Annotated in this window: 56 protein-coding genes (2 of these 56 only partly in view); 27 read left to right on the plus strand and 29 right to left on the minus strand. The window is 62.2% G+C overall.

Annotation, left to right across the window (positions count from 1 at the left end; genetic code table 11):
- From AB3G31_RS12795 to AB3G31_RS12810, 4 genes are all read right to left on the minus strand, one after another.
- On the minus strand, positions 1-158 hold the start of the coding sequence (locus AB3G31_RS12795) for a hypothetical protein (protein ID WP_367846465.1). The gene continues 940 nt to the left of window position 1, outside the view; only the first 158 of its 1098 coding nucleotides appear in the window; its start codon is at positions 156-158; its stop codon lies off the left edge, out of view.
- Positions 155-1576, minus strand: coding sequence for a hypothetical protein (locus AB3G31_RS12800; protein ID WP_367846466.1), 1422 nt, complete (start codon positions 1574-1576; stop codon positions 155-157). The genes AB3G31_RS12795 and AB3G31_RS12800 overlap by 4 nt, the downstream gene beginning before the upstream one ends.
- A 66-nt stretch (positions 1577-1642) precedes the next feature.
- A complete protein-coding gene (locus tag AB3G31_RS12805) occupies positions 1643-2497 on the minus strand; it encodes a tyrosine-type recombinase/integrase (RefSeq protein ID WP_367846467.1) in 855 nt (284 codons plus the stop codon).
- Positions 2498-2950: 453 nt separating this feature from the next.
- The gene (locus AB3G31_RS12810; protein WP_367846468.1) at positions 2951-3652 is read right to left on the minus strand and encodes a PEP-CTERM sorting domain-containing protein; all 702 of its coding nucleotides are present in this window, start codon (positions 3650-3652) and stop codon (positions 2951-2953) included.
- Positions 3653-3731: 79 nt separating this feature from the next.
- Here AB3G31_RS12810 and AB3G31_RS12815 point away from each other — a divergent pair, with 79 nt between their 5' ends.
- Both AB3G31_RS12815 and AB3G31_RS12820 read left to right on the plus strand, forming a co-directional pair.
- Entirely contained in the window at positions 3732-4811 is a 1080-nt protein-coding gene (locus AB3G31_RS12815; RefSeq protein ID WP_367846469.1) for an acyltransferase family protein, read from the plus strand.
- Between the two features lie 65 nt (positions 4812-4876).
- A complete protein-coding gene (locus AB3G31_RS12820; RefSeq protein WP_367846470.1) occupies positions 4877-6964 on the plus strand; it encodes an SUMF1/EgtB/PvdO family nonheme iron enzyme in 2088 nt (695 codons plus the stop codon).
- Between the two features lie 21 nt (positions 6965-6985).
- On the opposite strand, the gene AB3G31_RS12825 is transcribed toward AB3G31_RS12820, so the two are convergent.
- The 7 genes from AB3G31_RS12825 to AB3G31_RS12855 form a co-directional block, all read right to left on the minus strand.
- Positions 6986-8626: a hypothetical protein gene (locus tag AB3G31_RS12825; RefSeq protein WP_367846471.1), complete on the minus strand. Its 1641-nt coding sequence runs from the start codon at positions 8624-8626 to the stop codon at positions 6986-6988.
- A gap of 2 nt (positions 8627-8628) precedes the next feature.
- Complete coding sequence (locus AB3G31_RS12830; protein ID WP_367846472.1) at positions 8629-9045, minus strand: hypothetical protein; 417 nt, start codon at positions 9043-9045, stop codon at positions 8629-8631.
- Between the two features lie 3 nt (positions 9046-9048).
- On the minus strand, positions 9049-9306 hold the full coding sequence (locus tag AB3G31_RS12835; protein WP_367846473.1) for a hypothetical protein: 258 nt from the start codon (positions 9304-9306) through the stop codon (positions 9049-9051).
- A gap of 19 nt (positions 9307-9325) precedes the next feature.
- Entirely contained in the window at positions 9326-10927 is a 1602-nt protein-coding gene (locus AB3G31_RS12840; protein WP_367846474.1) for a hypothetical protein, read from the minus strand.
- 17 nt (positions 10928-10944) lie between these two features.
- Positions 10945-11187, minus strand: a complete 243-nt coding sequence (locus tag AB3G31_RS12845) for a hypothetical protein (RefSeq protein ID WP_367846475.1) — start codon at positions 11185-11187, stop codon at positions 10945-10947.
- A gap of 158 nt (positions 11188-11345) precedes the next feature.
- The gene (locus tag AB3G31_RS12850) at positions 11346-12296 is read right to left on the minus strand and encodes a hypothetical protein (RefSeq protein ID WP_367846476.1); all 951 of its coding nucleotides are present in this window, start codon (positions 12294-12296) and stop codon (positions 11346-11348) included.
- A gap of 176 nt (positions 12297-12472) precedes the next feature.
- Positions 12473-12985 (minus strand): hypothetical protein, encoded by a 513-nt coding sequence (locus tag AB3G31_RS12855; protein ID WP_367846477.1) that lies wholly within the window; start codon positions 12983-12985, stop codon positions 12473-12475.
- A gap of 275 nt (positions 12986-13260) precedes the next feature.
- Between AB3G31_RS12855 and AB3G31_RS12860 the strand changes: the two genes are divergently transcribed.
- The 5 genes from AB3G31_RS12860 (at position 13261) to AB3G31_RS12880 (ending at position 15779) form a co-directional block, all read left to right on the plus strand.
- A complete protein-coding gene (locus tag AB3G31_RS12860) occupies positions 13261-13533 on the plus strand; it encodes a hypothetical protein (protein WP_367846478.1) in 273 nt (90 codons plus the stop codon).
- Between the two features lie 41 nt (positions 13534-13574).
- The gene (locus AB3G31_RS12865) at positions 13575-13799 is read left to right on the plus strand and encodes an addiction module protein (protein WP_367846479.1); all 225 of its coding nucleotides are present in this window, start codon (positions 13575-13577) and stop codon (positions 13797-13799) included.
- A 20-nt stretch (positions 13800-13819) separates the two neighbouring features.
- Positions 13820-14098, plus strand: coding sequence for a hypothetical protein (locus tag AB3G31_RS12870; protein ID WP_367846480.1), 279 nt, complete (start codon positions 13820-13822; stop codon positions 14096-14098).
- Between the two features lie 9 nt (positions 14099-14107).
- A complete protein-coding gene (locus AB3G31_RS12875) occupies positions 14108-14722 on the plus strand; it encodes a flavin reductase family protein (RefSeq protein WP_367846481.1) in 615 nt (204 codons plus the stop codon).
- Between the two features lie 172 nt (positions 14723-14894).
- The gene (locus AB3G31_RS12880) at positions 14895-15779 is read left to right on the plus strand and encodes a hypothetical protein (RefSeq protein ID WP_367846482.1); all 885 of its coding nucleotides are present in this window, start codon (positions 14895-14897) and stop codon (positions 15777-15779) included.
- A 102-nt stretch (positions 15780-15881) separates the two neighbouring features.
- Here AB3G31_RS12880 and AB3G31_RS12885 read toward each other — a convergent pair whose 3' ends face one another.
- The 4 genes from AB3G31_RS12885 to AB3G31_RS12900 all read right to left on the minus strand — a co-directional run bounded on the left by AB3G31_RS12885 (position 15882) and on the right by AB3G31_RS12900 (position 18744).
- Positions 15882-16712 carry an anti-sigma factor gene (locus AB3G31_RS12885; RefSeq protein ID WP_367846483.1) on the minus strand — a complete coding sequence of 277 codons (831 nt, stop codon included), beginning with the start codon at positions 16710-16712 and terminating at the stop codon, positions 15882-15884.
- Positions 16709-17215: an RNA polymerase sigma factor gene (locus tag AB3G31_RS12890; RefSeq protein ID WP_367846484.1), complete on the minus strand. Its 507-nt coding sequence runs from the start codon at positions 17213-17215 to the stop codon at positions 16709-16711. Before AB3G31_RS12890 ends, AB3G31_RS12885 begins: the two co-directional genes overlap by 4 nt.
- A gap of 7 nt (positions 17216-17222) precedes the next feature.
- Positions 17223-17594, minus strand: a complete 372-nt coding sequence (locus AB3G31_RS12895) for a hypothetical protein (protein WP_367846485.1) — start codon at positions 17592-17594, stop codon at positions 17223-17225.
- Between the two features lie 61 nt (positions 17595-17655).
- Positions 17656-18744 (minus strand): YeiH family protein, encoded by a 1089-nt coding sequence (locus AB3G31_RS12900; protein ID WP_367846486.1) that lies wholly within the window; start codon positions 18742-18744, stop codon positions 17656-17658.
- A gap of 120 nt (positions 18745-18864) precedes the next feature.
- Here AB3G31_RS12900 and AB3G31_RS12905 point away from each other — a divergent pair, with 120 nt between their 5' ends.
- Both AB3G31_RS12905 and AB3G31_RS12910 read left to right on the plus strand, forming a co-directional pair.
- Positions 18865-19809, plus strand: coding sequence for a LysR family transcriptional regulator (locus AB3G31_RS12905; RefSeq protein WP_367846487.1), 945 nt, complete (start codon positions 18865-18867; stop codon positions 19807-19809).
- Positions 19810-19835: 26 nt separating this feature from the next.
- On the plus strand, positions 19836-20405 hold the full coding sequence (locus tag AB3G31_RS12910) for a glutathione peroxidase (protein ID WP_367846488.1): 570 nt from the start codon (positions 19836-19838) through the stop codon (positions 20403-20405).
- A gap of 77 nt (positions 20406-20482) precedes the next feature.
- Here the strand turns inward: AB3G31_RS12910 and AB3G31_RS12915 are convergent, their stop codons facing one another.
- Together AB3G31_RS12915 and AB3G31_RS12920 are read right to left on the minus strand one after the other, a co-directional pair.
- The gene (locus tag AB3G31_RS12915; protein WP_367846489.1) at positions 20483-21118 is read right to left on the minus strand and encodes a response regulator transcription factor; all 636 of its coding nucleotides are present in this window, start codon (positions 21116-21118) and stop codon (positions 20483-20485) included.
- Positions 21115-22470: a cache domain-containing protein gene (locus AB3G31_RS12920; RefSeq protein ID WP_367846490.1), complete on the minus strand. Its 1356-nt coding sequence runs from the start codon at positions 22468-22470 to the stop codon at positions 21115-21117. The genes AB3G31_RS12915 and AB3G31_RS12920 overlap by 4 nt, the downstream gene beginning before the upstream one ends.
- 157 nt (positions 22471-22627) lie before the next feature.
- Here AB3G31_RS12920 and AB3G31_RS12925 point away from each other — a divergent pair, with 157 nt between their 5' ends.
- On the plus strand, positions 22628-24730 hold the full coding sequence (locus AB3G31_RS12925) for a carbon starvation CstA family protein (RefSeq protein ID WP_367846491.1): 2103 nt from the start codon (positions 22628-22630) through the stop codon (positions 24728-24730).
- Positions 24731-24788: 58 nt separating this feature from the next.
- Positions 24789-24935, plus strand: a complete 147-nt coding sequence (locus AB3G31_RS12930) for a YbdD/YjiX family protein (protein ID WP_367850344.1) — start codon at positions 24789-24791, stop codon at positions 24933-24935.
- A gap of 820 nt (positions 24936-25755) precedes the next feature.
- Here the strand turns inward: AB3G31_RS12930 and AB3G31_RS12935 are convergent.
- Positions 25756-26529 (minus strand): anti-sigma factor, encoded by a 774-nt coding sequence (locus AB3G31_RS12935; protein WP_367846492.1) that lies wholly within the window; start codon positions 26527-26529, stop codon positions 25756-25758.
- 10 nt (positions 26530-26539) lie between these two features.
- Entirely contained in the window at positions 26540-27133 is a 594-nt protein-coding gene (locus AB3G31_RS12940; protein WP_367846493.1) for an RNA polymerase sigma factor, read from the minus strand.
- Between the two features lie 145 nt (positions 27134-27278).
- On the opposite strand from AB3G31_RS12940, the gene serB reads away from it, so the two are divergent.
- From serB to AB3G31_RS12980, 8 genes are all read left to right on the plus strand, one after another.
- Entirely contained in the window at positions 27279-27992 is a 714-nt protein-coding gene (gene serB, locus AB3G31_RS12945; protein ID WP_367846494.1) for a phosphoserine phosphatase SerB, read from the plus strand.
- 183 nt (positions 27993-28175) lie between these two features.
- Complete coding sequence (locus AB3G31_RS12950) at positions 28176-30098, plus strand: PrkA family serine protein kinase (RefSeq protein WP_367846495.1); 1923 nt, start codon at positions 28176-28178, stop codon at positions 30096-30098.
- A 25-nt stretch (positions 30099-30123) separates the two neighbouring features.
- A complete protein-coding gene (locus AB3G31_RS12955; protein ID WP_367846496.1) occupies positions 30124-31395 on the plus strand; it encodes a YeaH/YhbH family protein in 1272 nt (423 codons plus the stop codon).
- A gap of 4 nt (positions 31396-31399) precedes the next feature.
- Positions 31400-32932 (plus strand): SpoVR family protein, encoded by a 1533-nt coding sequence (locus AB3G31_RS12960; protein ID WP_367846497.1) that lies wholly within the window; start codon positions 31400-31402, stop codon positions 32930-32932.
- A gap of 148 nt (positions 32933-33080) precedes the next feature.
- Positions 33081-33524: a CopG family transcriptional regulator gene (locus tag AB3G31_RS12965; RefSeq protein ID WP_367846498.1), complete on the plus strand. Its 444-nt coding sequence runs from the start codon at positions 33081-33083 to the stop codon at positions 33522-33524.
- 14 nt (positions 33525-33538) lie between these two features.
- Positions 33539-34651 (plus strand): PHB depolymerase family esterase, encoded by a 1113-nt coding sequence (locus tag AB3G31_RS12970; RefSeq protein WP_367846499.1) that lies wholly within the window; start codon positions 33539-33541, stop codon positions 34649-34651.
- Between the two features lie 30 nt (positions 34652-34681).
- The gene (locus AB3G31_RS12975; RefSeq protein WP_367846500.1) at positions 34682-35623 is read left to right on the plus strand and encodes a rhodanese-related sulfurtransferase; all 942 of its coding nucleotides are present in this window, start codon (positions 34682-34684) and stop codon (positions 35621-35623) included.
- A 41-nt stretch (positions 35624-35664) separates the two neighbouring features.
- A complete protein-coding gene (locus tag AB3G31_RS12980) occupies positions 35665-36276 on the plus strand; it encodes a glutathione S-transferase (RefSeq protein WP_367850345.1) in 612 nt (203 codons plus the stop codon).
- Here AB3G31_RS12980 and AB3G31_RS12985 read toward each other — a convergent pair.
- The 7 genes from AB3G31_RS12985 to AB3G31_RS13015 all read right to left on the minus strand — a co-directional run bounded on the left by AB3G31_RS12985 (position 36263) and on the right by AB3G31_RS13015 (position 44543).
- Positions 36263-37375: an acyltransferase family protein gene (locus AB3G31_RS12985; protein ID WP_367846501.1), complete on the minus strand. Its 1113-nt coding sequence runs from the start codon at positions 37373-37375 to the stop codon at positions 36263-36265. The genes AB3G31_RS12980 and AB3G31_RS12985 overlap by 14 nt on opposite strands.
- 80 nt (positions 37376-37455) lie before the next feature.
- Positions 37456-38412 carry an NAD(P)H-dependent flavin oxidoreductase gene (locus tag AB3G31_RS12990; RefSeq protein WP_367846502.1) on the minus strand — a complete coding sequence of 319 codons (957 nt, stop codon included), beginning with the start codon at positions 38410-38412 and terminating at the stop codon, positions 37456-37458.
- Positions 38413-38495: 83 nt separating this feature from the next.
- Positions 38496-40286, minus strand: a complete 1791-nt coding sequence (locus AB3G31_RS12995; protein WP_367846503.1) for an acyl-CoA dehydrogenase — start codon at positions 40284-40286, stop codon at positions 38496-38498.
- Between the two features lie 73 nt (positions 40287-40359).
- Positions 40360-41292: an electron transfer flavoprotein subunit alpha/FixB family protein gene (locus tag AB3G31_RS13000; protein WP_367846504.1), complete on the minus strand. Its 933-nt coding sequence runs from the start codon at positions 41290-41292 to the stop codon at positions 40360-40362.
- A gap of 1 nt (position 41293) precedes the next feature.
- Complete coding sequence (locus AB3G31_RS13005) at positions 41294-42043, minus strand: electron transfer flavoprotein subunit beta/FixA family protein (RefSeq protein ID WP_367846505.1); 750 nt, start codon at positions 42041-42043, stop codon at positions 41294-41296.
- Between the two features lie 140 nt (positions 42044-42183).
- The gene (locus AB3G31_RS13010; RefSeq protein ID WP_367846506.1) at positions 42184-43482 is read right to left on the minus strand and encodes a mechanosensitive ion channel family protein; all 1299 of its coding nucleotides are present in this window, start codon (positions 43480-43482) and stop codon (positions 42184-42186) included.
- A 107-nt stretch (positions 43483-43589) separates the two neighbouring features.
- On the minus strand, positions 43590-44543 hold the full coding sequence (locus AB3G31_RS13015; RefSeq protein ID WP_367846507.1) for a histone deacetylase family protein: 954 nt from the start codon (positions 44541-44543) through the stop codon (positions 43590-43592).
- A 56-nt stretch (positions 44544-44599) separates the two neighbouring features.
- Between AB3G31_RS13015 and AB3G31_RS13020 the strand changes: the two genes are divergently transcribed.
- The 6 genes from AB3G31_RS13020 (at position 44600) to AB3G31_RS13045 (ending at position 50923) form a co-directional block, all read left to right on the plus strand.
- Positions 44600-45520: an AAA family ATPase gene (locus tag AB3G31_RS13020; protein ID WP_367846508.1), complete on the plus strand. Its 921-nt coding sequence runs from the start codon at positions 44600-44602 to the stop codon at positions 45518-45520.
- 2 nt (positions 45521-45522) lie between these two features.
- Positions 45523-46473: a DUF58 domain-containing protein gene (locus AB3G31_RS13025; protein WP_367850346.1), complete on the plus strand. Its 951-nt coding sequence runs from the start codon at positions 45523-45525 to the stop codon at positions 46471-46473.
- 49 nt (positions 46474-46522) lie between these two features.
- Positions 46523-48532, plus strand: a complete 2010-nt coding sequence (locus tag AB3G31_RS13030) for a transglutaminaseTgpA domain-containing protein (RefSeq protein ID WP_367846509.1) — start codon at positions 46523-46525, stop codon at positions 48530-48532.
- 26 nt (positions 48533-48558) lie between these two features.
- Positions 48559-49644: a lytic murein transglycosylase B gene (gene mltB, locus AB3G31_RS13035; RefSeq protein ID WP_367846510.1), complete on the plus strand. Its 1086-nt coding sequence runs from the start codon at positions 48559-48561 to the stop codon at positions 49642-49644.
- A 154-nt stretch (positions 49645-49798) separates the two neighbouring features.
- Positions 49799-50344: a PEP-CTERM sorting domain-containing protein gene (locus AB3G31_RS13040; protein ID WP_367846511.1), complete on the plus strand. Its 546-nt coding sequence runs from the start codon at positions 49799-49801 to the stop codon at positions 50342-50344.
- A gap of 159 nt (positions 50345-50503) precedes the next feature.
- A complete protein-coding gene (locus tag AB3G31_RS13045; protein WP_367846512.1) occupies positions 50504-50923 on the plus strand; it encodes an RcnB family protein in 420 nt (139 codons plus the stop codon).
- A gap of 137 nt (positions 50924-51060) precedes the next feature.
- Here the strand turns inward: AB3G31_RS13045 and ilvC are convergent, their stop codons facing one another.
- The 3 genes from ilvC to AB3G31_RS13060 all read right to left on the minus strand — a co-directional run bounded on the left by ilvC (position 51061) and on the right by AB3G31_RS13060 (position 54652).
- On the minus strand, positions 51061-52077 hold the full coding sequence (ilvC, locus tag AB3G31_RS13050) for a ketol-acid reductoisomerase (RefSeq protein WP_367846513.1): 1017 nt from the start codon (positions 52075-52077) through the stop codon (positions 51061-51063).
- A 133-nt stretch (positions 52078-52210) separates the two neighbouring features.
- Positions 52211-52702: an acetolactate synthase small subunit gene (gene ilvN, locus AB3G31_RS13055; RefSeq protein WP_315184824.1), complete on the minus strand. Its 492-nt coding sequence runs from the start codon at positions 52700-52702 to the stop codon at positions 52211-52213.
- A 156-nt stretch (positions 52703-52858) separates the two neighbouring features.
- Positions 52859-54652, minus strand: a complete 1794-nt coding sequence (locus tag AB3G31_RS13060) for an acetolactate synthase 3 catalytic subunit (protein WP_367846514.1) — start codon at positions 54650-54652, stop codon at positions 52859-52861.
- Positions 54653-54952: 300 nt separating this feature from the next.
- Here AB3G31_RS13060 and AB3G31_RS13065 point away from each other — a divergent pair, with 300 nt between their 5' ends.
- The gene (locus AB3G31_RS13065; RefSeq protein WP_315207447.1) at positions 54953-55519 is read left to right on the plus strand and encodes an RNA polymerase sigma factor; all 567 of its coding nucleotides are present in this window, start codon (positions 54953-54955) and stop codon (positions 55517-55519) included.
- Positions 55516-55619, plus strand: the start of a protein-coding gene (locus AB3G31_RS13070; RefSeq protein WP_367846515.1) for a DUF3619 family protein. It continues 352 nt past the right edge of the window; only the first 104 of its 456 coding nucleotides appear in the window; it begins with the start codon at positions 55516-55518; its stop codon lies beyond the right edge, outside the window. Before AB3G31_RS13065 ends, AB3G31_RS13070 begins: the two co-directional genes overlap by 4 nt.

Raw genomic sequence — 55619 nt, forward strand, 5'->3', positions numbered from 1 at the left:
TTGTTGGCCTTGGAGGCCACCAGCGCTTGTACATCCTGCGCAGCTTGCTCGTATATTTGTAGCAGCTCTGCGGCCTGCTGAGCGTCCAGATCCTGCATGGCATTGCGTGCCTGCTGGCTGGCACGATGGATGGCGGCACGGGTGACAGCGGACTTCACCCGCGCCCTCGCCCGCCATTGCTACCCGGTTGCCCCACCGCCGTGCTGCTCTCGCCTTTGGGTGCGTTGCCGGGCGTGGTGCTGACCTTCAACGAACCCTGGGCCATGGGCAGGCCGTCCGGCCCCACTTTCAACGGGTTGGGGTACGGGTCGGTGCTGTTGGCCTGCTTGATCTTCATCGCCCGGATCTTCTGCGGATCCAAACCCATCTCGGTCTGGATGTACTCATCCGGCAGGCCCAGCGCCATCCATTTCAGCGCCAGGTCCGCCACCTGGTTGGATGTCTCGGTGCGGCGGGTGGCAAAGCGAAGGTAGAAATCGTCCGGACCGGGGTCTATGCCTTGCAGCAGCAGGTGGATGCGGAAGGCAAAGGCGTACACCCCGCCCTGCGCGTCCTGCAGGCCGTCCACGTAGTCGTAATACTGGCGCTTCATGTCCTCCAGCACATCGCGGGCCACGCCGTCGGTGTAGCCAAACAAGGCCTTGGGCGCGGGCGAACCGGCAAAAAAGGTGCTCAGCAGGTGGGCTACGTCGCCGATATCGCCCAGGGTGGCGTCTCCCTGGATGGCCTGCACGCCGCCCTTGCGGTTTAAAAAGAAGTCGGTGGTGATCTCGTTCTGTTCGCCCTGGGTCTGCTGGCGGTAGGCGGCCATGGTGGGTTCGTCGGCATTTTCCAGAATGTGGGCCAGGCGCAGCGGCGCGCGGGTGCGGCGGCGGATCACCAGGTCTTCCTCGGTCATGATCAGTTTGCGCCAGGTGCTGGCGCAGCCGTCCAGCATGGGGCGCCCCATGCTGCCCAGGTCGTCCCAGTTGTCGGGGTCCAAGCGGCCCAGCGCCAACTGCCAGGCGGCGAAGCTGGCCAGGGTCTGGCCGGTCATCACGTCGCGCTGCTCAAACGCTGCGGCCGGGTTCTTGAAGCGGCCGCCCATGTCGGTCATGGGCTGCAGGGTGTCGCTGGGCATGCGCACCGCGGCCACCACCTGGGCGGTGGTGCCCGACGTGTCCAGCACCAGCTGCAGCGGCAGGTTGCCCTCGATTACCAGCCCGCCCCGGGCATCGCTTTTGAGCTTCTCCCAATTGTTGAGCTGCAACCGCGCCTGGAAGCCATCCCACTCGCGCTTCAGCACCTCGCTGGCGGTCTGCATCACGAGCCCGCCCCGGATCACGTCGCTGGCGGTGCGGCCGTGCACCATCTTCACCCGGCCATCCTTGCGGTCCATCTCGCGCATGGTGGCCACGAGCGCGCGCCGGTCGTAGTCCACAAACATGGCGTTGCGCATGGCGCGCTGCATGGCCAGGTCGGAGGCAATGCGCTGGCCCTGCTCGCCTGGCAGGCTGCTGGAGGACGGGAACAGCGCCGACCATTTGGATGCCAGCGGGGCCAGGACATTGTTGGTTAGTGCGCGGAAGATGGCCATAGGCGGCCATCGTCGGACAGTTTTCGCGCCAAAAAAAGGGGGGTAATCCGGCAACCAAATGGTCTATCAGGTAGTCAGAACCAACCGCTTCCACTCACCCACGCTGAGCCCTCTATCATCGTTGTAGCGGTCGGTCATAGACTGGTGCTTGTGTCCCAGCAGCGTCTGGGTATCGATACCCTGCTTGCGATAAAGCCGCTCAGCCAGCGATCGGCATTCATGCAAGCTGGGGCGGACACCGCGGAGCCACGTACCTATTTTGTTGATGCACTCTTCAAAGCGATAGCTGAGCATGTCGGGGCGCTCAAATGCTGCGCCGTTCTTTTTTCGCAAAAGCGTCGGACCTGCCTTTGCATAAAAGCGGCATAGTTCAATCACCTCGCCCAAAGTCAGGCCGACTGCATCAAGGCGCAACGACAGCGGCAGCGCTACCCGCGCGCCATGTGGCTTGCCCGCTTTTTTTTGCTGCTCGATGTGAAGGTATCCATCGCTCACATCATCGAAGCGCATTTTGCAAAGGTCTGCCCGCCGCTGCCCAGTTGCAAGTGCCAGCAAAAGCATGGGCTCCAACCACTTGATGGACCCCGCAGCGGCGAGCGTCCGCATCTGCTGCCACTGCTCTAACGTTAGGCGCTGGCGTTTGACCTTGGCCGCCGGGCGACGGACGTGCAACGCCGGGTTCAAATCCATCCAGCCATTCGCCACCGCTTCTGAAAACACATCACGCAACTCATCGAGCACACGCTGCGCAGTAGGCGCTCGATCTGGCAAAAAACTGCGGATGGCCGTCGTCAGGTGATGGGGCCGGATGCTGCGCATCGTGTGGCTGCCCAGGCCCCGCCGAATATGGCGCACACAGATGGATTTGTTCTTGACGGTTTGCGGGTTGTACTCACGCTGTTTGATGATTTCTTGGTACACATCCAACCACTCAGAGAGGGAGCGCCACTGTGGAGACACCCGCCCCAAAATCCTCGACATAAGACCCATAAACCCCTCCATTTGTTGAGACTCAACAATTAGGATAATTTATGAGTCTCAAAAATAAACCAACCTGCCATTTATGAGTCTCAAAAACTGCGCATAAAATCACGAAATGACTACATCAAAACCCAAACCTGGCCGCCCTGCCACACCAGACGATCAAAGACTTATCTCCAAGTCCATGCGGTTCACTGCGGGCCAGTGGGCAAAGATTGATGAAGCAGGCAGGGCCTGGCTGCGTGACCTTGTCGACGCAGCTCCGATGCCAAAGAAAAAGCCACCCGAAGGTGGCTCTGAAGACTGACGGGTTCACCGGCAGGGGATGGGAATACTGTCAGTGGCCGAACAAAAAAACTCGCCGAGGCGAGTCAGATCTTGATGTTGTCGAAGTCAGACCAGCTTGAGCCTACGATTAGCCAAAAGTCCTGCAAATCCAAGACCGACGAGTGCTAGTGAACCAGGCTCCGGTACAGAATTGGAATTGCTTCCCGTGAGATTGATAACTGAGTTGGTAAGCGCCACACCCCAACCGGAGTTGCTTGCATCGATATCAATTCTCAACTTTAGACCGGTCGCTATGTCATCAAAAAAGTTGCTTGTAAGGGTGAAGCTGGTATCAGAGAAAAGCTTATCACCTCCAGTAAGCATACCGAGAAGCACCCATGTTCCTCCGGCCGAATTTGAGTCATAGGCATAGATGTTGTCAAATTCGCCTGGGTCCACATCATTTGCACCAATGGTTAACGCGGCGGAAGTGAATGCCCCACTATAGGCAGCCTGACTCCAGTTCCAATCTTGATTGGAAAATCGGGCGTATGGAGCATTTGTTATTTGACTGGATACAGGGCCGAAATAGGTGGTCGCTGTAGGAACATAATTTACAGGCGTTGCCTGGGCTACGCCAAAAAAAACGCCGCCAAAAAGAACGCCCAAAAGTACTTTGGAAGAAATTGTCATGAGTGAAAAAAGGTAGGCTGCGGCGGATGCCTGGATAGATGAACGCTCGAATTTTCCCCGCTCAGTCGAAAAATTGCCGTGACTTAGTTTGCAGATCTTACGAATAGTTACATTGATGTCGTCGAAATATCCCAACTAAAGGGATGGGGTTAGGCGCTTCGACGCCTGCGCTACAGTCACTTTGCTCCTACGCATCTTCTAGAAACTAATAAATATGTCCGACAAAAATCAGCGGCTGATCACTTTAGATGCCATGCGAGGCATCGCCGCAATCCTCGTTGTGATCTTCCATCTCCGGAACGTTGGCTTTTCACAGGCTAAAAGTGCCTACCTCGCCGTTGACCTTTTTTTCCTACTGAGCGGCTTTGTGATCGCCAAGACTTACGATCCAAGACTGAGGGCAGGGCTGGAACTCTGGCGGTTTGCCATCCTGCGTTACATCCGGCTCTACCCCCTCTTCGCGGTTGGGTTGTTTATTGCACTTGCCCACAGGCTTTGGCAAATCAGTCTAGGACGACCCGACGCGATGACATCGACAGACGTTTGGCTGAGCCTGGCCACCGAAGCTTTCATGCTTCCCTCGATTCCAGGCATGGATCTGTACATGCTCAATCTGCCTGGCTGGTCTTTGTTTTTTGAGATTGCTGTGAATCTCATCTATGCAGCATTTCTTTTCAAAGCTCCAGTGAAAGTTCTTGTTGCTATTGCAGCGCTGACTGGCACCGCCCTTGTTTGGCTTACTGTCTCTGGTGATGGCATAAACCATGGGCCTCGTTGGGAAGGCCTTTGGTTCGGCTTCATCAGGGCCGGATTCGCATTCACCGTAGGCGCCATCCTCGCAAGAGTTCACAACAGTCCGCCTCGCGAAAGCCGCATCGCATTGATTCCGATGGTTGTTCTGATCGCGCTACTATGTGTGCCACCAAAAGGCTACCTCTTCGGTGCGGCCTACGAACTTACCGTAGTAGTGATTCTTGCCCCAATATTGGTTTGGGTTGGGGCAACGCTCAATCCACCACGCTCTTTCTTTAGAGCCAGCGAAGCGATGGGCGATCTGTCATATGCGATTTACGTGATCCACTATCCGCTTATTTTTATCTGCGCGTGGGCAGCCGAAGAAGCGGGCATCGACAGAATTATTTGGATGCCAGCATTCCTAGTAGTGGCTCTCTCACTTGCATGGTCACTACACCGTTTCTTCGATGTTCCTATCCGCATTTGGTTAAATGACATCGTTCGAAGAAAATATGCTCATACCAAACAGGGGCAACCCACTATTGTGGGGACGAAATGAAATTAAGGCTTGTATCGCAATCAAGATCATTGGAAACGAACGCACTTATTCTCTCACTTATTCCTATGCGTAAAGTCTTCAAGGTTTCAGTGATGGCATTCACTTTTCTAATATTCGGGACTACTCACGCTGCGGAATTTAAATTCAAAAGCGAATTTGTAAAAATAGTTCCCGAAAAAATTAAAGACAAAAGCCATACAAATTGCACATTCCCAACAGATCCATATGAAATCTCCAAATACGAATTAAGCAATACGGAATATGTTGAATTCTTGAACTCTGTCGCAAAGAAAGGCGACCCGTTCAATTTATACACGAAAATTCAATCGCAACATTTTTGGGGTGGAATTATCGCAAAGAAAGTCGGCGAGGAAACCATATTCTACGTAAAGTACGGGTATGAAAAACTACCCGCAACATTCATATCTTGGTTTGATGCCATAAGATACCTAAACTGGCTAAGTTATGGAAAACCAAATACAGGACGCAGTGAATTAGGAACAACGGAGGGAAATGCAACCCACGGGGCTTACAACACGGCCGACCTAGAAACAAATAAAGTACCTCCGCAGAGAAACAAAAATGCAACTTACTTTTTACCGACTTGCGGAGAATGGATATATGCGGGCTTCTACAACCCTATCAACAAGATCATAAGCCGGGACTCCGGCGGCGACACGCCGCCAATCGCTGGGCCTCCTAACGCCAACACAAGATCCGCAAACTACTACACAGATCAGTGGGCAATCCCATATCCACACCTTGCCGCAGTTGACGCATATACGAGCAACTCAAGCGCACTTGGTACTTTAAACCAAGCTGGAAATGTAATGGAATGGGTAGAAACGGACGGCAATATGGCGCTTGGAGGTTCACTCTTCTTGCCTGGCGACACCATCACGAGCACTTATCGTGATCTCGAACTACCATCAAAAAAATTGAGTTCCTTTGGATTTCGGATAGCAAAAAAAACTCCAAGCAATGACTCAGCGACTTTGAGCGCAACAGCAGAGACCAGTGAACCATTCGTAAAATCAGTTTCAGCAGCGCAGACAACCAATAAAACGGTGCCAATTGAAAAATGGATAAGAATCAGTATCCCCGGTAATACTTCCGATTTCCAAACAGGCAGAGGCTGTGTGGCAAATGAGTATGAAATAGCCGCATTCAAAATCACTAATCAAGAATATTCAGACTTTCTGAACTCAGTTGCAGCTAGCAGAGATACTTATTTTCTATATCTTGACGACATGTCAACAGGTATTGCCGGAGGCATAGAACGAAAAAAAACTTTGGAAACTTATAGATATTCTTCAAAAAATGGCTATGAAAATAGACCAGTCGCATATCTCTCTTGGTTCATGATTGCACGGTATGCCAACTGGATGCATTTTGGCAAACCTGTTGGAGATCAAGTGCTTGGGGTCACCGAAGGGAATTCTTCAACTGGCGCCTATGACACTACCGCACTAAACGCTTATAAAAATAATAAAAGTATTAAGCATTTACTTACACGTAATCCAGATGCAAAGTACTTTATCCCCAACGATGATGAATGGTACAAAGCCGCCTATTACGATCCTGAAAAATCCGGGCTATCAAAATATTGGATTTATCCTGAAAGAGTTGATGCCATACCCGAAAATTCAATGGAATCTAAAAATGGTGCGAATTTCCAAAATGAAACTATGGGGGAAGGCGCTCCTTATTACGTGAGCGAGTCTGGCGTTTTCAAGGGTTCAGGATATTTTAAGGTTTCTGACATGGGCGGTAATCTGTGGGAATGGACCGAAACGTGGCGTAATTTTGGCGGCGAAGATTGCTGGCGCTGCGACACACCAAAAAAAGGACTTCGCGGCGGTTCCTTCAACTACATCGAAATAGGTTTGGACAAAAAAAATATTGACCCTGGTATTCCTGATAACCATTACTTTACCTACGGCGGTCGACTCGCGCGGCGAGTTGAGTCTTCCGCCACTAGTTGGTGCATTCCGGCAGATGTCCGCTATCGCGCCGCGAATACTGCGGGGGCAGCATTCGCTCATAAAAAGGAGGGCGCTGCAGGCCTTGGAATAATAGGGGCCTGTGGTGTTCTCCTCCTATTCTGGAGACGACGGCGATCGCAAGAGCAACGAGCAAAACCTAAACTTTAGCTACGCTGCTCCTGCGGAAGATTAAAGCATCACTATCTGACCATTGACGATAGTGCCGCTGTTCTGTGTGTTGACTTGTGCAGGTAGCAAAGTGCCCGACGCGGTACTAGCATCCCATACTTCTGCTAGTCCAGTGGTCACATCGGCAGCGGCGGAACCTAGTGCCGCGATAGAAAAACGGGTTGCGGCTTCTGACAAGTTCAATTGCCGGTTGTAAACCCTGGCACCAATAAATGCCATTCGCAACGGGTCGGCCCAGCCACTGCCGTTTTGCCACGCACCGATACCGGTACGGTGACCTGAAACTGATGCAATATTTGTCGCCAGCGGCTTCACGCGCTGCTTTACAAGCACCCCATTCACAATTAGTTTCCACCCCCCCGCGCCATCGTGGGTAGTGATAACGTGCTGCGCCGCACCGTACTTCCCGAGAATCCCCGTGCGCCAAGCGCAGGTATCTAGGGGTTTACCTATGCCAATTTGCGGCAACGGGACAACCATGTACTGCCCACCTGGCCAAAAGAGCTCCGTAGTGGTCTCATCTGTTGCGACCAGCAGCGACGCCCAAGAATATCCATTGGCGGTGTCTATTGGGCCAAGTCCTCGACCGATTAACTGCCCAATCTTGTTGGACAGACCCGGCACGAAAGGGATGCCAAACCACTCGACTGTCATGGCGCCAGAAATATTCAACGTAGCGTCTGATACGCCGCAATCAATGACACTGGCAATATCTCGGCCAGGCAGATACACGGCCTTTTTACCCGACGTGATAATAGTTGGCGCTTCAGCAGGAGTTCCATCCACGCCACCAAAGACAATGGCCTTAAATGGAACTCCGGATACGCCACCAAAGCCTGTGCTGAATGAAATATTCCCAGAATTTAATACTGCATCGTTTGCCACTGCTGCTGTCGCACCCATGGGCAGCGTTGTGCCCACCACTGCAATCCGGGCTTGATTTGTCTGCGTAGCGTCATCGCGGTAGATAAACGCGAACTTCGGGTTTGGCATTGCGATGGTGACAGTTCCCGAAGATCCGGTCCCGGTCCATGCTACTACTTCGCAGCTTGTAGACGCACTAGAGACAAAAACACCATCAATGCCTTCGCCAATACCGTTCGCAGAGTCGTACTGATTGACGTTGTTGACGCTCGCGGCAAGCGTGACTAGCCCCGAGGTTACTCCCGTAACAGGCTCCCCAGCCAGGGTTGCCCCATCCAGGCCACGCCCCGCCCCACCGTTAAGCGGCGAAACGCGCAAAATGCCTGACAACGCATTATCGCGCTTGATAAACATGGCTTTCGGGGTAAATCCTTTTTGCAGTGCGATCGGTAAAGCGATAGCTCCACGACCAAGCCAAGATTGCGTTTCTAAGTCGTCAGTAGTGTCTTCACCTAATGCGCCCCATATAAAGTTAACGCCACTCGCCGCAACTTTTGCGTCGGTTCCGAGGCGAATCGTATTTCCGACGATGCGAATCAGGTTATTGCCGCTTTCCAAATTAGACATTCCAACAGAGCGCCCGCACCACTGATTTGGCGTGTGGAACATTCCGTGAAGTGCCTGGTCACCTTTGATAAATACGACCTTGGGGGCGAATGCCAAAGTTATGGTGCGGCGCGCACCGTTACCGGTAAAAGTTCCAGAAGTTACAAGCATGCTCAGGCCCCTATCACAAAGTCGAATGTGGCTGTCCCACTGAATGCGGCCCAAATACCGTCCTGGCAATACGTCGGATTCGTCGCAAGCGTTGCAGACTGGCCGCTAGATAGCGCGCCGGTAAACAGCACGGCACCTGATGCTGCATATGGATTGTCATAAACAGTCAAAACGATAGAGGTGCCTGCCGTGCAACTGATGCCTACCAAGGTTCCGTAGGAGCCTTTCACGCGACCTGTTGCTGTAATCGAGACTGTTCCCGCATTTGCTGGCAATGAGGGCAGATTGGAAATAACTGCTTGATAAACCCCCAGCACTTTGACCCAGATACCAACAGCCGCAGAGTAAATGCTGGATTTCTTGACGCTTACGCCCACAATTGGCGAATATGTGCCAGCCTTCTTCGCATAAATCGTCATGATTTATACCGTCTGGATGTAGATCGTGCCATCAGGACGACCGTCGGCATTATTGGGAGCTATCGCCGAAACGATAATCCCACCCCCATCCACCAGGGATCCGTCTGGCTTCTTGATCCCAACGATGGTCTTCCCGTCCGCCCCGCCATAAACCCACAACGGCGGTGGATTTCCCATCTCGTCCACGTGTTCCGCTTCAAAAGAGCCGGGCTGTGGTTTGGTAGGGTCAGGCTGATAGATCCGTGTGTGTTTCAGTGCCATCGATCGCTCCAGTTAAATCTCAATATCCCAACAGCACAGGCGCTTCACCCAGCAGGCTTTCGCGCGTGGTCTTGCGCTGCTGGATCACCACCGGCGCGTCGGCCAGGCCGCGCGTCAGCAGGGCGTACACGCCCGCGCACACGGCATCAAACAAGTCGTCGCCCACCTTTTGGTCCACCATCTGGAAGCTGCTGTAGCTGGCCAGGGTAGGCAGCGCTTTCATGTTGCCCAGCTGGCGCATGAAGGTCAGCCAGGCGGGGTCTTCGCGGTCGTCGGTGGTGTCTACGTAGGGAAAGGCGGCGCGGTTGTTGTGGAAGGCCTCGCGCACGGCGCTGGCCATCACGTGTTTGGTCATGCCCTCGAAGCGCAGGGGGGCAAACGCCCAGCCGCCCCAGGCGCTGGCATTGCTTTGCCCCTCGGCCACGGTTTCGCGGTTGATCTCGGTCAGGCCGCGGCGGAACAGGTCGTCGTTCACCGCGGTCATCATGCCCACGCCGTAGGCATCGCCGATGGCGTAATCCGGGCGAAAGTAGTCCCAAATGGCCACGATGTCCTGGCGCAGCGTGGCATCGCTGGTTCCGGGCGGCCACAGCTTCACATAGGGGAAGGTCAGCCAGTTGCCCATCACTTCCACGATCACCAGCGCGCTTTTGGAGGCCTCGGGGGTTTCGCCATGGCCGGTGTGGTCGTAGCCCAGGCCGATCAGGCCTCTGCGTTTGTAGCGTTGGCCTGGCAGGGGTTCGGCACGCTGTAGGCCTGCTTCCAGGCCCAGGGCGCAGGCCCGGCGGATATGTTCTTCCCAGATCCAGTTGCGGGCCTTGATGTTTTTGCACAAAAACTGGCGGATCCACTCTTCAGGGCTTTGCTGGGCCTGCATGGACTTGGCCCAGGCGGCATCCACCATGCCCATCTCCACCCCCAGGTGGATGTTGACGGCGGGCAGCACGTGGTACTCGCCGGTGTTGATCAGCCGCTGCAGCACGTCCGCGCCCTTGTACACCCCGGTGATACGGATCGACGGCTTGAACTTGCCGGTGTTGGCCGCCACTCCCGGCCTCCGCGCCGCTCCCAGCATGGGCAAAAACCGGCTCATCAGCCGGTCTTGGGGCATGTCGTCAATTTCTTCCAGGCTGCCAATGGTCAGCGAGTCGCCATCGATCTGACTCATGATCCCGTAGATGGTGCACATGCTCAGGTTGACGAACTGGAAGCCGGTGTCCTTGAGCTGGCTGCGCCCGTTCACGTAGTTGATGAACGCCCGCAGCATCTCGCTGCGCTTGATCGCGTCCGTCATGTAGTTCAGGTTGTTCTGGCTCTGCTGCATGCGCGGTGCCACGATGCCGCACTGCTGGTGCGAGTCGGTGGCCAGCATCTCCAGGTTGTAGAGCTCTTTATTGAACGTCTTGCCGGTGCGCCGTGAGCTGAAGTCCACGGTGTTGTCGTGGAGGTCCATTTCCTGCATCTTCAGGCATTGCATCGGGTCTAGCTCGACGTTGTGCACGTGCTTGTGCCACAGGGCGTGCGGCCGCAGGCCGGTCACCGCATCCGGCACAGCAAAACGCATGATCTCGCGCTCGGCCACGATGGAGCTTTTACGGCGGTCGGCTGCGGTGTTGCGCATGTCAGTACGTCGCTGGACTATTTACCTTCGGGGCGCTTATCCAAGCCCTTTTCGGCCAATACCGCGGCCAGGTCGTCCACATGGATACAGTCAACCATGCAGGCATAGTCATTCGGCTGTTGGATTGCCGCGATGTTGCCGTTGCAATAGTCATTTCCAGGCGTCGCGCTGTGAAGCACGCCGAAAGAAACAACCTTCCCTCCGTCCAGTTTCACGATCTTGTCGCCGTTCTTTGCCTCGCGGCCATTTCGGTAATGCATTTTTCAGTCCTTTGGTTGGGGAATTTGGTCACTCGGTGCCGCCGTGACCTTGTGGCGGTGGGGGCACTCGATGTGTGAGCACTCCCATAGATGGTTTTCACCAGCGGGTAGCTGTGGCCTGGGTTTGTATTGGCAGACCTGGCATGGGTTGGGCTTCTTCACGTTTTGCCCTCCCGCGCCTCGTGTGCCACCAGCACAGGGTCTTCCTGGGTCGTTTTGTGTGCCCGGGCCAGCATTTCGCGGGCAGTGCCCATGGCCAGCTCCATGCGCTTGCCGAAGCCCTGCAGGGTTTCCTGGGTCTCGGCATCCAGTTTCAACACCCCGCCACCCTTCTCATCCTCGGGGTCGGCGGTGCGCGCCGTCATGCCCAGGTCGTTCATGCTCAGGCCCAGGCGGTTCACAAAATCGGTAATCGACTTCAAGGCCGGGTGCGCGCTGAGCTCGTACACATTGCGGCGTTCACCGAATTCATCCAGATAGGACAACGTGACGCAATTTCCCTCCCGGTCTAGTTCGACCTTGGGCACCTTCAGCGTTACGCCGTCGGCCAGCACGCCCTGCATCAGCATCTGCAGCATGGCCGTCAGCCCCGCTTGCAAGTCGGCGTGCACGCCGGCCAGCACGCGCGGGTTGCGCGACTCGAAGGCGGCGTGGTGCAGCATGAAAATCTCGGTCTGTTTGACGCATGCCGCCTGGCCTTCGCACCATCCACGGTTTACCTCGCACTGCGCGCAAAAGCTGTAACCGTCCGGCTTGGCCGGAAAGTAGGTGGCCGTCTTGGCCGCCATGCCGTGCTTCATGGCGTTGAACCGGGTGCGCCGCTGCGCTTCGCTGTTGGGGTGACCCGCCAGGTTCTGGCCCACCTTGGCCAGGCCTTCGGCCGTGCGCGGCCCGGTAGCCGCCTGGTGCGCCCGCATTAGGTTGCGCGCCCAGGCCGCCTGCGGCTGGTGCTCGCGCTGGCAGCGCGGGCAGGTAGCAAAGTACCGGTGCGGGTGGTGCTCGTCGTCCGGCGCGTCCTCGATCAGGTCCGGCTGCGCCTCCCAGGCGTGCCGACACCCGCCGCAGCGAAAGTTCACCGTATCGAGTGGAGCCGTCCAGTCCTGTGCCATAGGCGGCCATGGTCGGCCAGACGGCACGCCAAAAAAAGGGGGGTAATTTGGCAAAAAAATGGGCAGCAGAGCCAAGCCCCACCGCCCAAATTGACCGTTATCGGGTCAAGGAGACACGCTGCCTACAGCGCAGCCCCAATGTAGTCAGCCCGATAGGGCAAAACAAGCAAAGTCAATTAGCGGCCCAGTGAAAAGCATCGTGCAATCGGCCCAGTCCCCTTTAAAACCTGGTCACGGGTCAGGTCGGTGTACCCATCAGGGACAAACGGGCCACCAGCCACACGGCGAAATGCAATGGAGGATCGACCACCGGTAAGAACCCAAGCTCGATCTTGGTACGCGAAATCCAGGCGACGAATCTGCATGATGCCTTTGCCATCGGCAGGTACATCAAGATCATTGGCAGCGAGTGCATCGGGCGCTGTACCAAAGGCAGCAGAGTCGGTGAGTTCAAGGAAGGCAGAAAACGGTGATACCAACGAGTCGGTTCGCTTTACGTCATAGGTCGATTTCATGGGCGACCACACACGCTTCACCCAATTTTTATTTCTTTCAACGAAATCGACCTCCACCACGGACCGATTTTCAAAAGATTGGCGGCATTGCGACACCAGGGCCTCGAAATCCTTCAAAGGCTCGGCAAATGAATTTGCGCAAAACAGTACTAAAACCACCGCCAAAGTCTTCATTTCCGCCCTTTTCTTGCAAAAGTGGCACTTTAGCAGCGCAAAAAGATTCGTAGTGACTCTCGGACGACTCTGCAGCGTTTCTGCAGTAAATCTAGAGTCAAGCAGCCATACGCAAAATTTTCGGCCAAATCTGAGGACGTAGAATCTCCACTCGCCCGGTTCGTACTGACTCTCGGACCGGGAGCCAGAAACAAAAAAAGCACTTACCCCTCCCGGTTAAGTGCTTTTTTTATGTCCAATTCACCCCGCAGTAAATGCAATTACCGAAAGCACACATGTTCGACCCCAACGGCCAATGGATTCCCCTTGAGACCTACGACGACTTCGACAACGGCCTGGGCGAACTGATCGACCTGTGGTCCAGCGCCGACAAGTCCGTGACCCCCAAAATCAAGCAAGCCGCCCTGGCCCACTACAAGGCCGACCTCGAAGCCGCCACCCTCCAGTGGGCCGACAACAAAGCCAAGTCCAAGAAATACGCCGCCATCGCACTGGAGCTGGCCGAGTTTGAAGACGTGCTGGTCAACGGCGCGGGTCCTGCGGCGTAATCTGCTGCCCAATGTGAGACCCAATGTGGTAATGTTTTGCCATGAACGCCCACATCTTGCAAGAACTCGAGAACCTGAGCAGCGCTGAAAAGCGCTCGCTGAGCGAAGCCTTGATCGTCAGCGCCGACAGCGAGGCCTCCGGCGCTTTGCTCACCGAGGCCCAACGTGCAGAGCTCCGGTCGCGGCTGGCCCACCACCGGGCGCACCCCGATGAGCAGGGCCTGGATTTTGCCCAGCTGAAAGCCCGACTAGCCACCTCTGCCTAGGTCAGGTCATCTACAAGCCCTTGGCCCAGTTGGAAGTGGCCGAGGCCTTCCAGTGGTATGGCCAGTCGCACATCAAAATGGGCGAAGACTTTCTGGCCGAACTGGAACGCACCGACAGATTTTTGGCCCGCAACCCCTATCTCTGCCCTTGTGTGGAACTGGAAGTCCGGCGGGCCAATCTCACCCGCTTTCCCTACGCGCTGTTTTGTGCCATCGACGGCGACACGGTGAACGTGCTGTCGGGCTTTCACCAGCACCGCAATCCCTTGTCCAGAGCCGCGCTTTTGGGCTTGACTTAGCCACCACCCATGCCCATCCACTCCTACCAACCCCGCCACGGCCACGGTCTGCCGCACGATCCGTTCAACGCCATCGTCGGGCCCCGGCCCATCGGCTGGATTGCCTCGCACAGCGCCACGGGGGCCTTGAACCTGGCGCCGTACAGCTTTTTCAACGGCTTCAACTACACGCCACCCATCATTGGTTTTGCCAGCGTGGGCTACAAAGACACGGTGCGCAATATCGAGGCGACCGGGGAGTTTGTGTGGAACCTGGCGACGCGCACCTTGGCCGAGGCCATGAACCAGACCTGTGCCGCCGTGCCGCCGGAGGTAAGCGAATTCGGGCTGGCAGGGCTGACCCCGGTGGCATCGCAGCTGGTGGCGGTGCCGCGGGTGCGGGAGAGCCCGGTGGCGTTCGAGTGCCGCACCACGCAGATTGTGCAGTTGCAGGCCGCCAACGGCGACAAGGTGCCGACCTGGCTGGTGCTGGGCGAGGTGGTGGCGGTGCACATCGACACCGCGCTGCTCAAAGACGGGGTGTACGACACGGCCCGCGCCGGGCATATTCTGCGCGGCGGCGGCCCGGCAGACTACTTCCACATCGGGCCGGAGCAGCTGTTCCAGATGCGCCGCCCGGTTTAAGAAAAACCGGCCGCTGGCGCGCATCCCGCCTGCGCCTCACCATCAAAATACATAGCGCAGCAGCACCGGCCCGGCACACCGGTATTTTTCCTACACAGCTTACCCAAACTGTCTGACAGCAGGCGGGCGGGCGCTCGGCAATCATCGCTCCACACAACTTCTGGAGACCTGTATGAGCCGCCCCTACCCTGCCACAGCCGATGACCTCGGCAGCTTGGCCACCACCGTCCCCACGGCCAGCGCCGTGTCCTGGGGGGCGATCCTGGCGGGTGCTGCTGCCGCGGCGGCCCTGTCGCTGATCTTGCTGATGCTGGGCGTGGGCTTGGGCCTGTCGTCGGTGTCGCCCTGGGCCCGGGATGGGGTCAGCGCCAGCACCTTTGGCACCTCCACCGTGGTGTGGATCACGGTGACCCAGGTGGCGGCTTCGGCGTTTGGCGGCTACCTGGCCGGGCGGCTGCGGCAGCGCTGGGCCCACACGCACAGCGACGAGGTGTACTTTCGCGACACCGCGCATGGCTTTCTGGCCTGGGCGATTGCCTCGCTGGCGACGGTGACCTTGTTGGCCTCGGCCGTGGGCTCCATCCTCGGCAGTGGCGCACAGGCCGTGGGCACCGCGGCCGCGGCTGGCGCGCAACTGGTGGCCAAAGCCGACAGCGCAGACACCCCCATGGGCTATTTTGTCGATAGCTTGTTCCGCAAGGAAGGGGATGCAGCGGTGGCAGACCCTGTCTCGGCAGCCCCGCTGATCGAGGTCGGCCGCATTTTTGCCACCAACCTGCAAGCCACCACCCTGCCCCCGGCCGATGCGCGTTACGTGGCCCAGCTGGTGGCACAGCGCACCGGCTTGCCGCAGGCAGACGCCGAAAAGCGCGTCAACACCGTCTATACCCAGATGCAGACCCAACTGCACAGCGCCAAGACCACCGCACTGGAGGCCGTAGAGAAGAGCCGCAAGCTGTCGGCCTACGCCGCCCTGTGGCTGTTCATTGCGCTGCTGATGGGGGCCTTTGTGTCCAGCTGGGTCGCCACCTACGGCGGCCGCCAGCGCGATCTCTAAACCACTCCGTCCCCCGACCTTTTAAATTTTTTGGAGAACAGCATGCGTTCACTGCTTTTGTACCTGATCGGAATTCCCATCCCCATCATCATCTTGATTGCGCTATTTGTCCGATAAGCCCGCTCCGCCCGGCACCAGCTGCCGGTACACCTCGTGGGCCACGCGCGCCAGCTCAGGCTTGGGCACGCTGCCCGACAAGGCGTAGCCAAAGCTTTTGTCCACCCAGTAGAAGACGTTGACCGGGCCGTCCTGGCCGAACTGGAAGGCGGTGGCGGGCTGGTGGGGCAGCGTGGGCGCTTCGTGCGTGAGGTATAGCGTGAGGCGCTGGCCGCTGGCATCGGCGTACATGAACTGGGCCACTGGCCCGCTGTCACCGGGCAGCAAACGCCCGCCCAGCAGCGCATAGCCGATGGGCTGCAGGCTGGGCACGGTGACCGCCGTCCCCAGGCGCTTGGACAGCCAGGCCACCAGGTGCTGCTCCTGGTCGGCGCTGACCTCCACCGGGTGCCGTACCTCGGGGCTGAACACCACATGGGCCACAGCGGCGCGCAGGGCAAAACCGGTCAGCGCGGGCTGTGCCGCCTGCGGAGCCAGCGCCAGCGTCGGCTCGACATGGCCGCGCACAAACCAGGCCGATGCGGCGCTGACCACGGCAATCGCCACGCCCGCGGCCAGGCGTTGGCCGTACCAGGGCGTGGTGGGCACACGGGGCAGCGCTGCCCGGACCAGGCGCGGCGGCAGGGTTTCCGCCAGCACCGGGGCGAACAGCGTGCGCAGGCCCCGGGTCTGGGCACGGTAGGCGGCCAGGCGCCGGGCTTCGTCGGGGTGCTGGGCCAGGTAGGCCTGCACAGCATCCTGGCGCTCGGGGGCCAGCTGGCCGTCGGTATAGGCCTGCAGCTCGGCTTCGGTGATCGGGGGGTGCTCGGGGGTCATGGGACAACTTTCAGGTGCACCGGTTCGGCGCGGCCTTCCATCAGGGCGCGCAGGCGCTCGCGGCCACGCGACAGGCGCGACATCACCGTGCCGATGGGGATGCCCAGGGTGCTGGCGATGTCGGCATAGGCCATGTCTTCCAGCGCCACCAGCAGCAGGACCTCTTGTTGCTCGTGCGGCAGCAAGGCCAGGGCGGCCTGCAGGTCCAGCACATCCAGGCGCTCGCTGTGGCTGCCCGCGACAGGACTCTCGGGCATGGCATCGTCCAGATCCACGGTGGCCAGCCGGGGGCGGCGCTGGCCGTCTGCGTGCAGGTTGTGCATGATGCCGAACAGCCAGGCGCGCATGTCGGCCACACCGCGCCACAGGCCGGATTTGGTCCAGGCGCGCTCCAGGGTGTCTTGCACCAGGTCGTCGGCATCTTCGCGGTTGCGCACCAGGGCCCGCGCGTAGCGGCGCAGGCGCGGCACGGCGCTGAGGAGTTGCAGGTCGTCCTGGGGCATCGGTCCCTTATTTCGCCAGGTGCCAAACATCCTTGAAGTTATCGCCCATGCGGTCGGTGGCGGCTTTGTCGTTCTGGAAGTAGTACAGCGGCTTGCCCTTGTAGGCCCACTGCTTGCCACCGTCGTCGCGGGTGACCAGGGTGAAGCCGTCTACGGGCTGGTCGGCGGCGCTGGCCATCAGCGGCGGCCACAGAGTGGCACAAGGGCCGCTGCAGGCGCTTTTGCCGTTGCCCGCCATGTCTTTGTCAAATGTGTACAGCGCCATGCCATTGGGGCCGACCAGCACACCACCGGCCATTTTGGCGGGTGCATCGGCGGCGCTGGCGGCCAGTGCCGCACAGCCGAGCAAAAGGGCTGCAGCAAAGGATTTGGTGAACATGGTGTTGAACTCCTTGGGTAAAACCAGGCAAGAGCGCCTATGCCTGGGTAGACGCAAAGTGTCAGCGGTTTATTCCCGCCGGCGCAGAAATAATTTCTGCGACCCCATGCTGGATGCCCGCCCCGCCGACCACCAGCCAGGCAAACAGCAGTCCGGCCAGCAACAGCGGCCGTACACCCGCGCGGCGGATGGCGCCCAGCTGGGTCGATAGGCCCAGGGCCGCCATGGCCATGGCCAGCAGCACCGTATCCACCTGGTTGCCCACCGCCACCACGGATACGGGCAGCCACTGCAGCGAATGGAACAGCACCATGCCGACAAAGCCCACAGCAAACCACGGGATCGCCAGCGGCTGCGGCGCCGCTTGTGCCGGTGTGTGGGCGCCCTCGCGGGCCAGCCAGGCCGACAGCGCCAGCAGCACCGGGGCCAGCATCATCACCCGCACCATCTTGGCGATCACCGCGGCATCGGCCGCCTCGGGCCCGATGGCGCGGGCCGCGGCCACGACCTGCGCCACCTCGTGGATGGTGGAGCCCGTGTAGATGCCAAAGCCGTGGGCGCCGCCCGGCACCCACTGCGCCTGCAGGTTCCAGGCGTACAGCAGCGGGTAGACAAAGGTGGCCAGCGTGCCAAACACCACCACCGTGGCCACCGCCACCGTGACCTGCTCGGCCCGGGCACGCAGCACCGGCCCGGTGGCCATCACCGCGGCGGCGCCGCAGACCGCGCTGCCCATGCCGACCAGCATGGCGGTGTTGCGGTCCAAGCCCAGCCAACGGGTGCCGACCCAGCAGGCCAGCGCAAACGTGGAGCCCAGCACCAGCGCATCCACCAGCACCCCGGCCAGGCCCACGCTGGCCATGTCCTGGGTGGTCAGGCGCAGGCCGTACAGCACCACGCCCAGGCGCAACAGGCGCTGCTTGGCAACATGCACCCCGGGACCACTGGCCCCGGCCCAGCGCGGGTAGACCGTGTTGCCCACCAGCATGCCCAGCACGATGGCCAGGGTCAGCACGCCCAGTCCGTGCGCCTGGAAGCTGGGTAGATCGCCCAGCACCATGGCACAGGCCGCCAACACCGCGCACAGCGCCAGCCCCGGCAAGAGGCGCAAACCAGGGGCAAATATGGGTGTGAGAAGCGTGGCGGTCATGTGGCGGGTGGGGTGGTTTCAGGGAATGGAGCGGACTGTAAAGAGCCCTCTTCAAACCGTCCAACAGCTTGTTTCTGTAATATGTATCTACACAATCGTTATATAGAAAGCCCCGCCGCCATGGATGTCCTGCGCCTGACCCTGCGCCAACTGCAGATTTTTGTGGCCGTGGCCCAGGGTGGCAGCACCACGGCGGCCAGCCTGGCGATTGCGCTGTCGCAGTCGGCCACCAGCTCGGCCGTGACCGAGCTGGAGCGGCTGCTGTCGCTGCAGTTGTTTGACCGCGTGGGCAAGCGCCTGTTGCTCAACGACAACGGCCGCGCCCTGCTGCCGCGCGCGCTGGCCTTGCTGGACGGGGCGGCGGGCATCGAGCAGATGGCGCGCGATGGTGGCGACCAGGCCCAGTCGCTGCGCATCGGGGCTAGCACCACCATCGGCAACTACGTGCTGCCGCCGCTGCTGGGTGGCTGGGCGGCCTGGCAGGCAGCGGCCCAGGCCAGCGCCTGGCAGTCCCGGGTGCAGATCGGCAATACCGGGCAAATAGCCCGCGCGGTGGCCGACTTTGCGCTGGACGTGGGCCTGATCGAAGGGGCCTGCCACGAGGCCACGCTGCAAGTCACGCCCTGGCTGCAGGACACGCTGGTGCTGGTGGCCGCACCCACGCATCCGCTAGCCCAAGAAAATATCGCCACGCTGGACGGCCTGCGCGAAGCCGTGTGGCTGCTGCGCGAGCCCGGCTCCGGTACCCGCGAAACCACCGACCAGGCGCTGCTGCCGCACCTGCACGCCTACCGGCGCAGCATCGAACTCAACAGTTCCGAGGCCATGCAGCAAGCCGCCGTGCACGGCCTGGGCATTGCCTGCCTGTCGCGCTGGGTGGTGCAGGACAAGCTGGCGGCCGGGCAATTGCGCTGCCTGCAAACGCCGCTGCCCGCCATCCAGCGCCAATGCCACCTCATCGTGCCGCGCCACAAGCAGACCACCCCGGCGCTGCAGGCTTTCATCGCCTTCGCCACCAGCTTTGCAACAACCCCTGGCCATGCTGCGCTGATGCAAAAGCACTAGAGTTAGCGGCACACCAGGAGCCCGCCATGCACCCCACTTTCTACGCCCTTACCTTCGCGCTGGCCGCCAGCAGCCTGCCTGCCGCCGCCCAAAGCGCCACCCCACCCGCTTCCTGCCCCGCCGTGCTGCAGCACCAGTTCCCGCGCCTGCAAGACGAAGCGCCGCAGAACCTGTGCCAGTACGCTGGCCGTGTGGTGCTGGTGGTCAACACCGCCAGCTACTGTGGCTTTGCAGGCCAGTTCGAGGGGCTGGAGGCGCTGTACGCCAAACAAAAAGACAAGGGCCTGGTGGTGCTGGGCTTTCCGTCCAACGACTTCGCGCAAGAGGCCAAGACCTCCAAGGAAATTGCCGACTTCTGCTACAACACCTATGGCGTGAAGTTCCCGATGATGGGCAAGTCGGTCGTGTCGAGCGCGGGCAAAAATGCGTTTTACGCCCAACTGGTCAAGGCCACCGGCCAGGAACCGCGCTGGAACTTCTACAAGTACCTGATCGACCGCAAGGGCCAGGTGGTGGACAGCTACAACTCCATGACCGGGCCCGACAGCCCCAAGCTGCTGGCGGCCATCGACAAGGCTTTGGCCCAGAAACCATAGCAAAATTCAAGGCATCCAATCGGCACCCTGCGCTCATTCCATCAGCGTGAGCAGCTCTTTATTCGATAGCAATTTCTTCAATTTTTGCTGTTTTCCATCGCAAACCGCAGCAGCGCGGCACTGCTGTCCAGGTGGAAGCGCTGGCGGATGTTGGCGCGGTGGGCGTCCACGGTGCGAAAGTCGATGCCCAGAAAGCGCGCAATCTCCTTGCTGGTCAACCCCTGGGCCACCAGGGCCAGCACTTCGGCCTCGCGGGCCGTGAGGCTGGGCTGCTGCTGGCGGCGCTCCAGGGCGCGCATCAGCCCCGCGGGGTAGTGGGTGGAGCCGCCCATCACCGCCTCGATGGCCTGGACGATCACCTCCACCTCGGACTCTTTCACCACAAAACCGGCGGCACCCGCATCAAAGGCCTGCAGCATGTGCTCGTCTTGCGTGGAGGCGGTAAACACCACGTAGCGGATGCCCGGCTGGCGCGCGCTCAGGCGCTCAATCAGGGTGATGCCGCTGGTGGGCTGCATGCGCAGGTCGGTGAGCACGATGTCGGGCTGGCTTTGCTCGGCCAGCACCAGGGCTTCTTCGGCGCTGCGGGCCTGGGCCACCACCTGCACCGGCGGGCCGTAGGTGGTGAGCAGGCTGACCAGACTGTGCAGCACGATGGGGTGGTCGTCCACGATCAGCAGCTTGATGGGGGGGCGCGTAGCGGGGGATGTCACAACTTCAAGGCTTCCGGGGGTAGATGGGCGGTAAGTACGGTCGCACCGGGCTCTGACTGCAGGCTGAACTGCCCGCCCAGGGTGGCGATGCGCTCGCGCATGTGGGTCAGGCCCAGGCCCTCGCGCACCTGGCGCTGGCTGGCCTGCACGTCAAAACCGCGGCCATCGTCGTGCAGCGCCAGGTGCAGGCCTGCAGTGCCATGCCGCAGTTGCAGCACCACCTGGCGGGCCTGGGCGTGTTTTTCCACATTGCCCAGCGCCTCTTGCAGCACCCGGAACACGGCGGTGGCCACGGCGTCGGGCAGCTGCGGCAGCGTGTCCACCCGGGTATCCACCGCGATGCCGGTGCGCTCGCCGAATTCGCGGGCAATCTGGGCCACGGCACCGGCCAGGCCCACGTCGTCCAGCAGTGTGGGGCGCAGGTCGTGCGAGATGCGGCGCACGTCGCGCATCACACCCTGCATCAAGTCCAGCCCGCTGCGCAGCGTGGCCGGTGCATCGGCCTGCCCGCGCTGCACCTGCACCAGGGCCGACTCGAAGACAAACTTCACCGACACCAGCCACTGGCTGATGCCGTCGTGCAGCTCGCGCGACACGCGGGAGCGCTCGGCCTCTTGCGACAGCACCACCTTCTGGGCCATAGCGCGCAGCCGGGCATCGGCGGCGCGCTGCTCCACCAAATTCAAGGCAAATCCGCCCCCAGCGACCAGCAGCAGGGCGGCGAGTGCTATCAAAAGTATCTGGTTGCGGGTTTGCACAATGGCCGCCGCGGTGGAGCTGGTGATCAGCGCCTGGGTTTCCTGCAGGTGGTCCAGGTACAGGCCGGTGCCCACCACCCAGCCCCAGGCCGGGATGAATTCCACATAGCCCAGCTTGCGCTCCACGCGGTGGGTGGAGGGCCGGTTCCAGGGGTAGTCCACAAAGCCGCCGCCGCCCTGGGCCCGGGCCACCAGCTGCTGGATGGTCAGGCCGCCCGCGGCATCGCGTAGCTCCCACTGGCTGCGCCCTTCCAGCTGCGGCAGGCGCGGGTGCATCAGGCTGTTGCCGTTCTGGTCGTAGACAAAAAAGTAGTTGTCTTCGTCAAAGTCCATGCGCCGCAGCAGCGCCAGGGCCTGCTGCTGGGCGGCGGCTACGTCGCCTTTTTGCTCCACCAGGGTGGCGATGGCGCGCAGGCCCACGCGCACAAAATGCGCCAGTTCGTCCTTGCGGGCCTGCAGCAGGATGGGCTGCACCGCCGCAATCTGGGCCTGGGCCAACTGGTCGGACTGCTGGCGCACCGTCCAGGCCACCGCCGCCATCGCCAGCAGCAGCGGCACGGCGGCCAGCAGCAGCACTTTCCACCGTAAACGCATCGCCATCCTTTCGGTTTGAATGCCAATGGTAGACCGCCGGGGTCTAGGGAAAACGCTTACGTATTCACACAGAGCGGCGCTCCGCACTAGCACCAATGCCTTGGCGTGTCGCGGAATGAATACTCATGGAGTTCATTTTTAACAACGAGACAAGAGCATGCACACTCCGACAAAAAGCTGGACCCAGCACGCCCTGTGGGCGCTGGTAGCCCTGGGGGGCGCGGGGGCGCTGGCCACCATTGCGCTGCACCGGGGCGAAACCGTCAACGCCCTGTGGGTGGTGGCCACGGCGATTGCCGTGTACCTGATTGCCTACCGCTACTACAGCCTGTTCATTGCCGATACGGTGCTCAAGCTGGACCCCGACCGCCCTACCCCCGCGGTGCGGCTCAATGACGGACTGGACTACGTGCCCACCAACAAATACGTGCTGTTTGGCCACCACTTTGCAGCGATTGCCGGGGCCGGCCCGCTGGTGGGCCCGGTATTGGCCGCGCAAATGGGCTACCTGCCCGGCATGCTGTGGATTTTGGCGGGCGTAGTGTTTGCCGGGGCGGTGCAGGACTTCATGGTGCTGTTCATCTCGACCCGGCGCGATGGCCGCTCGCTGGGCGACCTGATCAAGTCGGAGCTGGGCGCGGTGCCCGGCGTGATCGCCTTGTTTGGCACCTTCATGATCATGGTGATCATTTTGGCGGTGCTGGCGCTGATCGTGGTCAAGGCGCTGGCTGACAGCCCCTGGGGCACGTTCACAGTGGCGGCCACGATTCCGCTGGCGCTGTTCATGGGCGTGTACACCCGCTATATCCGGCCCGGCAAGATTGGCGAGGTGTCGGTGATCGGCTTTGTGCTGCTGATCGCCTCTATCGTCGGTGGCGGCCAGGTGGCAGCCAGCCCCGAGTGGGCACCGCTGTTCACCTTTGACGGCAAACAGCTCACCTGGATCTTGATTGCCTACGGCTTCATTGCCTCCGTGCTGCCGGTGTGGCTGCTGCTGGCCCCGCGCGACTATTTGTCCACCTTCTTGAAAATCGGCGCGATTCTGGCGCTGGCCATTGGCATCGTGGTGATTGCCCCCGACCTGAAGATGCCCGCCGTCACCCGCTTTGTGGACGGCAGCGGCCCGGTGTGGGCGGGCAGCCTGTTTCCGTTTTTGTTCATCACCATCGCCTGCGGCGCGGTGTCGGGCTTTCACGCGCTCATTTCTTCGGGCACCACGCCCAAGCTGCTGGAAAACGAGGCCCAGGCCCGCTTTATCGGCTACGGCGCGATGCTGATGGAGTCGTTTGTGGCCATCATGGCCCTGGTGGCCGCGTCCATCATCGAGCCGGGCGTGTACTTTGCAATGAACAGCCCGCTGGCCGTGCTGGGCCCCACGGCCGAGAGCGCCGCGCAGGTGATCTCGCAGTGGGGCTTTGTGGTCACGCCCGAGATGCTGCTGCAAACCGCCCAGGACGTGGGTGAAACCACCATCATCTCGCGCGCCGGGGGCGCACCCACGCTGGCCGTGGGCATGGCGCAGATCTTCTCGCACATGGTGGGCGGCAAGGCCATGATGGGCTTCTGGTACCACTTTGCCATTTTGTTTGAAGCCCTGTTCATCCTCACCGCGGTAGACGCGGGCACCCGCGCCGGGCGCTTCATGCTGCAAGACCTGCTGGGCACCTTTGTGCCCTCGCTCAAGAAGACCGACTCGTGGATCAGCAGCGGCCTGGCCACCGGCCTGTGCGTGGCCGCCTGGGGCTACTTTTTGTACCAGGGCGTGGTCGATCCGCTGGGCGGCATCAACACCCTGTGGCCGCTGTTTGGCATCTCCAACCAGATGCTGGCCAGCGTGGCGCTGATCCTGGGTACCGTGGTGCTGTTCAAGATGAAGCGCGAGCGCTACGCCTGGGTGAGCATGCTGCCCGCCGCCTGGCTACTGATTTGCACCATGACGGCTGGCTGGCAAAAGCTGTTCGATGCGAACCCGAAGATCGGCTTCCTGGCCCACGCCGCCAAGTACCGCGACGCGCTCGACCAGGGCAAGCTGCTGGCCCCCGCCAAGGCCCTGGAGGACATGCACCGCGTGATCGTCAACGACTACATCGACGCCACGCTATGCGCCTTCTTCATGGTGGTGGTCGTCAGCATCCTGTTCTACGGCATCCGCGCCTGCCTGGCCGCCCTGCGCGCCAGCAAGCCCACCACCCGCGAAACCGGTGCGCCCGTGGTGATGCCGGTGCGCATGACCGCCCCCAACGCCCGCGCCCGTGTTTAAAGACCTCGCCAGCCTGGGCCAGAACCTGGGCAGCTATTTGGGCCAGACCGCCCGCCTAATGGTGGGCGTGCCCAACTACGACACCTACGTCGCCCACCAGCGCAGCCAGCACCCCGACCAGCCGGTGATGGGCTACGAAGCCTTCTTCCGTGAGCGCCAGGAGGCGCGGTACGGGGGCAAGGGGCGTGTGGGGCGGTGTTGTTGAGTTTTTGGGGTGTTTTTAGGTGTTGAATGGGCTGCTTGCGCTGATGGAATGGGCGGTAGCAGCTCTTATTTTGATAGTGGAAAAGTGTAGCGGGTGGGGTTTTATTTCGATCCCTGGCCGGGATGTGCGCCCGGCGGCGCAGTAACTTTCTTTTGCTTGGCCAAAAGAAAGTCACCAAAGAAAAGGCCACCCCCACTGCCAGCGCCCCGTCGCTCTCGCGCCGGGGAACCTGCGGTGCTCGCCACCGATGGGGTCTGGCTAAACTCGCTGCGCTCAAACAACGCCAGCCCTGGTCCATCGCTAGCTGCGCTCCTCGGCGCATTGCAGAGGGGGACCCCGGGGAGCGGGATCGGCCCGGCGCAGCCGGGCATCGCGCCTAGGGCGCGAGCTGGTCGGTGTTGGTGGTTGTGCAATCGATTCGGCTATCGGCTGGCGTGCCGATCCCAGTTTCGTGCCCTAGGCACGATGGGGCGCTGCGCGCCCCCGATCCCGCATTCGGGGTCCCCCTCTGTCGCAGCCGAGGAGCGCAGCTTTGGGCGGAAAAGGGCTGGCGTTGTTTGAGCGCAGCGAGTTTAGCCAGACCCCGCACAAAGTGAGCACCGCAGGTTCCCGCAGCGACAGCGGAGGGCGGAGACAGTGGGGGTGGCCTTTCTTTTGGTGCCTTTTCTTTGGCCACACAAAGAAAAGGTACTGCGCCGCCGGGCGCAACTCCCGGCCAGGGATCGCAATAAAAACCACCCCGCTACACTTTTCCACTATCAAAATAAGAGCTTCTCACGCCTACTCCACGGGCGCTAGCAGCTATTTCCATCCCAAAGCCCTACAGCATCTTCTGAATCAAAGCCCCCGTAAACAGCACCGGCCCAGTCGGCCCGCCCGCGCTAGGCACACCGCCCTTGGGCTCCAGGCTGATAGCCAGGGTGGGGACTTGCTGGACGTCGCCCTCGCCCGCCGGTAGGCGCAGCAGCTTGTCGGTGCCCAGCACGCCCAGTGAACGCGGCCCGCCCTGGGGTGGCAAGGCCCACAGCTGCAGCGACTTGTCGCTGGCTTCCTGGTAGCCGCCCACGCGCTGCAGCAGCAGCTTGTTGCTGCGGGCATCGAAGGTCACCAGCATGGAAGGGTCGGCCTTGCCGTCGGCCAGCACGGCCACGTATTTGATTTGCGGGGTGGCCAGCAGCTGGGTTTGCAGGCTGGCGATCTGGGTGCCCAGTTGGGTGCGTTGGTCCACACCCAGCACCATGGCGACGATGGCCGCAGCCACACCGGCCGCCGCCGCGCCGCGCCAGACGAACAGGTTCCGCCACCAGCCGCCAGCGGCAGGCGGGACTGCATGGGCATCGCGCATGGCCTGGCGCTCTACGTCGGCCTGCACCAGGTTGTCAATGCGCGTCCACACCGCCGGGGCGGGCTGGGCGGGGATTTGCAGTTCGGCCACACTGCCGATGCGGGCCTGCCAGATCAGGGCGGCGGCGCGCACCGGGGCCTGTTCGCGGGCCAGGGTTTCAAAACGGCGCCGGGCGCCACCGCGCAGCGTGCCCAGGGCGTAGCTGGCAGCCAGTTTGTCCAGGAGTTCAGGGTGTTGGGGCAAATGCATGGTGCGCTCCTCAGGCAAACCGGGCCATGCAGGTGCGCAACTGCTCCAGCCCGCGCCGGATCCAGGTCTTCACCGTGCCCAGCGGCAGCTTGAGTTGTTCGGCGAGTTCGCCATGGCTCAGGTCGCGCAGGTAGGCCAGGCTGACCACTTCGCGCTGGCGGTTGTCCAACCGGCCCATGCACTGGTGCAGCGCCCAGGCCTGCTGGCTGGCGTGGGTGGTGTCCATGGGGTTGGGGCTGTCGCCCTCCAGCGTTTCGGCCATGACTTCGTCGAGCTCCTGGGTCACGCCGCTGCGGTCGGCCGTGCGGCGGCGCAAAAAGTCCAGCCCGCGGCTGCGCACGATCAGCCCCAGCCAGGCCATGGGCGGGCTGAGGGTGGCGCGGTAGTCGCCGGCAGCACGCCAGATGGTCATGAAGGCCTCTTGCAGCACGTCTTCGGCCCATTCGCGGTTGCCCACCACGCGCACCGCCAGGCCGTAGAGCTTGGACGAGGTGTGCTCGTACAGGGCTTTGAGGGCAAGGGCATCGCGTTGGGCGACGCGGTCCAGCAGTTCCATGAGTTCGGTGTCCGGGTTGAGGGAATAGGCGGGTGTAGGTGGGCTCATGGGCGGATTGTCAGACATATCCAGATACAAACCGCCATGCAGGGAATACGGAGCCCACAGGCTTTTGGATTCAACCCGCCCGGGCGGCGGTCGGCGGGGCCCCTCGGCTCAAGCAAAATACGGCATCTTTTCAACCGTATCTGCCATGCCTATCCCGCAAGAAATCTCCCCCGGCCTTGTCCTCCAAGGCATCACCCCCCCGCTGCGCCTGGCCGACTTCAAACTGATCGCCTTCGACATGGATTCGACCCTGATCAACATCGAATGCGTGGACGAAATAGCCGATGCTGCGGGCCGCAAGGCCGAGGTGTCGGCCATCACCGAAGCCGCCATGCGTGGCGAAATCACCGACTACAAAGAAAGCCTGCGCCAGCGCGTGGCCCTGCTCAAGGGCGTGAGCGTGGCCAGCATGGAACAGGTCTACAGCCAGCGTCTGCAACTCAACCCCGGCGCGGCGGCATTGGTGGCGGCCTGCAAGGCGGCGGGCATGCAAGTGTTGCTAGTTAGCGGCGGCTTTACATTTTTTACCGACCGGATTCGTGACTTATTGCACATAGATGCCACCCGCTCCAACCACCTGGAAACCGAAAACGGGCTGCTCACCGGCCGCATGGTCGACCAGCCCTGGGGCGATATTTGCGACGGTGACGAGAAGCGCAAGATGCTGCTGGAAACCTGCGCCCAGATGGGCATCGGGCCGCACCAGGCCATCGCCATGGGCGACGGCGCCAACGACCTGCCGATGATGGGCGTGGCAGGCCTGTCGGTGGCGTACCACGCCAAGCCTGCGGTGCGGGCCCAGGCGATGGTGGCCATCAATACCGGTGGCCTGGACCGCCTGTTGGAGATACTGCACTAAACCAGTGCCCCTACTCCACACACATCGGGGCTAAGGCTCTATGATGATTTACGAGCTGATTAAAAACACACAAGACCGATGCGGCGCGCTGCGTTGGTCTTAAAGCATAAACAAAAGAACTTCCTACGAGCCTTGCGACTCAGACCCATACGACCCTACACAGCACAACACTAGGAGAATGCCATGACCATTTTCACCCGCTACCAAGGCCGATTTACCGCGGCACAGGAAGAGGAGATGTCGGTTCAAGAGTACCTGGAGTTGTGTAAGCGGGACCCGTCGGCCTATGCCAGCGTGGCAGAACGCATGCTGATGGCGATCGGCGAGCCAGCGCTGGTAGACACCCGCACCGACCCGCGCCTGTCGCGCATCTTTGCCAACAAGGTGCTCAAGGTCTACCCCAGCTTCAAAGACCTGTATGGCATGGAAGAGGTGATCGAGCACATCGTGTCCTACTTCCGCCACGCAGCGCAGGGGCTGGAAGAAAAGAAGCAAATTCTGTATCTGTTGGGCCCGGTGGGCGGCGGCAAGTCGTCGCTGGCCGAAAAGCTCAAGGCGCTGATCGAAAAGGTGCCGTTCTACGCCATCAAGGGCTCGCCGGTGCACGAGTCGCCGCTGGGGTTGTTCAACCCCAGTGAGGATGCGGACCTGCTGGAGTCCGACTACAAAATCCCGCGCCGCTACCTGGGGACCATCATGAGCCCCTGGGCCGTCAAGCGGCTGCAGGAATTTGGCGGCGACATCACCCAGTTCCGGGTGGTCAAGCTACGGCCCTCGGTGCTGTCGCAGATTGCCGTGTCCAAGACCGAACCCGGCGACGAGAACAACCAGGACATCTCGGCCCTGGTCGGCAAGATCGACATCCGCAAGCTGGAAACCTATTCGCAGGACGACCCCGATGCCTATTCGTATTCGGGCGGGCTGTGCCTGTCGAACCGGGGCATTCTGGAGTTTGTGGAAATGTTCAAGGCCCCCATCAAGGTCTTGCACCCCCTGCTCACTGCCACCCAGGAGGGCAATTACAAGGGCACCGAAGGCTTTGGGGCGATTCCGTTCGACGGGCTGATCCTGGCGCACTCGAACGAGGCCGAATGGCAAGCCTTCAAGAACAACCGCAACAACGAGGCTTTCCTGGACCGCATCTACATCGTCAAGGTGCCCTACTCCTTGCGCGTGTCGGATGAAATCCACATCTATGAAAAGCTGCTGGAGAACTCGTCGCTGTCCAAAGCGCCCTGCGCGCCCGACACGCTGCGCATGCTGGCCCAGTTCTCGGTGCTGTCGCGCCTGAAAGAGCCCGAGAACAGCAGCAGCTTCTCGAAGATGCGGGTCTACGACGGCGAGAACCTCAAAGACACCGACCCCAAGGCCAAGAGCTACCAGGAGTACCGCGACTTTGCCGGGGTGGACGAGGGCATGACCGGCCTGTCGACCCGCTTTGCGTTCAAGATTTTGTCGCGGGTGTTCAACTTCGACCACCGCGAGGTGGCCGCCAACCCGGTGCACCTGATGTACGTGCTGGAGCAGCAGATCGAGCAAGAGCAGTACCCGCCCGAGGTGGAAGAAAAGTACCTGCGCTACATCAAGGAATTTTTGTCGCCGCGCTACGCCGAATTCATCGGCAAGGAAATCCAGACCTCTTACCTGGAGAGCTATTCCGAGTACGGGCAAAACATCTTTGACCGCTACGTGGTCTACGCCGACTTCTGGATCCAGGACCAGGAATACCGCGACCCCAACACCGGCGAAATGCTGGACCGCAGCGCGTTGAACGACGAGCTCGAAAAAATCGAGAAGCCCGCCGGCATCAGCAACCCCAAGGACTTCCGCAACGAGGTGGTCAACTTTGTGCTGCGCGCCCGTGCCCGGCAAGATGGCCACAACCCGCTGTGGACCTCCTACGAGAAGCTGCGTGCGGTGATCGAGAAGAAGATGTTCTCCAACACCGAAGAGCTGCTGCCGGTGATCTCGTTCAACACCAAGGGCAGCGGTGAAGAGCAGAAGAAGCACCAGGATTTTGTGAACCGCATGATCACCAAGGGCTACACCGAGAAGCAGGTGCGGCTGCTGTGCGAATGGTATTTGCGCGTCCGTAAGTCTTCATAACTGCCACCCACCATCTGGAGTGCTTATGACCGTGCGCATCGTAGACCGCCGATTTGACAGCAAGCACAAAAGCTCGGTCAACCGCAGCCGCTTCATCCAGCGCTTCAAGGGCCAGATCCGCAAGGCCGTGTCCGATGCGATCAACAAGCGCGGCCTCAAGGATCTGGACAACGGCGAGAAGATCGGCATTTCGGGCCGCGACATCGGCGAGCCGCAGTTCGAGCACGGCAAAGGCGGTGTCTGGGAAACGGTGCGCCCGGGCAACGACCGGTTCTTGCGTGGCGACCAGGTGGAGCGCCCGCCCAGCGGCGGCGGCAAGGGCAGCGGCAAGGGGCAGGCCAGCCAGGACGGCGAAGGGCTGGACGAGTTCGTCTTCACCCTCACCCGCGACGAGTTTCTGGACATCTTTTTCGACGAACTGGCCCTGCCCAACCTGGTCAAGCTGCAGCTCGCCCGTATCGAACAGTACCGCCGCATCCGCGCCGGTTTTGTGCAGACCGGCGTGCCCACCAATATCAACCTCAGCCGCACCATGCGCGGCGCGGCGCTGCGGCGCATCGCCATCGGCGGGCCATACGCGGCGCAGCTGCGGGCGCTGGAAGCCGAGCTGATGGAGCTGCTGGGCACCCGCCCCGAAGGGGACCCCGAGGTCGAGCAAACCCGCCGCGACATCGCCAAGCTGCGCGCCAAGATCGAGGCCGTGCCCTTTGTGGACACCTACGACCTGCGCTACAACAACCGGGTGCGCGTGCCCCAGCCGACCACCCAGGCGGTGATGTTCTGCCTGCTGGACGTGTCGGGCTCGATGGACGAGGGCCGCAAGAACGTGGCCAAGCGCTTCTTCATGCTGCTGTATTTGTTTTTGACGCGCAACTACGAGCGCATCGAAGTGGTGTTCATCCGCCACCACACGGTGGCCACCGAGGTGGACGAAGACGACTTCTTCACCTCGCGCGAGTCGGGCGGTACGGTGGTGTCGAGTGCCCTGAAGCTGATGCACGAGATCATCGTCGCCCGCTACCCCAGCAACGCCTGGAACATCTACGGGGCGCAGGCCTCGGACGGCGACAACTGGCACGACGACTCGCCCCGCTGCAAGGCCTTGCTGGAGGAATCCATCCTGCCGCTGACCCAGTTTTTTGCCTACATCGAAATCACCGACGGTCCGCCACAAAACCTGTGGGAGGAATACCAAAAGTTGGCAGCTGGCCAGCAAGGCAAGTTCGCCATGCAGCGCATCGCCACCGTGGCCGACATCTACCCCGTCTTCCGAGAGTTGTTCAAACGCAGGGCCTGACCCCATGACCAAGTCGAAACTCCTCCCCACCGGCTCCGAATGGACATTTGAGGCCATCGAAGAGTACGACCAGGCCATCGGGGAGGTCGCCCGCCGCTACCAGCTCGACGGCTACCCGCACCTGCTCGAAATCATCAGCGCCGAGCAGATGATGGACGCCTACGCCTCCATCGGCATGCCGGTCTACTACCACCACTGGTCCTTCGGCAAGCACTTTCTGGCCACTGAAAACCGCTACAAGCGCGGCCAGATGGGCCTGGCGTACGAGATCGTCATCAACTCCGACCCCTGCATCGCCTACCTGATGGACGAAAACACCCTGCCCATGCAGGCGCTGGTGATCGCCCACGCGGCCTATGGGCACAACTCGTTCTTCAAGGGTAACCACCTGTTCAAGCAGTGGACCAGCGCCGACGCCATCGTCGACTACCTGGTGTTCGCCCGCAAATACATCGCCCAGTGCGAAGAGCGCTTTGGCATGGAAGCAGTAGAGCAGCTGCTGGACGCCTGCCACGCCCTGAGCAACCTGGGTGTAGACCGCTACAAGCGCTCGCCCCGGCTGTCCCTGGAAAAAGAAACCACCCGCATCAAAGAGCGTGCCGACTACCTGCAAGCCCAGGTCAACGACCTGTGGCGCACCCTGCCGCCGCGCGCCGAGACCGAAGAAACCCGCGAAGAAAAGCGCTTCCCGCTGGAGGCCGAAGAAAACCTGCTGTACTTTGTGGAAAAAAACGCGCCCCTGCTGGAGCCCTGGCAGCGTGAGGTGGTGCGCATCGTGCGCAAGATCGGCCAGTACTTCTACCCCCAGCGCCAGACCCAGGTGATGAACGAAGGCTGGGCCACCTACTGGCACTACACCCTGCTCAACACCCTGTACGACGAAGGCCGCCTGGGCGACGGCTTCATGCTGGAGTTTTTACAGTCGCACACCAATGTGGTCTACCAGCCGCCCTACAACAGCCCGCATTTTTCGGGCATCAACGTGTATGCGCTGGGCTTTGCGATGTGGCGCGACATCCGCCGCATCTGCGAAGAGCCCACCGACGAAGACCGCGCCTGGTTCCCCGACATTGCGGGCACGCCGTGGCGCAAGGCTTTTGACTTTGCGATGCACAACTTCAAGGACGAAAGCTTCATCGCCCAGTACCTGAGCCCGAAGTTGATGCGGGAATTCCGCTTGTTCTCGGTGCTGGACGACGACAGCCGCAAAACCCTCGACATCCAGAGCATCCACGACGACAGTGGCTTTCGCGCCCTGCGCCAGCAATTGTCCGAACAGTACGACCTGGGCAACCGCGAGCCCAACATCCAGGTCTGGAACGTGGACCTGCGCGGCGACCGCTCGCTGACCTTGCGCCACTTCGCCCACCAGCGCCGCCCGCTGGGCGATTCCAGTGCCACCGTGCTCAAACACATGGCCACGCTGTGGGGCTTCAACGTGCGGCTGGAGCGGCAAAACGCCGACGGCAGCGTCTCGTTGGTGGCCGAGCACCAGAGCGAAAAACGCCGCCGCAGCGACGTCAAAAAGAACCCCTGAGCACTTTGCTCCTGTTTGTATAGCTGCTTGTGCTGATGGAATAAGCGCAGGAGTCTGATTTTTTATCTATTTTCGGTAGCCATTTCAGCAAAGCGGTATTTATTTATCCATCCGTACACCATCCAACCGGATGGTTTAAACTCCAGGCATGCCCTCTAAAGCCATCGCCTCCACCAGCCCAGCGCAGCCTGCCGTCAGGTCCAAGTTACCCGACTCGGAAAAAATCACCATCAATCTCGGTTTCGTGGACCTGGGCCATATCGACCTGCTGGTCGCCGAGAGCTTTTACGCCAACCGCACCGACTTCATCCGCACGGCGATACGCAACCAGTTGGCCACGCACTCCGATGCGGTCAAGCAGGTCGTCGCCCGCAAGATGCTGGTGCTGGGCCTGCAGCATTTCAGCCAGGCCGACCTGCTGGCCGTGCAGGCCGCAAACCAAAAACTACAGATCCGCGTGTTGGGTCTGGCCTGTATTGCCCCCGACGTATCGCCCGAACTGGCACTGGCCACTATCGACACCCTGGAAGTGCTGGGATCTCTGCAAGCCAGCCCCGAAGTCAAAGCCGCCTTGGCCCACCGTTTGATCTAAACCCGAAAGAATCCATGAGCGCCCTCTTCAAAAAACTCATCCAGGAAGCCACCCGGCTGACCCGCCATGGCAGCCTGCAGGACGCCACCCGCGCCATCCAGCAGGCGCTGGGCCGCGCTAGTGCGGCATCCAAGCCGCCCGCCGCCTCCGCCTGGAAAAACGACAGCGACACCATCGACGTGGTGGCACGCCCCATCCCGCAGCCGGTGTCAGAACCCGTGCGCCCGCTGCACACCCCACTGGAGCCCGCCTCCAACGATGGCCCCGGCGAATTCACCGAGGCCACGTTTGCCCACGCAGGCACCACCCGCAGCTACAAGCTCTACACCCCGCCGCACGCCATTGCCCAACCGGCGCAACCCTTGCCGCTGGTACTGATGCTGCACGGCTGCACCCAGAACCCCGACGACTTCGCCACGGGCACGGGCATGAACGCGCTGGCGCTGGCGCACGGCTTCGTGGTGGTCTACCCCGCGCAAAACCAGAAGGCCAACGCCCAGCGCTGTTGGAACTGGTTCACCCCCGCCGACCAGCAGCGCGACACCGGCGAAGCCGCCTGGCTGGCCGCCCTGGTCCACCAGGTCACCCAACTGCGTGCCATCGACCCAGACCGCGTCTACGTAGCCGGCCTGTCCGCAGGCGGTGCCATGGCCAGCATCCTGGGCCACACCCACCCCGACGTGTTTGCCGCCGTGGGCGTGCATTCCGGCCTGGCCTGCGGCGTGGCCAGCAACGTGATCGGCGCCCTGTCGGTCATGAAAAATGGCCGTACCGCCGCCGCGGCCACCTCCAAAACATCCAAGCTCCCCACCATCGTCTTCCACGGCGATGCCGACAAAACCGTGCACCCGCACAACGCCGAAGCCGTGCTGCAAACCGCCATCGGCCAAGCCACCACCACCGCCCAGATGAGCAAGGGCAGTGCCGCCCGCGGCCAAAGCTACACCCGTACCACCTACCAAACCCCCAATGGCAGCAGCATCGCTGAAAACTGGACCCTGCACGGCGCGGGCCATGCCTGGTCGGGCGGTAGCGCCAAAGGCAGCTACACCGACCCGCTGGGCCCGGACGCCTCGGCCGAGATGTGGCGCTTCTTTGCGGAGCACCCGCGCAAGCCGGTGCACTAAACTGCCGCCCCTGCCTTCGTCTGGGTCCGTATGCCTGAATTTCTAACCGCCGCCTTCTACCAATTCGTCGCCCTGCCCGACTACACGGCCCTGCAAGCCCCGCTGCAGGCCTGCTGCGAGGCGCACGGGGTCAAAGGCATGGTGCTGCTGGCCACCGAGGGCATCAACGGCACCATCGCCGGGCCGCCGGATGGCGTGCGCGCCGTGCTGGCCTGGCTGCGCAGCGACCCGCGGCTGGCAGCTTTGCAGCACAAAGAGGCCCACGCCCAGCACGATCCGTTTTACCGCATGAAGGTGCGGCTCAAGCGCGAAATCGTCACACTGGGCGTGCCGGGCGTCGACCCGACCCAGCTGGCCGGGCAGTACGTAAAACCGGCCGACTGGAACGCGCTGATCAGCGACCCGGACGTGGTGGTGGTCGATACCCGCAACGACTACGAGGTGGCCATCGGCAGCTTTGAAGGCGCGCTCAACCCGCACACCCGCAGCTTTGCCGAGCTGCCCGAATGGGTGGAGCAAGCCCGCGCCGAGGGCCAGCCGCTGGCCGATTCCCCGCGCAAGCCCAAGGTCGCCATGTTCTGCACCGGTGGCATCCGCTGCGAAAAGTCCACCGCCTACCTGCGCGCCCAGGGCTTTGACGAGGTCTACCACCTCGAAGGCGGCATCCTGAAATATTTGGAGACCGTGCCCGAGGCCGACAGCCTGTGGCGCGGCCAGTGCTTTGTATTTGACGAGCGCGTCTCGGTAGGCCACGGCCTGGTGCCGGGCGGGCTGGAGCTGTGCCGCTCCTGCCGCCACCCGCTGACCGAAGTCGATCTGGCATCGCCCCAGTTCGAGCGCGGCGTGGCATGCGCCCGCTGTGCCGACCAGACCACCGAGGCCCAAAAACAAGGCTTTCGCGAGCGCGAGCGGCAAATGGCGCTGGCGCACGCGCGCCAGACGCTGCACGTGGGCGCCAAGCAGAAGAACTAGTGCACCCCGTCCTTTATTCCTTCCGCCGCTGCCCCTACGCCATGCGGGCGCGGCTGGCGCTGGCGGTGGGCGGCCAAACGGTGGAACTACGCGAAGTGGTGCTGCGCCACAAGCCGCCCGAGCTGCTGGCGGCATCCCCCAAGGGCACGGTGCCGGTGCTGGTGCTGCCCGATGGCAGCGTCATCGACCAAAGCCTGGACATCATGCGTTGGGCATTGGCGCACCACGACCCTGCAGGCTGGCTGCAGCCGCCGCTGGACGAGATGCTGGCGCTGATTGCGGCAGTGGACGGCCCCTTCAAACACCACCTGGACCGCTACAAATACCCGGGGCGCTATGAAGACGATAGCTGCTCACGCCCACCAGATGGGCACAGGGGTGCGTTGGGGCATATGGTTTCTGGTTGGGAGCAGCGCCTGGCCGGGCAACCCTACCTGTTCGGCCCGCAGCCTGCGCTGGCGGATATGGCGATCGCGCCGTTCGTGCGCCAGTGCGCCCACGTCGATGCGGCCTGGTTTGCCGCCCAGCCCTGGCCACGGGTCCAAAAGTGGCTGGCAGACTTTGAAAACTCCGCCTTGTTTGTGCAGGTGATGCAGAAAGTGGTGCCGTGGGAATCGGGCAGCGCGGGCGTGCCCTTTCCTACAGCGCCTTGAGCCCCATCAGCAGCAGCCCTGCCGCCAAAAAGCTCCCCTGCAGGCGCAAGGCCGAGGGCATGCTGATCAGGCGGGTTTCCACGTTGCGGTACAGCCACTGGCCCGAGCGCAGCGACAGCGCAAACGCCAGCAGCATGCCGGCCGCATTCATCCACGGCTGGGTGGGGAAATACTGGGCAAACACGGTGTTGACCAGCAGGCATACCGAAAAATGCACCAAAAACACCGAGTACGACATTTGCCCCAGGCGCTGCACGCGCGGCAGCGGCGACCACTGGCGCGCCCAGGGACTGGCCTGCAATACGCCCAGCACCAGGGCCGTGACCAGGGCCACGGCGATACGTTCGCGGTAGTCCAGCGCCAATGCGCCCAGACCCAGCACGGCCAAGGCCACCAGCCAAGCCCAGGGCCGGGCACTGCGCCCCGCCCAGAACGCCAGCATGCCCAGGCCATAGGCACCGGCAAAGTACAGGCCCAGGGTGTCGAAATTCGCGTCCAGGTTGAAGTACAGCAACGAGGCGCTGGTCAGCCCCACCACCAGCAACGGGGCCAGCCAACGGGCCGACCACACCCGGGCAAAGCTGAAGACCAGCACCGCCAGTACAAACAGCTGGAAGTCGATGGCCACGTACCACACCCCCGCGGACAGGGCCTCATAGCCCAGCAGATCCTGCAGCATGAACACATGGGCCAGCAACTGGGGCAGCGAAGGCTCAGACGGGATGGACGGGTGCTCCATGCCGTAGCGCGCCACCTCGGCCGCCAGCAGGCCAAACAGCAGCGCTGCCAGGTATGGGGTGGACAGCCGCACAAAGCGCCGCTGCACCTGCTGCCAGGAGCCCTCAAACCGGGCCACGCCCTCAGGGGCCAGGGTGCTGGCCGCCAGATAGCCGCCCAGCACCAGAAACACCTGCACCGCCATGCGGCCATAGCTGAACAGCCAGTCCATCAGTTCGCTGGCCAGCGGGTAGGCGGTGGTCGACATGGGCCCGTAGAACACCAGGTGGTGGGCCACGATGAGCATGCAGGCCAGGCCTTTGAGAACATCCAGCAAGGGAATGCGGGAAGCTCGGGAAGTGCGGGGTGTAGAAATCGGCATCGTCACAAAAAACGCCCGCCCGCCGCTGGCAGTGCAGCGGCGGGCGGACCGGTATCAGAGGCGCAGCGCGCCGGAAAAAATCAGGAACACAGCCGGGCTTTGGCCTCGGCGTATTCGCGGGAGAGTTGGGCGACATAGTCGGCCACAGGCTGGATTTTACGGACTGCGCCAATACCTTGCCCGCAGCCCCAAATATCCTTCCAGGCCTTGGCTGCCGTGTCGCCGCCAAAATTCATCTTGGTGGGGTCGCTTTCGGGCAGATGGTCCGGGTCCAGGCCCGCCGCGCGGATCGAGGGCGCCAGGTAGTTGCCGTGCACGCCGGTGAACAGGTTGCTCAGCACGATGTCGTCCGAATCGCCGTCCACCACGGCCTGCTTGTAGGCCAGTGCGGCCCGCGCTTCGGTGGTGGCGATGAAAGCCGAGCCGATGTAGGCAAAGTCAGCGCCCATGGCCTGGGCCGCCAGCACCGCGCCGCCGGTGGCGATGGAGCCGCTCAGGGCCAGCGGGCCGTCAAACCATTCGCGGATTTCCTGGACCAGCGCAAACGGGCTCTTGATGCCCGCATGGCCGCCCGCGCCGGTGGCCACGGCGATCAGGCCGTCGGCACCCTTTTCGATCGCCTTGTGGGCAAACTTGTTGTTGATGATGTCGTGCAGCACCACGCCGCCGTAGCTGTGGGCGGCGGCGTTGATGTCCTCGCGCGCCCCCAGCGAGGTGATGACGATGGGCACCTTGAACTTCACGCAGGCCTGCATGTCGTGCTCCAGCCGGTCGTTGGACTTGTGCACGATCTGGTTGATGGCAAATGGCGCCGCGGGTTTGTCGGGGTGCGCCAGGTTGTAGGCCGCCAGGGTTTCGGTGATCTCGGCCAGCCAGTCGTCCAGCTGCGCCGCCGGGCGGGCGTTCAGCGACGGCATGGAGCCCACCACCCCGGCGATGCACTGCGCAATCACCAACTGCGGCGTGCTGACGATGAACATCGGCGAAGCGATGATGGGCAGTGGCAAGGCGCTCAGAGCAGCGGGAAGCTTGGACATTTCATCTCCAGATTGTTTTTTTATAAGAAATCAGGCTCTAGCGCTTATTCCATCAGCGTAGCAAGCTACTTAATATGTAGCAATCAATACGCATCCAAAGCCAGAGCCGTCACGCTGTCGGCGCCTTCCACGATGCTGTCGCGCAGGCTTTGGGCGGCCACCAGCACGTGGTCGGCGTAGAAGCGCGCGGTGCTGATCTTGGCCTGCATGAAGGCGGTGTCTTCGCCCTTGGCCAGCAGCTCTTCGGCCACCAGCAGCGAGCGCGCCAGTTGCCAACCGGCCACCAGCTTGCCCGCCAGCATCAGGTAGGGCACGCTGCCCGCAAACACGGCGTTGGGCTGGGCTTTGGCCTGGGTCACCACAAAGGTCACCACGTCCAGGAAGGCGGTGCGGGCGGCCTTCAGGCGCTTGGCCACGGCCACTGCATTGGCGCTGCCGCTCTGGGCCAGCGCGGTCTCGGTCACCACGATCTGGCGTGCGATGGCCTTGGCCGTGGCACCGGCATCGCGCAGGGTCTTGCGGCCCACCAGGTCGTTGGCCTGGATGGCGGTGGTGCCCTCGTAAATGGTCAGGATCTTGGCGTCGCGCAGGTACTGGGCGGCACCGGTTTCTTCAATGAAGCCCATGCCGCCATGCACCTGCACGCCCAGCGAGGCTACATCCAGGCTCATTTCGGTGCTGTAGCCCTTGACCAGCGGCACCAGGAATTCATACATCGCCTGGTTTTGCTGGCGGGTCTCGGCTTCGGGGTGGTGGTGGGCCGTGTCGTAGGCCGCCGCCGCCGCCATGGCCATGGCGCGGCAGCCCTGGGTGTGGCCGCGCATGGTCATCAGCATGCGCTGCACGTCAGGGTGGTGGATGATGGCCACGCTGGCCTTGATGCTGCCATCCACCGGGCGGCTTTGCACCCGGTCTTTGGCAAACTGCACCGCGGTCTGGTAGGCCCGCTCGGCCACCGCAATGCCCTGCACGCCCACGGCGTAGCGGGCGGCGTTCATCATGATGAACATGTATTCCAGGCCGCGGTTTTCCTCGCCCACCAGGAAGCCCACGGCACCGCCGTGGTCGCCATACTGCAGCACGGCGGTGGGGCTGGCCTTGATGCCGAGCTTGTGCTCAATGCTGACGCAGTGCACGTCGTTGCGCGCCCCCAGCGTGCCGTCGGCATTGACCATGAATTTGGGTACTACAAACAGGCTGATGCCCTTGACGCCCTCGGGCGCGCCGCTCACCCGGGCCAGCACCAGATGGACGATGTTCTCGGCCATGTCGTGCTCGCCCCAGGTGATGTAGATCTTGGTGCCAAACACCTTGTAGCTGCCGTCGCCCTGGGGTTCGGCGCGGCTGCGCACCATGGCCAGGTCGCTACCGGCCTGCGGCTCCGTCAGGTTCATGGTGCCGGTCCATTCGCCGCTGACCAGCTTGTCCAGGTAGGTGGCCTTGAGCGCGTCGGAGCCTGCGGTCAGCAGCGCCTCGATGGCACCGTCGCTGAGCAGCGGGCACAGCGCGAAGCTCAGGTTGGCGCTGTTGCACATTTCCACGCAGGCCGCGCCAATCGACTTGGGCAGGCCCGCGCCGCCGTACTCGGCCGGGTGCTGCAGGCCCTGCCAGCCGCCTTCGGCAAACTGCTTGAAAGCGGCCTTGAAACCCGGGGTGGCGGTGACCACGCCGTCTTTCCAGGTGGAAGGGTTTTGATCGCCCACCCAGTTCAGCGGCGCCAGCACGCCCTCGTTGAATTTGGCCGCCTCTTCCAGCACCGCCTGGGCCGTGTCCAGCCCCGCGTCTTCAAAGCCAGGCAGTGCAGCGATGTGGTCGATGCGGGCCAGGTGCTGGATGTTGAACAGCATGTCTTTCAGCGGGGCGGTGTAGCTCATGGGGTGTCTCCGGAATCGAATCGATATAAAAAAAGGGCACCGCGCACGATGCCCCTTTGCACTGACCTGCGTCTTACAAGGCCTTTACAAGTTCGGGTACAGCGACGAATAAATCGGCCACCAAGCCGTAATCGGCCACGCTGAAGATCGGCGCTTCTTCGTCCTTGTTGATCGCCACGATGACCTTGCTGTCCTTCATGCCGGCCAAATGCTGGATGGCGCCGCTGATACCGGCGGCCACGTACAACTGCGGTGCCACGATCTTGCCGGTCTGGCCCACTTGCCAGTCGTTCGGGGCGTAGCCTGCGTCCACGGCAGCGCGGGATGCACCCAGGGCGGCACCCAGCTTGTCGGCCAGCGGCACCATGACTTCGTTGAACTTCTCGGCGCTGCCCAGGGCCCGGCCGCCGGACACGATGATCTTGGCGGCGGTGAGTTCGGGGCGGTCGTTCTTGGCGATTTCGCTGCCCAGGAAGCTGGATTTCCCGGCATCGGCGGCGGCAGCCAGCACTTCCACGGTGGCAGAGCCTCCGGTGGCCGCTGCCGGGTCGAAGCCGGTGGTGCGCACGGTGAGAACCTTGGTGGCATCCAGGCTTTGCACGGTGGCGATGGCGTTACCGGCGTAGATGGGGCGCTCGAAGGTATCGGCGCTGATCACCTTGGTCACGTCGCTGATCTGGCCCACGTCGAGCTTGGCAGCCACGCGGGGGGCGATGTTCTTGCCCGAGGCGGTGGCGGGGAAGACGATGTGGCTGTAGCCAGCCGCCAGCGCCAGCACCTGGGCGGTGACGTTCTCGGCCAGGCCGTGGGCAAACCCAGGCGCATCGGCGTGCAGGACTTTGGCCACACCGGCGATCTGGGCGGCAGCGGCGGCAGCACCTGCGGCGTTGCTACCAGCGATGAGGACGTGCACATCGCCTCCGCATTGGAGTGCGGCGGTAACGGTGTTCAGGGTCGCGCCTTTGACGCTGTTGTTGTCGTGTTCGGCAATGATGAGTACGGACATGTCAGATCACTTTCGCTTCGGTCTTGAGTTTGGCTACCAGGGTGGCCACGTCGGGGACTTTGATACCAGCGCTGCGTTTGGGCGGCTCGGAGACCTTCAGGGTCTTGATGCGCGGGGACACATCCACGCCCAGGTCTTCGGGCTTGAAGACATCCAACTGCTTCTTCTTGGCCTTCATGATGTTGGGCAGGGTGACGTAGCGGGGCTCGTTCAGGCGCAGGTCGGTGGTGACCACGGCGGGCAGCGAGACGCTGAGGGTTTCCAGGCCGCCGTCGACTTCGCGGGTGACGCTGGCTTTTCCATCAGCCACTTCGATCTTGCTGGCGAAGGTGGCTTGGGGCAAATCTGCCAGGGCGGCGAGCATCTGGCCGGTCTGGTTGCAGTCGTCGTCGATGGCTTGCTTGCCCAGGATGATGAGGCCGGGCTGTTCCTTGTCGACCAGGGCTTTGAGGAGCTTGGCGACGGCCAGGGGCTGCAGTTCTTCAGCCGTTTCGACCAGGATGGCACGGTCGGCACCGATGGCCATGGCGGTGCGCAGGGTCTCGGAGCACTGGGTGACACCGCAGGAGACGGCGATGATCTCGGTGACCACGCCCTTTTCCTTTAAACGAACCGCTTCTTCGACGGCGATTTCGTCAAACGGGTTCATGCTCATCTTGACGTTGGCGATGTCTACGCCCGTTCCGTCGGTTTTGACGCGGACCTTGACGTTGTAGTCAACAACGCGTTTTACAGCTACCAGGACCTTCATGTAACGGCTCCTCAAAGTTATGGAATGTAATTGTCGAGCGTGATTTTATGCCGCAACCCCAGCGGGACAGGAAAAAATAGTACGACCGTTCTTTTTTGAAATTATAAAAGGCAAACGAGACTTTGTCGCTTGCCCCCGGGTCAATTGGGCGACACCACATCCCCGGGCAGGGGTGGCTGGGCGCTTTGCAGGCGGATGCCGATCTGCTGCGCGCGCAGCGCCTGCAGGATGCGCAAGTTGATGGCGGAGCGCAGGTTGCCCTGGCCGTTTTCGGGGTCGTTGATCCAGTAGCCCAGGTGGAATTCCAGCCCCTCGGGCGCAAACTCGGCCAGGGTGGCGGCCGGTGCGGGGTCGCGCAGCACGCGGGGTTCTTGCAGGGCGGCCTCTTGCATCGCGGCCATCACCACTTCGGCAGAGCTGTGAAAACCCACGGTCACCGAGGTGGACTGTGAAATGCGGGAGTTGTTGAGCGACAGGTTTTCCACCCGCTGGATCAGCAGCATCTCGTTGGGCACGATGGATTCGCGGCCATTGGGGGCGCTGATGACGGTGTAGCGGGCATTGATGTCGGTAACCCGGCCTTCAAAGTTGTCGACCTTCACGAAGTCGCCGATGCGGATGCTGCGCTCGGCCAGAATCACAAAGCCGCTGACATAGTTGGCCGCCAGCTTCTGCAGGCCAAAGCCGATGCCTACCCCCACCGCACCGCCCAGCACCGACAGCGCGGTCAGGTCGATGCCCACCGACGACAAGGCCACCAGCAGCCCCACAAACATCAGCAGGGCCCGGGTGGCGTTGCTGATGGCTTTGCGCAGCGACAAAGCGCTGCCCGTGGCCGACTTGAGCAGCCGCCCTTCGATGGCCGCCGAAATCCACAGCGTGAAGATCAGCACCGCCCCCGCCGTCAACGCGCCCTCCACCAGGTTGCGGGCCGACAGCATGGAGCCGCCGACTTTCCACTTGAACTGGTCCAGCTCGTCCAGCAGCACCGGCAGCAGGCCACTGACCCACAGCACCATGGCCAGCCAGGCCACCCAGGAAATGGTGCGCTCCAGCAGCCGCACCACCGGCGCGTTGTGGAATGCCACCTGCAGCACCTTGACCCCGGTGCGGATCACCGCCAGCGACACCAGCACCGGCATGGCGATCTTGAACAGCGCCAGCGGAATCCACTGCTGCAGCAGCACCTCGTCCAGCAGGCCCAGGGCCAGCAAGAGCAGCGGGAACATCACGCCGTCGACGATGCGGCGGCCAAACAAAATGGACTTCTCGTCGGGTAGGCCCACCGCCCGGCGCAGCAGCCACACCAGCGTCCAGGCCAGCAGAATGCACACGCCCAGTGAGGCCAGTTCCACCAGGGCGGTGGGGCGTAACAGGGCGGCAAGCCAGCTGTCCAGATCGGTGATGGGGGCGGAGTGGGTCGCGGAAACGGGATTCATGGAGACGTTGGAGAAAACAAGGCAAAAAAGGTTCCCGGCCACGCAGCAAGAGCGTGAGCAGCTACAAATACGCTAGCACCCGCCAGGGGCCCATAATTTGCAAAGTTTTACAAATCTGCCAGCACGCGGATGTGGGCTTCGACGCTGCGGCCCAGTGCGCTCAGGTCGTAGCCACCCTCCAGGCTGCTGACGATGCGGCCTTTGGCAAAGCGGCGGGCAATGTCCTTGATGCGCATGGTGATCCACGCGTAGTCTTGCTCCACCAGCCCCATCTGGCCCATGTCGTCTTCGCGGTGCGCGTCGAAGCCGGCGCTGATGAAGATCATCTCGGGCCGGTGTTCTTCCAGGCGCGGTATCCAGACCATCTCGATCAGCTCGCGCACCTCCATGCCCTTGGTATAGGCGGGCACGGGCACGTTGACCAGGTTGGGGGCGTTCGACAGCGCGCCGCCCTCAGGGTAGAACGGATGCTGGAAGAAGCTGACCATCAGGATGCGCTCGTCCCCGGCCACGATGTTCTCGGTGCCGTTGCCGTGGTGCACGTCAAAGTCCACAATCGCCACCCGCTGCAGGCCGTGGCGCTCCAGTGCGTACTTGGCGGCAATCGCCACGTTGTTGAAAAAGCAAAAGCCGCTGGCGGTGTCGCGCCCGGCATGGTGGCCGGGCGGGCGCACCGCGCAAAAGGCGTTTTCCAGCTCGCCCGCCAGCACTGCGTCGGTGGCCGCCAGCGTGGCCCCGGCGGCGGCCAGGGCGGCGTCCCAGGTGTAGATGTTCAGGCTGGTGTCGGGGTCGACCTGCGCGTGGGTGGGGCCCCCGGCGTTGATGTCCTCGCGCAGCGTGTCGGTCAGGCCGCGCAGGGTAGAGACCAGGGTGCGGCTGTGGGCCAGCTCGATGTCGGCCAGCGCGGCAGGTGCGGCCTGCAGATGCTCCAGCGCATCGGCCACGCCGCTGATCAGCAAGCGGTCGTCAATCGCGTCCAGCCGGGCCGGGCATTCGGGGTGGCCTGCGCCCATTTCGTGTTTGCGGCAGGCGGGGTGGGTGAAGTAGCCAGTCTTGTTCACGGTGAACCGCTTTTCTTAGAAATTGGATGTCTTTAATTTTTTGGTAACGTGAAGAAATGCACGTACAAAACAAACTCAACGAACTGCTAAAACAGCTTAACACGGTGATTGTGGGCAAACCAGCGCAGGTACAGGATTGCGTGGCCTGCCTGTTGGCAGGGGGACACCTGCTGATCGAGGACGTGCCCGGCGTGGGCAAAACTACGCTGGCGCATGCGCTGGCGCGCACTTTCGGCCTGCAGTTTTCCCGCGTGCAGTTCACCGCCGACCTGATGCCCAGCGACCTCACCGGCGTGTCCATCTACGAGCGCGGCAAGGAAAGCTTTGTGTTCCACCCCGGCCCGCTGTTTGCGCAAATTCTGCTGGCCGACGAAATCAACCGCGCCAGCCCCAAAACCCAAAGCGCCCTGCTCGAGGCCATGGAAGAAAAGCAGGTCACGGTGGAGGGCGCCACCCGCCCCCTGCCCTCGCCGTTTTTCGTCATCGCCACGCAAAACCCGCTGGACCAGCTGGGCACTTTCGCCCTGCCCGAGTCGCAGCTCGACCGCTTCCTGATGCGCATCTCGCTGGGCTACCCCGACCGGGCGTCCGAGCGCCAGCTGCTCGCCGGGCAGGACCGGCGCGACCTGGTGGAGCACCTGCCCAGCCTGCTGAGGCCCGCCGAGTTGCAGCAATTGCAGCAACAGGTGCAGCAGGTCCATGCGGCCGACCCGCTGCTCGACTACGTGCAAGACCTGGTGGCCGCCACCCGCTCGGGCCGCTGGTTTGTGCAGGGCCTTAGCCCGCGTGCCGGGATTGCCGTGGTGCGGGCCGCCAAGGCCCAGGCGCTGCTCAGTGGCCGCGACTACGTGGCCCCCGACGACGTGCAGGCCATCCTGGCGCAGACCGTGGCGCACCGCCTGGTGCCGGCAGGCGATGCCGGGCGCGGCGCGGTGGCGCAGGTGCAGGCCATGATTGCGGGCACGCCCTTGCCGTGAACATGTTGCGCGCCCGCTTCCAGCGCTGGTGGCAGACGCGCACCACGCTCACCGACACCACGCTGCTGACCCAGCGCAACGTCTACATCCTGCCCACCGGCCCGGGCTGCATGCTGGCGGCCACGCTGCTGGTGCTGCTGGTGGCCAGCATCAACTACCAGCTCAACCTGGGTTATGTGCTGACCTTCCTGCTGGCCGGTTGTGCCGTGGTGGGCATGCACGTAGGCCACGCCACCCTGCGCGGCCTTACTCTGCATTTGATAGCACCTGACGCCCAGTACATGGGCGCTAGCGCCCCTATTTCCATACAGATCAGCAGCACACGCAAAACCACCCGCTACGGCATCGGCCTGGGCCTGCTGGGCAGCGGCCACTGGGCCTGGACCGACGTACCCGCCCAGGGCAGCAGCCGGGTGCAGATCGCCTTCACCCCCACCCAGCGCGGCCTGCAGCACCTACCCGCCATCACCGCCGAAACCCGCTTCCCGCTGGGCACCTTCCGCGTCTGGACCTACTGGCGGCCCGCCGCGCAACTGCTGGTCTACCCCCGCCCCGAAGCCCACCCGCCCCCGCTGCCCCCCGGCCAACCCCGCGCGGGTGGCGCCACCCACAGCGCCCCCCACGCCAGCGGCGAATTCGACGGCGTACGCCCCTACCGGCGTGGTGACCCGCTGAAACTGGTGGTCTGGAAAAAAGCCGCCAAGGCCGACGAACTGGTCAGCCGCGACAGCCAGCAGGCCCAGCGCCACGAACTCTGGCTGGACTATGCCCAGGCCGGTTCGCTGGGCACCGAAGCCAAACTCTCGCGCCTGTGCGCCTGGGTGCTGCTGGCCGACCCATTGGGGCTGGACTACGGGCTGCGCCTGCCGGGGCAGGAGATTGCGCCCAGTGCGGGCGAGGCGCACCGGCGGCGCTGCCTGGAAGCCTTGGCCCTATGCCAAATTGGCCTCTAGCGCTTATTAGACAAGCACAAGCAGCTACTTATTCCATAGCAACCACCTTATGCGCTGGCCCTCCTCTTTCACCTCCCTGTCTCACCTCCCAAGAGACAGCCGCGACACCTTGTTCCTGCTGGCGGTCATCGCCTGGGTGGTGCTACCGCAGGTGGGCAACCTGCCCGTCTGGTGCGCACTGGCCACGGCGGCGGTACTGGTGTGGCGCGGCTGGCTGGCGTGGGGCTCGCGGCCGCTGCCGTCGCGCTGGTGGCTGGCGGTGCTGCTGGGGGCGGCGCTGGCGGCCACGCTGGCCACCCACAAAACCCTGCTGGGGCGCGATGCCGGGGTGACGCTGATCGTGGTGCTGCTGGCCCTCAAAACCCTGGAGCTGCGGGCGCGGCGGGACGCGTTTGTGGTGTTCTTTCTGGGCTTTTTCACCATGCTCAGCAACTTCTTTTTCTCGCAGTCGCTGCTGACCGCCGTGGCCATGCTGGTGGCGCTGCTGGGGCTGTTGACGGCGCTGGTCAATGCCCATATGCCGAACAGTGGGCTGGTGGACCACAAGGCCCCGCTGCGCGAGGCGGCGCGCATCGCGGGCGGCATGGCGCTGCTGGGTGCGCCCATCATGGCGGTGCTGTTCGTGCTGTTTCCGCGCATGGCCCCGCTGTGGGGCGTGCCCAGCGACGCCATGGCCGGGCGCAGCGGCCTGTCTGCCAGCATGCAGGTGGGCACCATGGCCAGCCTGGCGCTGGACGACAGCATTGCCATGCGGGTGCGGTTTGACGGGGTGCCGCCCGCACAGCGCGACCTGTACTTTCGCGGCCCGGTGCTGTCGCTGTTTGATGGGCGCGAATGGCTGCCCCAGGCCCGGGACTTTGCCCGGCCCGCCGCCCGCGACCTGCAGGTATCGGGCCCGCCGGTAGGCTACCAGGTGACGCTGGAGCCCAGCAACCGCCCCTGGCTGCTGGCGCTGGAGGCCACGCCCCAGGCCCCCACCCTGCCCGCAGGCGTGTCCGCGGTGATGACCACCGACCTGCAATGGCTGGCCAGCCGCCCCACCACCGAGCTGCTGCGCTACCAGGCGCAGAGCTACCCGCAGTTCCGCTACGGCCCACCGCGGGCCAACCTGGACCTGCAACGCTATGTCGATCTGCCCCCCGGCTTCAACCCGCGCACCCTGCAACTGGCCGCCGACCTGCGCCGCGCCCAGCCCGGAGCCGATACCGCCGCACTGGTGCAAACCGTGCTGACCCGCCTGCGCACGGGTGGCTACCTCTACACGCTGGAGCCCGGCCTGTACGGGCGCGACACGGCCGACGAATTCTGGTTCGACCGCAAAGCGGGCTTTTGCGAGCACATCGCCTCGTCCTTCGTGGTGCTGATGCGGGCGCTGGACATCCCCGCGCGCGTCGTCACCGGCTACCAGGGCGGCGAATTGAACGGTGTCGACGGCTTCTGGGTGGTGCGCCAAAGCGATGCCCACGCCTGGGCCGAGGTGTGGAGCAGCGGCCAGGGCTGGACCCGGGTGGACCCTACCGGCGCAGTGTCACCCGGCCGCGTGGGCAGCTTTACCCGGCTGCAGGCCCCGCGCGGCGCCATTGCCAACACCCTGGCCAACGTCAGCCCCGACACCGCCCGGCGCCTGCGCGCCGCCTGGGATGCGCTCAACAACGGCTGGAACCAGTGGGTGCTGAACTACAGCCAAAGCCAGCAACTCAACTTGCTGAAGAACATCGGTTTCGACAGCCCCGAGTGGGAAGACCTGGGCAAGCTGCTGGCCGGTCTGCTGGTGCTGGCCAGCCTGGGCGGGGCCGCCTGGGCCCAGTGGGAGCGCCGCCAGCACGACCCCTGGCTGCGCCTGCTGGAGCAAGCCCGGCGCAAGATGGCCAAAACCGGTATTGCCGTGCCGCCCAGCGCTGCGCCGCGGCAGATGGCCGCGCTGGTGGCAGACCGACCCGCCCTGCGCGACTGGTTGCTGCAAATGGAACACCTGCGTTACGCCCCGCCCAACCCCGATCGCCCGGACAAGCTGGTGGCACTGCGGCGGGCATTCAAACGCCTGGTGTGGCCGCGCTAGACTCCTGCGGTCACCTTTCCATTCCCATGCACAAACTTCTCCCGATTGCTCTCGTTTTAATAGCTGCTTGCGCTCTTCCCGTAAGCGCCAAAGCCCTCAAAGGCATAAAAACCAAAACAAGCGCCAACGCCACCCCCAGCGGCCCGCTGTACGCCAGCCGCGAGGATGTGATGGCCATCGCCGAAGACATCGCCGAGCGCCGCGGCCTGGACCCAGCCTGGGTGCACCGGATGCTGGCGCAGGCCCGCTTCATCCCCAGCGTGCCGCGCCTGATGGCCCCGGCCCCCACCGGGACGGTGAAGAACTGGAAGCTCTACCGCAGCCGCTTCATCGACCCGGTGCGCATTGCCGCCGGGGTGCGCTTCTGGCAGGCCAACCGCGCCACGCTGGATCGGGCCGAAAAGGAATTTGGCGTGCCGGCCGAAATCATCGTCGGCATCCTCGGCGTGGAGACGATCTACGGGCAGAACATGGGCAACTTCCGGGTGCTGGACGCGCTGGCCACGCTGGCCTTCGACTTTCCCGCCAGCCACCCGCGCGCCCAGGAGCGCAGCGCCTACTTCAAGGGCGAGCTGGAGCAGTACCTGAGTCTGACCCAGCGCGCCGACATCGACCCCCTGAGTTTGCGCGGCAGCTACGCCGGGGCCATGGGCCTGGGCCAGTTCATGCCCACCAGCTGGGTGAACTTTGCGGTGGACTTTGACGGTGACAGCCGGGTCGACCTGTTCAACAGCCCGGCCGACGCGATTGGCTCGGTGGCCAACTACTTCAAGGCCTTCCACTGGCAGAGCGGCATGCCGGTGTTCTACCCGGTGCAGTTCGACCCCAAAACCGTGGACATGGACGCGCTGCTGGCCCCGGACATCCTGCCCACCTTCAGCGTGGCCCGCTTCCAGGCCCTGGGCGCCGTGCTGGACGGCCCGGCCCTGCAGCACACCGGCCCACTGGCGTTGGTAGAGCTGCAAAACGGTGGGGACGCGCCACAGTATGTGGCGGGCACCGAGAACTTCTACGCCATCACCCGCTACAACTGGAGCAGCTACTACGCCATGGCGGTGTTTGAACTGGGGCAAGAAGTGGCAGCCGCGGTGAAGGCCAAAACCGGGCCGTAAACCGCCAGGTCGGGTGTGGTAGGCCCGACACCCTGGAAGCTCGACTAAGTCACGAAAACCGGCTTCATTATCCTGAAACCTATAGTTTTCAATAGCTTACGCGTGGCCTCGTGTAACACTACGTAACAGCAGCTTACACAACCACAGGACTACCATGCGCTTTTTACCGAAATTACTGGCCACTTCCCTTATCGCTTTTGCGGGCATGGCCAGCGCCACCGTCGTGACTTTTGAGGACCTCAACGGCAGCGGTGTGCTGGCATCCAACTACGCCGGGCTCACCTGGGGCGCGGGCTGGAACTACTACGACTCGGCGCAGTCGCCTTACAACCCCTCCTCGGGCAAAACCCGCATCTACAACAACGACAGCCCCACCACCGACGGGTTCAAATTCTCCAGCGATGTCATTTTTGACGGGGCCTATTTCGCGGGTTACCAAGAAGCCGGTTTTGAACTGTTCAACGACGGCCAACTGGTGTTTACCTCGTCCCTGCTGGGCTTGTCGGATACGCCCAGCTTTCTGTCTTCGGGTTATGCAGGCTTGGTGGACGAAGTGCGGCTGACCGTCAGCAACGGCGCCTTTGTCATGGACGACGTGACCTACCACACCGCCGCCAACAACGTCCCGGAACCCAGTTCACTGGCTTTGATGGGCCTGGGTCTGGTCGGATTGATCGTGGCAAAGCGCCGCAAGGTCTGAGCGGACCGGTCCGCCCCCCAAAGCGCCCCGCGGGGCGCTTTTTTCATGGGCCCGCGCAGAGAGAACCCGGCAGTAAACACCCCGTAAAGCGGGCCTTCTCCTACAGGCGAACATCGGATCTTCCGCTCCAATGGGTTTAACACCCAGAAGGAGTTCTTCATGAAAAAAACAGCATTCGTAGCCGCCCTCACCGCGGCCTCTTTGGCTATCAGCGGCCTGGCTTTTGCCCAAGGCAACGGCCATGGCGGAGACGAGTTTCAACGCAAAAACCAGCAGCACGAGCAGGCCCACAACCGGCCCAACAACAACCGTGGCCCCGGCCCACAGCGCATGCCCGAGCCGCACCGCAATGGCCCCGACTTTGCGCAAGAGCGCGGCGCTGGCCCCGAGCACAATTTCCGCCGCGGTGGCCGTCTGCCCAGCCAGTACCGCAACAACCAGTATGTCGTCGACAACTGGCGTGACCACCACCTGAGCGCGCCTCCCCGCGGCTACCACTGGGTGCAAACCGGCGGTGACTACGTGCTGATTGCCATCACCACCGGCATCATCGCGCAGATCCTGCTGGGCAATTACTGAGATACCAAGGACAAAATATGGCCCCCGTGCTGATTCCACCAGCACGGGAAGCTACTATTTAGATAGCAAAAAAAAGGCCTGCCCACCGTGAAGTGGACAGGCCTTTGGCCATTTCCGGCGCCGGGGCGCCGTCGTGCTTAGTTGCGGGTCTGGTCGACCAGCTTGTTCTTGGCGATCCAAGGCATCATGGCGCGCAGCTGGGCACCGACAACTTCGATCTGGTGCTCGGAGGTCAGGCGGCGGCGGCTGATCAGCGTAGGAGCGCCGGCCTTGTTTTCCAGGATGAAGCTCTTGGCGTATTCGCCGGTCTGGATGTCTTTCAGCACTTGCTTCATGACTTGCTTGGTCTCTGCCGTCACGATGCGCGGGCCGGTGACGTATTCGCCGTATTCGGCGTTGTTGGAGATCGAGTAGTTCATGTTGGCGATGCCGCCTTCATAGATCATGTCGACGATCAGCTTCAGCTCGTGCAGGCATTCGAAATAGGCCATTTCAGGCGCGTAACCGGCTTCCACCAGGGTTTCGAAACCGGCCTTGATCAGCTCGACCGCACCACCGCACAAGACGGCTTGTTCGCCGAACAAGTCGGTTTCGGTTTCTTCGCGGAAGTTGGTTTCAATGATGCCGGACTTGCCGCCACCGTTGGCCATGGAGTACGACAGCGCCATTTGCAGCGACTTGCCGGACTTGTCCTGGTACACCGCCACCAGGTGGGGCACGCCGCCGCCTTGGGCGTAGGTACCGCGCACGGTGTGGCCAGGAGCTTTGGGAGCGACCATCCACACGTCCAGATCGGCGCGGGGGCTGACCAGACCGTAGTGCACGTTGAAACCGTGGGCGAACACCAGGGCCGCACCTTGCTTGATGTTGGGGTGCACGTCAGCGGCGTAGACCGAGGCGATTTGCTCGTCGGGCAACAAGATCATGACCACGTCAGCGGACTTGACGGCTTCTGCCACTTCGGCAACCTTCAGGCCGGCCTTGCCAACCTTGTCCCACGAAGCGCCACCCTTGCGCAGACCGACCACGACGTTCACGCCGCTGTCGTTCAGGTTTTGCGCGTGGGCATGGCCCTGGCTGCCGTAGCCGATGATGGCGACTGTCTTGCCCTTGATCAGGCTGAGGTCGCAGTCTTTGTCGTAATAAACTTTCATGATCTTCTTTCAGAAAAAATAAAGGGTTTGGCGAAATGCCCATCGACAGGCCCAGGGCGAACGTTTACCGCAATCGCCAAAAATAGTCCGTTCGCGTTGAGCCCGTCAAAACGCGCGTACGGACAACTCAACACTAAACCCGCAGGATGCGTTCACCGCGCCCGATGCCGCTGGCACCGGTACGCACGGTCTCCAAGATCGCACTGCGGTCCATGGCTTCCAGGAAAGCGTCGTTCTTGCCCTGGTCGCCGGTCAGCTCGATGGTGTAGCTCTTTTCGGTCACATCGATGATGCGGCCGCGGAAGATGTCGGCCATGCGCTTCATTTCTTCGCGCTCTTTGCCCACGGCACGCACCTTGACCATCATCAACTCGCGCTCGGTGTAGGCACCTTCGGTCAGATCGACCACCTTGACCACCTCGATGAGGCGGTTCAGGTGCTTGGTGATCTGTTCGATCACGTCGTCGGAGCCGGAAGTCTGGATGGTCATGCGCGACAGTGTCGCGTCTTCGGTGGGAGCCACCGTGAGCGACTCGATGTTGTAGCCCCGGGCAGAGAACAGGCCCACGACGCGGGAAAGAGCACCGGGCTCGTTTTCCAGCAAGACAGCAATGATGTGTTTCATAAGACTAGATTCCTCTTTTCGCTGCCCTCCCCCGCACACGGTAATGTGCGGGCTCGGCAAGCAATAGATTCGTCAGAAAGTTGATTTACTATGGAATTGATAGCTGCTACCGCTTATTGGATAAGCGGTGAAGCCTGATTTGACTTACAAGCCGAATTACAGATCCTCGCTGCCCAAAAGCATCTCGGTAATGCCCTTGCCGGCCTGCACCATCGGGAACACGTTCTCGGTGGGGTCGGTGCGGAAGTCCATGAACACCGTGCGGTCCTTGAGCTTGCGGGCTTCGCGCAGGGCGGGCTCCACATCTTCGGGGCGCTCGATCAGCATGCCGACGTGGCCATAGGCCTCTGCCAGCTTGACGAAGTTGGGCAATGCGTCCATGTAGCTGCTGCTGTAGCGGCCAGCGTATTCCACCTCTTGCCACTGGCGCACCATGCCCAGGTAGCGGTTGTTCAGCGAGACGATCTTGATCGGCGTGTTGTACTGCAGGCAGGTAGACAGCTCCTGGATGCACATCTGCACCGAGCCTTCGCCGGTAATGCAGAACACTTCGCTGTCGGGCTTGGCCAGCTTGACACCCATGGCGTAGGGAATGCCCACGCCCATGGTGCCCAGACCGCCGGAATTGATCCAGCGGCGGGGTTCGTCAAAACGGTAGTACTGCGCAGCCCACATCTGGTGCTGGCCCACGTCGGAGGTGATGTAGGTGTCGGCATCCTTGGTCATGTCCCACAGGGTTTGCACCACGTACTGGGGCTTGATCACGTCGGGCGAACCCATGCTGAACTTCAGGCAGTTGCGGCTGCGCCAGCCTTCGATCGTGTCCCACCAGCTGCCCAAGGCATCGGCATCGGGCTTGGTGGCCGACTCTTTGATCATGGCGATCAACTCGGTCAGCACTTCTTTCACGTCGCCCACGATGGGCACATCGACCTTGACGCGCTTGGAAATGCTCGACGGGTCGATGTCGATATGGATGATCTTGCGCTCGTTCTGCGCGAAATGCTTGGTATTGCCGATCACGCGGTCGTCAAAGCGGGCACCGACGGCCAGCAGCACGTCGCAGTGCTGCATGGCGTTGTTGGCCTCAATCGTGCCGTGCATGCCCAGCATGCCCAGGAACTTCTTGTCGCTGGCGGGGTAGGCGCCCAGGCCCATCAAGGTGTTGGTGCAGGGATAGCCCAGCATGTCCACCAGGGTGCGCAGCTCTTGCGAGGCATTACTCAGCAAGACACCGCCGCCGGTATAGATGTAGGGACGCTTGGCGGCCAACAGCAGCTGCAAGGCCTTGCGGATCTGACCGCCGTGGCCTTTGCGCACCGGGTTGTACGAGCGCATGCTGATGGACTCGGGGTAGCCGTGGAAGGGTGTCTTCTTGAAGGACACGTCTTTCGGAATGTCCACCACCACCGGGCCGGGGCGGCCGGTGCGGGCAATGTGGAAGGCTTTTTTCAGCGTCTCGGCCAGATCGCGCACGTCTTTCACCAGAAAGTTGTGCTTGACGATGGGACGGGTGATGCCGACGGTGTCGCATTCCTGGAAAGCATCCAGGCCAATGGCGTGCGTAGGCACCTGGCCACTGATGATCACCATGGGGATGCTGTCCATGTAGGCGGTGGCAATGCCGGTGACGGCATTCGTCAGGCCGGGGCCGGACGTAACCAGCGCCACGCCCACATCGCCGGTGGCGCGGGCATAGCCGTCGGCGGCGTGCACGGCTGCTTGCTCGTGGCGCACCAGCACATGCTGGATGGTGTCTTGTTTATAGAACGCGTCGTAGATGTAAAGAACTGCGCCACCGGGGTAACCCCAGATGTGCTTGACGTTCTCGGCCTGGAGGCACTTCACCAGAATCTCGGCACCCATGAGCTCGACAGGAGCGGGGCGCGCGGTGGTGGAAGAAGAGGATGCTGCGGCGGCCGAAGCGATTTCGGCTTTGTTGATTTCCATGATGAACCTTTGTGAATTTCTCTAACGAAATACCTTGGGTGCCCCTTCACGCACTCTTTTGGAGTTGTGTCGGAACTTAAGACCAAAGCCATGGGCGAGCTGCTTGCATCGCCGAACCATGATCCGTTTGCTTTTTGACTAGCAAGGCGGATTATGGCATCTCCCTACGCGAAACTTGGCGGCTGCACCAAGAAAATCGCCGGTCAATGCCATAATCCGCCCGCAAGCGCCCCAGACCGGGGCATCCCGTTTTACAAAAAACACGCATTCCTCTGATTCGCCCCACAGGCACACCCCCTTTTGGCCACTGAACGCGAACTTTCCGATTTCCTCAAAAGCGTCGAAAACCGGGCCTTCAAACGCTCGGTGTACCACGTACGCAACGAAGAATCGGCGCTGGACATCGTGCAAGACAGCATGATGAAACTGGCTGAGCACTATGGTGACAAGCCCGTGGCCGAGTTGCCCATGCTGTTCCAGCGGATTTTGTCGAACTGCACGCTGGACTGGTTTCGCCGCCAAAAGACCCGCAACGCCCTGTTTTCAAACATGAGCGACTTTGATTCGGCTGACGGCGATGGCGATTTCGACCTGCTGGAAACCTTCCAGTCGTCGGACAACGCCGAACGCAACGAAAGTGCAGAAGACACCACGCGCCGGGCACAGGTATTGCGAGAGATAGACACCCAGATACAAGAGTTACCGGCGCGTCAACGAGAAGCGTTCTTGATGCGTTACTGGGAAGAGATGGATGTTGCCGAAACTGCCAGCGCCATGGGCTGCTCGGAAGGCAGCGTCAAAACCCACTGCTCCCGGGCAGTCCAGTCGCTCAGCAAGGCGCTCAAGGCCAGAGGAATACATTTATGACACAGCTGCAAACCAACCCCATGCTGTCGGCGCAAGACCGTTTTGCGCGCAACGTCACAGCGCGCCTGTCGGAGGGTTCGGCCACTCTGCCGCACGACAT

It is taken from the genome of Rhodoferax sp. WC2427, assembly GCF_040822085.1.
In the GTDB taxonomy this organism is placed as follows: domain Bacteria; phylum Pseudomonadota; class Gammaproteobacteria; order Burkholderiales; family Burkholderiaceae_C; genus Rhodoferax_B.

Bases quoted from the DNA above. Each gene is read 5' to 3' on its own strand.
- AB3G31_RS12820 (WP_367846470.1), top strand. From the start codon at position 4,877: ATGCGTAAAGTCTTCAAGGTTTCAGTGATGGCATTCACTTTTCTAATA.
- AB3G31_RS12930 (WP_367850344.1), top strand. From the start codon at position 24,789: ATGGTGGGCGTGCCCAACTACGACACCTACGTCGCCCACCAGCGCAGC.
- AB3G31_RS12830 (WP_367846472.1), bottom strand. From the start codon at position 9,045: ATGACGATTTATGCGAAGAAGGCTGGCACATATTCGCCAATTGTGGGC.
- AB3G31_RS12875 (WP_367846481.1), top strand. From the start codon at position 14,108: ATGCCCATCCACTCCTACCAACCCCGCCACGGCCACGGTCTGCCGCAC.
- AB3G31_RS12825 (WP_367846471.1), bottom strand. From the start codon at position 8,626: ATGCTTGTAACTTCTGGAACTTTTACCGGTAACGGTGCGCGCCGCACC.
- AB3G31_RS12850 (WP_367846476.1), bottom strand. From the start codon at position 12,296: ATGGCACAGGACTGGACGGCTCCACTCGATACGGTGAACTTTCGCTGC.
- AB3G31_RS13045 (WP_367846512.1), top strand. From the start codon at position 50,504: ATGAAAAAAACAGCATTCGTAGCCGCCCTCACCGCGGCCTCTTTGGCT.
- AB3G31_RS12935 (WP_367846492.1), bottom strand. From the start codon at position 26,529: ATGCATTTGCCCCAACACCCTGAACTCCTGGACAAACTGGCTGCCAGC.
- AB3G31_RS12835 (WP_367846473.1), bottom strand. From the start codon at position 9,306: ATGGCACTGAAACACACACGGATCTATCAGCCTGACCCTACCAAACCA.
- AB3G31_RS12925 (WP_367846491.1), top strand. From the start codon at position 22,628: ATGCACACTCCGACAAAAAGCTGGACCCAGCACGCCCTGTGGGCGCTG.
- AB3G31_RS12960 (WP_367846497.1), top strand. From the start codon at position 31,400: ATGACCAAGTCGAAACTCCTCCCCACCGGCTCCGAATGGACATTTGAG.
- ilvN (WP_315184824.1), bottom strand. From the start codon at position 52,702: ATGAAACACATCATTGCTGTCTTGCTGGAAAACGAGCCCGGTGCTCTT.
- AB3G31_RS12950 (WP_367846495.1), top strand. From the start codon at position 28,176: ATGACCATTTTCACCCGCTACCAAGGCCGATTTACCGCGGCACAGGAA.
- AB3G31_RS12940 (WP_367846493.1), bottom strand. From the start codon at position 27,133: ATGAGCCCACCTACACCCGCCTATTCCCTCAACCCGGACACCGAACTC.
- AB3G31_RS12980 (WP_367850345.1), top strand. From the start codon at position 35,665: ATGCGGGCGCGGCTGGCGCTGGCGGTGGGCGGCCAAACGGTGGAACTA.
- AB3G31_RS12910 (WP_367846488.1), top strand. From the start codon at position 19,836: ATGCACCCCACTTTCTACGCCCTTACCTTCGCGCTGGCCGCCAGCAGC.
- AB3G31_RS12840 (WP_367846474.1), bottom strand. From the start codon at position 10,927: ATGCGCAACACCGCAGCCGACCGCCGTAAAAGCTCCATCGTGGCCGAG.
- AB3G31_RS12880 (WP_367846482.1), top strand. From the start codon at position 14,895: ATGAGCCGCCCCTACCCTGCCACAGCCGATGACCTCGGCAGCTTGGCC.
- AB3G31_RS12955 (WP_367846496.1), top strand. From the start codon at position 30,124: ATGACCGTGCGCATCGTAGACCGCCGATTTGACAGCAAGCACAAAAGC.
- AB3G31_RS12815 (WP_367846469.1), top strand. From the start codon at position 3,732: ATGTCCGACAAAAATCAGCGGCTGATCACTTTAGATGCCATGCGAGGC.
- AB3G31_RS12895 (WP_367846485.1), bottom strand. From the start codon at position 17,594: ATGTTCACCAAATCCTTTGCTGCAGCCCTTTTGCTCGGCTGTGCGGCA.
- AB3G31_RS13030 (WP_367846509.1), top strand. From the start codon at position 46,523: ATGCGCTGGCCCTCCTCTTTCACCTCCCTGTCTCACCTCCCAAGAGAC.
- AB3G31_RS12970 (WP_367846499.1), top strand. From the start codon at position 33,539: ATGAGCGCCCTCTTCAAAAAACTCATCCAGGAAGCCACCCGGCTGACC.
- AB3G31_RS12890 (WP_367846484.1), bottom strand. From the start codon at position 17,215: ATGCCCCAGGACGACCTGCAACTCCTCAGCGCCGTGCCGCGCCTGCGC.
- AB3G31_RS13000 (WP_367846504.1), bottom strand. From the start codon at position 41,292: ATGTCCGTACTCATCATTGCCGAACACGACAACAACAGCGTCAAAGGC.
- AB3G31_RS12995 (WP_367846503.1), bottom strand. From the start codon at position 40,286: ATGAGCTACACCGCCCCGCTGAAAGACATGCTGTTCAACATCCAGCAC.
- AB3G31_RS12905 (WP_367846487.1), top strand. From the start codon at position 18,865: ATGGATGTCCTGCGCCTGACCCTGCGCCAACTGCAGATTTTTGTGGCC.
- AB3G31_RS12965 (WP_367846498.1), top strand. From the start codon at position 33,081: ATGCCCTCTAAAGCCATCGCCTCCACCAGCCCAGCGCAGCCTGCCGTC.
- AB3G31_RS13010 (WP_367846506.1), bottom strand. From the start codon at position 43,482: ATGAATCCCGTTTCCGCGACCCACTCCGCCCCCATCACCGATCTGGAC.
- AB3G31_RS12865 (WP_367846479.1), top strand. From the start codon at position 13,575: ATGAACGCCCACATCTTGCAAGAACTCGAGAACCTGAGCAGCGCTGAA.
- ilvC (WP_367846513.1), bottom strand. From the start codon at position 52,077: ATGAAAGTTTATTACGACAAAGACTGCGACCTCAGCCTGATCAAGGGC.
- AB3G31_RS13005 (WP_367846505.1), bottom strand. From the start codon at position 42,043: ATGAAGGTCCTGGTAGCTGTAAAACGCGTTGTTGACTACAACGTCAAG.
- AB3G31_RS12985 (WP_367846501.1), bottom strand. From the start codon at position 37,375: ATGCCGATTTCTACACCCCGCACTTCCCGAGCTTCCCGCATTCCCTTG.
- AB3G31_RS12800 (WP_367846466.1), bottom strand. From the start codon at position 1,576: ATGGCCATCTTCCGCGCACTAACCAACAATGTCCTGGCCCCGCTGGCA.
- mltB (WP_367846510.1), top strand. From the start codon at position 48,559: ATGCACAAACTTCTCCCGATTGCTCTCGTTTTAATAGCTGCTTGCGCT.
- AB3G31_RS12990 (WP_367846502.1), bottom strand. From the start codon at position 38,412: ATGTCCAAGCTTCCCGCTGCTCTGAGCGCCTTGCCACTGCCCATCATC.
- AB3G31_RS13020 (WP_367846508.1), top strand. From the start codon at position 44,600: ATGCACGTACAAAACAAACTCAACGAACTGCTAAAACAGCTTAACACG.
- AB3G31_RS12975 (WP_367846500.1), top strand. From the start codon at position 34,682: ATGCCTGAATTTCTAACCGCCGCCTTCTACCAATTCGTCGCCCTGCCC.
- AB3G31_RS12860 (WP_367846478.1), top strand. From the start codon at position 13,261: ATGTTCGACCCCAACGGCCAATGGATTCCCCTTGAGACCTACGACGAC.
- AB3G31_RS13060 (WP_367846514.1), bottom strand. From the start codon at position 54,652: ATGGAAATCAACAAAGCCGAAATCGCTTCGGCCGCCGCAGCATCCTCT.
- serB (WP_367846494.1), top strand. From the start codon at position 27,279: ATGCCTATCCCGCAAGAAATCTCCCCCGGCCTTGTCCTCCAAGGCATC.
- AB3G31_RS12920 (WP_367846490.1), bottom strand. From the start codon at position 22,470: ATGCGTTTACGGTGGAAAGTGCTGCTGCTGGCCGCCGTGCCGCTGCTG.
- AB3G31_RS12845 (WP_367846475.1), bottom strand. From the start codon at position 11,187: ATGCATTACCGAAATGGCCGCGAGGCAAAGAACGGCGACAAGATCGTG.
- AB3G31_RS13040 (WP_367846511.1), top strand. From the start codon at position 49,799: ATGCGCTTTTTACCGAAATTACTGGCCACTTCCCTTATCGCTTTTGCG.
- AB3G31_RS12885 (WP_367846483.1), bottom strand. From the start codon at position 16,712: ATGACCCCCGAGCACCCCCCGATCACCGAAGCCGAGCTGCAGGCCTAT.
- AB3G31_RS12855 (WP_367846477.1), bottom strand. From the start codon at position 12,985: ATGAAGACTTTGGCGGTGGTTTTAGTACTGTTTTGCGCAAATTCATTT.
- AB3G31_RS12900 (WP_367846486.1), bottom strand. From the start codon at position 18,744: ATGACCGCCACGCTTCTCACACCCATATTTGCCCCTGGTTTGCGCCTC.
- AB3G31_RS13025 (WP_367850346.1), top strand. From the start codon at position 45,523: ATGTTGCGCGCCCGCTTCCAGCGCTGGTGGCAGACGCGCACCACGCTC.